This window comes from Xanthomonas sp. CFBP 8151 (assembly GCF_011761885.1).
In the GTDB taxonomy this organism is placed as follows: domain Bacteria; phylum Pseudomonadota; class Gammaproteobacteria; order Xanthomonadales; family Xanthomonadaceae; genus Xanthomonas; species Xanthomonas arboricola_B.
Genome location: NZ_JAASQZ010000002.1, coordinates 573,010 through 630,503 on the forward strand (window position 1 = coordinate 573,010; position 57,494 = coordinate 630,503).

At 66.6% G+C, this 57,494-nt stretch carries 49 protein-coding genes and 1 other RNA gene (2 of these 50 only partly in view); 10 read left to right on the forward strand and 40 right to left on the reverse strand.

What is annotated here, in order from left to right; all coding sequences use genetic code 11:
- The 4 genes from FHT08_RS10410 to FHT08_RS10425 all read right to left on the reverse strand — a co-directional run.
- Positions 1-40, reverse strand: partial view of a carboxy terminal-processing peptidase gene (locus FHT08_RS10410; RefSeq protein ID WP_180708334.1) — the 5' end (the start) only. It extends 2,120 nt beyond the left edge of the window; the window shows 40 of its 2,160 coding nt (coding positions 1-40); the start codon lies at positions 38-40; its stop codon lies off the left edge, out of view.
- A 390-nt stretch (positions 41-430) separates the two neighbouring features.
- A complete protein-coding gene (gene lipA, locus FHT08_RS10415; protein ID WP_053054250.1) occupies positions 431-1,444 on the reverse strand; it encodes a lipoyl synthase in 1,014 nt (337 codons plus the stop codon).
- Between the two features lie 15 nt (positions 1,445-1,459).
- On the reverse strand, positions 1,460-2,158 hold the full coding sequence (gene lipB / locus FHT08_RS10420; protein WP_065032110.1) for a lipoyl(octanoyl) transferase LipB: 699 nt from the start codon (positions 2,156-2,158) through the stop codon (positions 1,460-1,462).
- Positions 2,146-2,424, reverse strand: coding sequence for a YbeD family protein (locus FHT08_RS10425; protein ID WP_016900827.1), 279 nt, complete (start codon positions 2,422-2,424; stop codon positions 2,146-2,148). The genes lipB and FHT08_RS10425 overlap by 13 nt, the downstream gene beginning before the upstream one ends.
- A gap of 276 nt (positions 2,425-2,700) precedes the next feature.
- On the opposite strand from FHT08_RS10425, the gene FHT08_RS10430 reads away from it, so the two are divergent.
- On the forward strand, positions 2,701-3,762 hold the full coding sequence (locus FHT08_RS10430) for a lipid A deacylase LpxR family protein (protein ID WP_053054247.1): 1,062 nt from the start codon (positions 2,701-2,703) through the stop codon (positions 3,760-3,762).
- Between the two features lie 105 nt (positions 3,763-3,867).
- Here FHT08_RS10430 and FHT08_RS10435 read toward each other — a convergent pair whose 3' ends face one another.
- The 9 genes from FHT08_RS10435 to FHT08_RS10475 all read right to left on the reverse strand — a co-directional run bounded on the left by FHT08_RS10435 (position 3,868) and on the right by FHT08_RS10475 (position 14,543).
- A complete protein-coding gene (locus tag FHT08_RS10435; RefSeq protein ID WP_016900824.1) occupies positions 3,868-5,073 on the reverse strand; it encodes a D-alanyl-D-alanine carboxypeptidase family protein in 1,206 nt (401 codons plus the stop codon).
- A gap of 259 nt (positions 5,074-5,332) precedes the next feature.
- On the reverse strand, positions 5,333-6,748 hold the full coding sequence (locus tag FHT08_RS10440) for a septal ring lytic transglycosylase RlpA family protein (RefSeq protein WP_166775042.1): 1,416 nt from the start codon (positions 6,746-6,748) through the stop codon (positions 5,333-5,335).
- Positions 6,745-7,884 carry a lytic murein transglycosylase B gene (gene mltB, locus FHT08_RS10445; RefSeq protein WP_166775043.1) on the reverse strand — a complete coding sequence of 380 codons (1,140 nt, stop codon included), beginning with the start codon at positions 7,882-7,884 and terminating at the stop codon, positions 6,745-6,747. The genes FHT08_RS10440 and mltB overlap by 4 nt, the downstream gene beginning before the upstream one ends.
- A 441-nt stretch (positions 7,885-8,325) precedes the next feature.
- Complete coding sequence (gene rodA, locus FHT08_RS10450) at positions 8,326-9,444, reverse strand: rod shape-determining protein RodA (protein WP_166775044.1); 1,119 nt, start codon at positions 9,442-9,444, stop codon at positions 8,326-8,328.
- Positions 9,441-11,501 (reverse strand): penicillin-binding protein 2, encoded by a 2,061-nt coding sequence (gene mrdA / locus FHT08_RS10455; RefSeq protein WP_104606520.1) that lies wholly within the window; start codon positions 11,499-11,501, stop codon positions 9,441-9,443. Before mrdA ends, rodA begins: the two co-directional genes overlap by 4 nt.
- 3 nt (positions 11,502-11,504) lie before the next feature.
- Positions 11,505-11,990 (reverse strand): rod shape-determining protein MreD, encoded by a 486-nt coding sequence (gene mreD, locus FHT08_RS10460; RefSeq protein WP_104538589.1) that lies wholly within the window; start codon positions 11,988-11,990, stop codon positions 11,505-11,507.
- Positions 11,987-13,180, reverse strand: coding sequence for a rod shape-determining protein MreC (mreC, locus tag FHT08_RS10465; RefSeq protein ID WP_166775045.1), 1,194 nt, complete (start codon positions 13,178-13,180; stop codon positions 11,987-11,989). Before mreC ends, mreD begins: the two co-directional genes overlap by 4 nt.
- A gap of 80 nt (positions 13,181-13,260) precedes the next feature.
- Positions 13,261-13,336, reverse strand: a non-coding RNA gene (locus FHT08_RS10470) — sX9 sRNA.
- A gap of 160 nt (positions 13,337-13,496) precedes the next feature.
- Positions 13,497-14,543 (reverse strand): rod shape-determining protein, encoded by a 1,047-nt coding sequence (locus FHT08_RS10475; protein ID WP_006452025.1) that lies wholly within the window; start codon positions 14,541-14,543, stop codon positions 13,497-13,499.
- Positions 14,544-14,830: 287 nt separating this feature from the next.
- On the opposite strand from FHT08_RS10475, the gene FHT08_RS10480 reads away from it, so the two are divergent.
- The gene (locus tag FHT08_RS10480; RefSeq protein ID WP_104538591.1) at positions 14,831-15,763 is read left to right on the forward strand and encodes a carbohydrate kinase family protein; all 933 of its coding nucleotides are present in this window, start codon (positions 14,831-14,833) and stop codon (positions 15,761-15,763) included.
- A 249-nt stretch (positions 15,764-16,012) separates the two neighbouring features.
- A complete protein-coding gene (locus tag FHT08_RS10485; protein WP_166775046.1) occupies positions 16,013-17,986 on the forward strand; it encodes a sigma-54-dependent Fis family transcriptional regulator in 1,974 nt (657 codons plus the stop codon).
- Between the two features lie 654 nt (positions 17,987-18,640).
- Here the strand turns inward: FHT08_RS10485 and FHT08_RS10490 are convergent.
- From FHT08_RS10490 to ubiE, 11 genes are all read right to left on the reverse strand, one after another.
- Positions 18,641-21,025 (reverse strand): TonB-dependent receptor, encoded by a 2,385-nt coding sequence (locus tag FHT08_RS10490; RefSeq protein ID WP_166775047.1) that lies wholly within the window; start codon positions 21,023-21,025, stop codon positions 18,641-18,643.
- Between the two features lie 10 nt (positions 21,026-21,035).
- On the reverse strand, positions 21,036-22,142 hold the full coding sequence (locus FHT08_RS10495) for an S-(hydroxymethyl)glutathione dehydrogenase/class III alcohol dehydrogenase (RefSeq protein WP_104538593.1): 1,107 nt from the start codon (positions 22,140-22,142) through the stop codon (positions 21,036-21,038).
- A gap of 35 nt (positions 22,143-22,177) precedes the next feature.
- Entirely contained in the window at positions 22,178-23,239 is a 1,062-nt protein-coding gene (locus FHT08_RS10500) for a beta-propeller fold lactonase family protein (RefSeq protein ID WP_104538594.1), read from the reverse strand.
- Positions 23,236-23,886: a c-type cytochrome gene (locus FHT08_RS10505; protein WP_166775048.1), complete on the reverse strand. Its 651-nt coding sequence runs from the start codon at positions 23,884-23,886 to the stop codon at positions 23,236-23,238. Before FHT08_RS10505 ends, FHT08_RS10500 begins: the two co-directional genes overlap by 4 nt.
- 25 nt (positions 23,887-23,911) lie before the next feature.
- A complete protein-coding gene (locus tag FHT08_RS10510; protein ID WP_104538595.1) occupies positions 23,912-25,675 on the reverse strand; it encodes a quinoprotein dehydrogenase-associated putative ABC transporter substrate-binding protein in 1,764 nt (587 codons plus the stop codon).
- Positions 25,672-27,687, reverse strand: coding sequence for a methanol/ethanol family PQQ-dependent dehydrogenase (locus FHT08_RS10515; protein WP_343204143.1), 2,016 nt, complete (start codon positions 27,685-27,687; stop codon positions 25,672-25,674). Before FHT08_RS10515 ends, FHT08_RS10510 begins: the two co-directional genes overlap by 4 nt.
- A 631-nt stretch (positions 27,688-28,318) precedes the next feature.
- A complete protein-coding gene (locus FHT08_RS10520) occupies positions 28,319-28,942 on the reverse strand; it encodes an HAD family hydrolase (RefSeq protein ID WP_104538596.1) in 624 nt (207 codons plus the stop codon).
- A 143-nt stretch (positions 28,943-29,085) separates the two neighbouring features.
- Entirely contained in the window at positions 29,086-29,805 is a 720-nt protein-coding gene (locus tag FHT08_RS10525; RefSeq protein WP_104538597.1) for a hypothetical protein, read from the reverse strand.
- Positions 29,806-30,068: 263 nt separating this feature from the next.
- Positions 30,069-32,024: a M1 family metallopeptidase gene (locus FHT08_RS10530; protein ID WP_208409025.1), complete on the reverse strand. Its 1,956-nt coding sequence runs from the start codon at positions 32,022-32,024 to the stop codon at positions 30,069-30,071.
- Positions 32,025-32,261: 237 nt separating this feature from the next.
- On the reverse strand, positions 32,262-33,152 hold the full coding sequence (locus tag FHT08_RS10535) for a GGDEF domain-containing protein (RefSeq protein WP_024940237.1): 891 nt from the start codon (positions 33,150-33,152) through the stop codon (positions 32,262-32,264).
- A 216-nt stretch (positions 33,153-33,368) separates the two neighbouring features.
- Positions 33,369-34,130, reverse strand: a complete 762-nt coding sequence (gene ubiE / locus FHT08_RS10540) for a bifunctional demethylmenaquinone methyltransferase/2-methoxy-6-polyprenyl-1,4-benzoquinol methylase UbiE (RefSeq protein WP_016903622.1) — start codon at positions 34,128-34,130, stop codon at positions 33,369-33,371.
- Positions 34,131-34,217: 87 nt separating this feature from the next.
- Here ubiE and FHT08_RS10545 point away from each other — a divergent pair, with 87 nt between their 5' ends.
- From FHT08_RS10545 to FHT08_RS10560, 4 genes are read left to right on the forward strand one after another with little or no spacing between them, the layout of a single operon-like run.
- Positions 34,218-35,867 (forward strand): MFS transporter, encoded by a 1,650-nt coding sequence (locus tag FHT08_RS10545; RefSeq protein WP_166775051.1) that lies wholly within the window; start codon positions 34,218-34,220, stop codon positions 35,865-35,867.
- Complete coding sequence (locus FHT08_RS10550) at positions 35,864-36,952, forward strand: HlyD family secretion protein (RefSeq protein ID WP_166775052.1); 1,089 nt, start codon at positions 35,864-35,866, stop codon at positions 36,950-36,952. Before FHT08_RS10545 ends, FHT08_RS10550 begins: the two co-directional genes overlap by 4 nt.
- Before the next feature lie 26 nt (positions 36,953-36,978).
- Complete coding sequence (locus FHT08_RS10555; protein ID WP_104606527.1) at positions 36,979-37,476, forward strand: GNAT family N-acetyltransferase; 498 nt, start codon at positions 36,979-36,981, stop codon at positions 37,474-37,476.
- Entirely contained in the window at positions 37,473-37,928 is a 456-nt protein-coding gene (locus FHT08_RS10560) for a nucleoside deaminase (protein ID WP_104606528.1), read from the forward strand. Before FHT08_RS10555 ends, FHT08_RS10560 begins: the two co-directional genes overlap by 4 nt.
- A 798-nt stretch (positions 37,929-38,726) precedes the next feature.
- Here the strand turns inward: FHT08_RS10560 and hslU are convergent.
- The 9 genes from hslU to FHT08_RS10610 form a co-directional block, all read right to left on the reverse strand.
- On the reverse strand, positions 38,727-40,094 hold the full coding sequence (gene hslU, locus FHT08_RS10570; RefSeq protein WP_104606529.1) for an ATP-dependent protease ATPase subunit HslU: 1,368 nt from the start codon (positions 40,092-40,094) through the stop codon (positions 38,727-38,729).
- Between the two features lie 109 nt (positions 40,095-40,203).
- Positions 40,204-40,755 (reverse strand): ATP-dependent protease subunit HslV, encoded by a 552-nt coding sequence (hslV, locus tag FHT08_RS10575; protein WP_005997221.1) that lies wholly within the window; start codon positions 40,753-40,755, stop codon positions 40,204-40,206.
- A 300-nt stretch (positions 40,756-41,055) separates the two neighbouring features.
- The gene (locus FHT08_RS10580) at positions 41,056-41,625 is read right to left on the reverse strand and encodes a DUF1203 domain-containing protein (RefSeq protein ID WP_243849005.1); all 570 of its coding nucleotides are present in this window, start codon (positions 41,623-41,625) and stop codon (positions 41,056-41,058) included.
- A gap of 164 nt (positions 41,626-41,789) precedes the next feature.
- Positions 41,790-42,677: a tyrosine recombinase XerC gene (gene xerC, locus FHT08_RS10585; RefSeq protein ID WP_104538861.1), complete on the reverse strand. Its 888-nt coding sequence runs from the start codon at positions 42,675-42,677 to the stop codon at positions 41,790-41,792.
- 78 nt (positions 42,678-42,755) lie between these two features.
- On the reverse strand, positions 42,756-43,427 hold the full coding sequence (locus tag FHT08_RS10590; protein ID WP_166775053.1) for a DUF484 family protein: 672 nt from the start codon (positions 43,425-43,427) through the stop codon (positions 42,756-42,758).
- Positions 43,427-44,278 carry a diaminopimelate epimerase gene (gene dapF / locus FHT08_RS10595; protein ID WP_104538606.1) on the reverse strand — a complete coding sequence of 284 codons (852 nt, stop codon included), beginning with the start codon at positions 44,276-44,278 and terminating at the stop codon, positions 43,427-43,429. Before dapF ends, FHT08_RS10590 begins: the two co-directional genes overlap by 1 nt.
- Positions 44,268-44,522 (reverse strand): lipoprotein, encoded by a 255-nt coding sequence (locus FHT08_RS10600; RefSeq protein WP_104538607.1) that lies wholly within the window; start codon positions 44,520-44,522, stop codon positions 44,268-44,270. Before FHT08_RS10600 ends, dapF begins: the two co-directional genes overlap by 11 nt.
- 38 nt (positions 44,523-44,560) lie before the next feature.
- On the reverse strand, positions 44,561-44,959 hold the full coding sequence (locus FHT08_RS10605) for a YbaN family protein (RefSeq protein ID WP_104538608.1): 399 nt from the start codon (positions 44,957-44,959) through the stop codon (positions 44,561-44,563).
- Positions 44,960-45,120: 161 nt separating this feature from the next.
- Complete coding sequence (locus FHT08_RS10610; protein ID WP_166775054.1) at positions 45,121-47,262, reverse strand: S9 family peptidase; 2,142 nt, start codon at positions 47,260-47,262, stop codon at positions 45,121-45,123.
- Between the two features lie 109 nt (positions 47,263-47,371).
- Between FHT08_RS10610 and FHT08_RS10615 the strand changes: the two genes are divergently transcribed.
- Entirely contained in the window at positions 47,372-48,556 is a 1,185-nt protein-coding gene (locus tag FHT08_RS10615; protein ID WP_166775055.1) for a pyridoxal phosphate-dependent aminotransferase, read from the forward strand.
- Between the two features lie 153 nt (positions 48,557-48,709).
- Here FHT08_RS10615 and FHT08_RS10620 read toward each other — a convergent pair whose 3' ends face one another.
- Entirely contained in the window at positions 48,710-50,803 is a 2,094-nt protein-coding gene (locus FHT08_RS10620; protein WP_104538611.1) for a prolyl oligopeptidase family serine peptidase, read from the reverse strand.
- Between the two features lie 67 nt (positions 50,804-50,870).
- On the reverse strand, positions 50,871-51,182 hold the full coding sequence (locus FHT08_RS10625; protein WP_104538612.1) for a hypothetical protein: 312 nt from the start codon (positions 51,180-51,182) through the stop codon (positions 50,871-50,873).
- A gap of 283 nt (positions 51,183-51,465) precedes the next feature.
- On the opposite strand from FHT08_RS10625, the gene FHT08_RS10630 reads away from it, so the two are divergent.
- Positions 51,466-52,035, forward strand: a complete 570-nt coding sequence (locus FHT08_RS10630) for a lipocalin family protein (protein WP_166775056.1) — start codon at positions 51,466-51,468, stop codon at positions 52,033-52,035.
- Between the two features lie 101 nt (positions 52,036-52,136).
- On the opposite strand, the gene FHT08_RS10635 is transcribed toward FHT08_RS10630, so the two are convergent.
- Entirely contained in the window at positions 52,137-53,102 is a 966-nt protein-coding gene (locus FHT08_RS10635; RefSeq protein WP_024940221.1) for a YafY family protein, read from the reverse strand.
- A 273-nt stretch (positions 53,103-53,375) separates the two neighbouring features.
- On the opposite strand from FHT08_RS10635, the gene FHT08_RS10640 reads away from it, so the two are divergent.
- Positions 53,376-54,176, forward strand: a complete 801-nt coding sequence (locus FHT08_RS10640; protein WP_166775057.1) for a DUF481 domain-containing protein — start codon at positions 53,376-53,378, stop codon at positions 54,174-54,176.
- Positions 54,177-54,506: 330 nt separating this feature from the next.
- On the opposite strand, the gene hemC is transcribed toward FHT08_RS10640, so the two are convergent.
- The 4 genes from hemC to FHT08_RS10660 form a co-directional block, all read right to left on the reverse strand.
- The gene (gene hemC, locus FHT08_RS10645) at positions 54,507-55,421 is read right to left on the reverse strand and encodes a hydroxymethylbilane synthase (protein WP_104538615.1); all 915 of its coding nucleotides are present in this window, start codon (positions 55,419-55,421) and stop codon (positions 54,507-54,509) included.
- Between the two features lie 104 nt (positions 55,422-55,525).
- The gene (locus FHT08_RS10650) at positions 55,526-56,257 is read right to left on the reverse strand and encodes a LytTR family DNA-binding domain-containing protein (protein ID WP_166775058.1); all 732 of its coding nucleotides are present in this window, start codon (positions 56,255-56,257) and stop codon (positions 55,526-55,528) included.
- Positions 56,258-56,289: 32 nt separating this feature from the next.
- A complete protein-coding gene (locus tag FHT08_RS10655) occupies positions 56,290-57,342 on the reverse strand; it encodes a sensor histidine kinase (RefSeq protein WP_104538617.1) in 1,053 nt (350 codons plus the stop codon).
- A 4-nt stretch (positions 57,343-57,346) separates the two neighbouring features.
- A protein-coding gene (locus FHT08_RS10660; RefSeq protein ID WP_104538618.1) for an alpha/beta hydrolase crosses the window boundary here: on the reverse strand, positions 57,347-57,494 show its 3' end. The gene runs 521 nt beyond the window's last position; only the last 148 of its 669 coding nucleotides appear in the window; its start codon lies off the right edge, out of view; it ends in the stop codon at positions 57,347-57,349.

Sequence of the window (57,494 nt, forward strand, 5' to 3'; positions counted from 1 at the left end):
TCGGAGTGGTCAACACCAGCGCCAGCAGGCCGGCCTTCATGGACGCAGAAACGTTGTAGGTCATCGAATGGCTCTCGGCACTGGGCCGATGAAAGAAAGGCGGTGAATGGATCAGACAGCATGACAGTGCCGAAAGTTGCTGGCATTGTCACGGCTGGCTGAATCAGCCTAGCGCCGGGCCTGTAGCGGATTGTGAACGCGACCGTACCCTGCAAGCCCAGAGCGACGGCCGGATACGACACGACCCCGCGATATGCGGAGTCGTGTGGGTCGCGCTACATCGAACTTGGTGGACCAGCGCGCGTGCGGCCGCGAGCAGCTTCGCGATGGACTGCGCTCGGCACGCAGGCAACTGCAGCGCCAGGCGATGCATCCGACCGACCTGGCGGCCGCGCCCGCCTGGGCGTGGCCGCAGGGGCCATCGGCTGCCTTAAGCAGCGACGCCGGCGCCCGCGGCCTGGCGATCGGCGTGATACGACGAGCGCACCATCGGTCCGGAGGCGACATGGCTGAACCCCAGCGCGTTGCCGTAGTCCTCCAGCGCCTTGTATTCCTCCGGCGTCCAGTAGCGCATCACCGGGTGGTGGTGCGGCGTCGGCTGCAGGTACTGGCCGATGGTGATCATGTCGACATCGTGCGCACGCAGATCGCGCAAGGTGGCCTGCACCTGCTCCATCGTCTCGCCCAGGCCGAGCATGATGCCGGACTTGGTGGCGATGGACGGATGCTGCGCCTTGAAACGCTGCAGCAAGGTCAGCGACCACTGGTAGTCGGCACCCGGACGCACGTTCGGGTACAGGTCCGGCACGGTTTCGATGTTGTGGTTGAACACGTCCGGCGGGCTGAGCGCCAGGATCTCCAGCGCGCGGTCCATGCGGCCCTTGCCGCGAAAATCCGGGGTCAGGATCTCGATGCGGGTCTTGGGTGAACTGACCCGGATGGCCGAAATGCAGTCGACGAAATGCTGGGCACCGCCATCGCGCAGGTCGTCGCGATCCACGCTGGTCACCACTACGTATTTCAGGCCCATGTCGGCTACGGTGGTGGCCAGGCTGGCCGGCTCGTTTGCGTCCGGCGGCTTGGGCCGGCCGTGCGCCACATCGCAGAACGAGCAGCGCCGCGTGCAGACCTCGCCCAGGATCATGAAGGTCGCGGTGCCGTGACTGAAGCACTCGTGGATGTTCGGGCAGCTGGCTTCCTCGCAGACCGTGACCAGGCGGTTTTCGCGCAGCTTGGCCTTGAGGTTCTGCACCGCATTGCCGGACGGAATCCGCACGCGGATCCACGACGGCTTGCGCAGTACCGGCGCATCGACGAACTGCACCGGCGAGCGGTTGATCTTGTCGCCACCGATCTGCTTGACGCCAGTCTGCAGCGGCGCAGACGCGGCGGCGTCGCCGGAGACGACCTGCAAGGGGATGGAACGGGCGATAGGCTGGGTCATGGCAATAACGGGCGCTCAGGCCGGAAGCGAAAGGTCGGGCAACGCGGAGACAGGCTGCAAGACGAGACCGAACTGGCGCGCCAGCTGATCGAGCAGCACCGCCTTGACGGCGTCCATCCCGGAGGGGCCGCCCAAGTCTAGCACCGAGGTCACCTGCAGGCCCTGATAGCCACAGGGGTTGATGCGGTGGAACGGCTCCAGGTCCATCGCCACATTGAACGACAGGCCGTGGAAGGTGCAGCCGCGCCGCACCCGGATCCCGAGCGCGGCGATCTTGGCCCCGCCCACGTACACGCCCGGCGCGCCCTCGCGGCGCTCGGCGACGATATTCCACTCGTCCAGGGTATCGATCAGCGCCTGCTCGATCTTGCACACGTAATCGCGCACGCCGATCTTGAGCCGGCGCAGGTCCAGCAGCGGATACACCACCAGCTGGCCGGGGCCGTGATAGGTCACCTGGCCACCGCGATCGACCTGCAGCACCGGAATCTCGCCCGGCGCCAGCACATGCTCGGGCTTGCCAGCCTGGCCCAGCGTAAACACCGGCGCATGCTCGACCACCCACACTTCGTCTGCGGTGGCCTCATCACGCGCATCGGTGAAACGCTGCATCGCACGCCACACTGGCGCGTAGGCCTGTCGGCCGAGATCGCGCAACTGCGCCGGCAGGACGGGAACAGCGCTTTCCGCAGCCTGGACCGCTACAGCGTCCACTTCACTTCCGGGTGGTCGCGCAGCGCCTGGTGCGCAGCGTCGAACTGCTCGCGGCTCTCGGCGCGGAAGCCGATCTTGACCGAGACATATTTGCCGCTGGACGAATGCTTCCAGCTGATGCTTTCCTCCAGCAGCTCTACACCGGTGGCGGCGAGCAGGCGCGGAAGTTCGCTTTCCAGCCCGCGTTCGGCCGCGCCCATGGCGCTGAGCTCGAAGGTACCGGGAAACTGGAAGCCGTGATCGGGGTTGTCGGTGCTGATTTCCATCCGCCCATTATCGGGACGATGGCGGACAAACCCAAGCCCGCACCGGTCGAACGGATGAGCGCGTCGCGGCCGGGGAGCCGGGCGGTCAGCCCCCACCGGTCAGCAAGAATCGGCCATGACAGTCCCGGACCAAACACAGCTACGTGCCGGTGGTGGTTCTGCACGCGAACACGCCAGCAGAAAATACGTGCCGCTGCTGCACACGTTCACGCGGCGCAGCAGCGGCCGCAGGCACCTTTGCTGAACATCGTCCTCTCTTACCCTCCCAGGCCATCCATGCTACGACCGCGCGCGTTGTCCGCTGCCCTGCTGTTCTCTCTTTCCGGGTTGTCGATGCCGGCCCTGGCTGCCGACCAGTGCGACTCCAGCACAATGCGGCGGACGCCGCCGGCGGTGAACTTCCGGGTGGATAACGACCTGTTCGGCGGGGAGGATCAGGATCAGGGCTATTCCAACGGCGCGGTGCTGACGCTGGTGTCGCCAAATCTGGTCGACTACACCGACGACCCCTGTCTGCCGCGCACCGCGCGCTGGGTCAACGGCTATCTGGAGCGTCTGCATCCGGGCGAGTTCGACCAGCAGAACATGGTGTTTTCGATTGGCCAGGCGATTTTCACTCCCACCGATCCCACCCGCCGCGATGTGATCCCGGACGATCGCCCGTATGCGGGCATCCTGCTGGCGAGCTTCGGTTACAACGCACGCAACGATGCGCATCTGCGCACCACGCAGCTGCAGGTCGGCGTGGTCGGCCCGTGGGCATTTGCGCAGGAGGCGCAGGACGCGATCCACGATGCGTTGGGCGACGAAAAATTCCAGGGCTGGGACAACCAGCTGCACAACGAGCCGCTGATCAACCTGGTGCACGAGCGCATGCGCCGCTGGCCGGGCGATGCGGCGGTCAATGCGGACGGCTTGGGCTGGGATTTCATTTCGCATTGGGGAGGCGCGGTCGGCAACATGGCCACGCATCTGAACGCCGGCGGCGAGGTGCGCTTCGGCTGGAAGCTGCCGGACGACTTCGGCAGCACCCCGACCCGCCCGGCCGGCGAGAACACCGCCCCCAGCCGGCTCGGACGTGCCAGCGGCTGGTCGGGCCATCTGTTCGTGACCACCGATGCGCGCTGGGTGCTGCGCGACATCACCCTGGACGGCAACACCTTTCGCAACAGTCACAGCGTGGACAAGCGCCCGTTCGTGGGCGACGTCGGCTACGGCCTGGCGGTGATGTACGGCCGCTGGAAGTTTGCCATCGCCCGCTACCACCGTACCCGCGAATTCGACACCCAGCGCGAAACCCCGGTGTATGGCAGTTTCACCATCAGTCGGATGCTTTGAGGGCTGGGATTGAGAATCGGGAATGGGGAATAGGTAGAGCAAGCGCAACACCCCCGATTCCCGATTCCCGATTCCAAAAAAATGCCGGCTTTCGCCGGCATTTTTTTATTCCGATTCCCACCACATCCAGAACGCATCCCACAGGCGCTTGAAGAAGCCGCCTTCTTCGACGGCGTTGATGGCCACCAGCGGGGCCTGGGCGATGATCTTGCCGTCCAGGCTGACCTTGACGGTGCCGATCTGCTGGCCCTGCTTGATCGGGGCCTGCAGGTTCTTGGCCACTTCCATACTGGGCTTGAGGTCGTTGTAGCGGCCGCGCTGCAGGCTGACCAGCAATGGCTGGGCCACGCCGAGCTGCACTTCGTCCTGCTGGCCCTTCCAGACCTTCTGCTTGGTCACGACCTTGCCGGGCGCGTACAGGCTGTGGGTTTCGAAGAAGCGGAAGCCCCAGTTGAGCAGGGCCAGGCTGTCGTCGGCACGCTGGCGCTCGGACGAATCGCCCATCACCACCGCCACCAGGCGCTGGTCGCCGCGCTTGGCCGAGCTCAACAGGCAGTAGCCGGCCTCGGAGGTGTGCCCGGTCTTGATGCCGTCCACCGCCGGGTCGCGCCACAACAGCAGGTTGCGGTTGTTCTGCTTGATGCTGCCGACCTGGAATTCCTTGATCTTGTTGTAGGCGTAGGTCTCCGGGTAATCGCGCACCATCGCGCGGCCCAGCATGGCCAGGTCGTAGGCGGTGGAGTGGTGGCCTTCGGCGCTGAGACCGTGCGCGTTGACGAAGTAGGAGTCCTTCATGCCGATCTTGGCTGCGTAGCTGTTCATCAGCGAAGCGAAGGCTTCTTCGCTGCCGGCGACATGCTCGGCCAGCGCGATAGCGGCATCGTTGCCGGACTGGATCGCCATGCCCTTTTCCATGTCTTCCAGACGCGCGGTCTGGTTGACCGGAAAGCCGCTGTAGCTGCCATCGGTGCCGGCACCACCCTCGCGCCAGGCGCGCTCGCTCATCATGACCTGGTCGTCGCGCTTGACCTTGCCATTCTTGATTTCGGCAGCGACCACATAGGACGTCATCACCTTGGTGATGCTGGCCGGGGCCAGCTGCTGGTGGATGTTTTCACCGGCCAGCACCTGCCCGGTGGCGTAATCCATCAGGATCCAGGACTTGGACACGGCCGGCGCGGGTGCGGGCGGAACCGGGACGGCGGCCGGCGCAGCGGCAACGGCAGGCGTCGGCTGCGGCGCAGGGGTCTGCGCGCAGACCAGGCCAAAGGCAAACGTGGCCACCGCGGCGGCGGCGAAGCGGAATTTCATTGAAGAACGACTCCTGACGGGCCCGAAGGCTGGGTGATGCGAAATTGTAAGGCGCCACGGCGATCAGGGCGACGCGCGCGATGCTGTGCGCGCCTGCGCAGTTCAGCGATGGCGGCAGGCGGCGTGCCGAACGTGGCTGACGGAATGGGCAATCGAGCAATCTGCACAGGACGCGTCGTGATTACGTCTGCCCGACGATACCTTTCGATAGCAGGCGCCGGCCTACCCGCCGACGCCTTGGCTGCCGGATCGATCGTGCCTAGTTGGCCACGATCTGCGGGCGCCCGAAGCCCAGACCGGCGATACGCTGCGCAATTTCCGAGGCATTGGCGTGATCGCGCGCGTTGACGCGCAGCCGCCACAGGGTGCGACCGCCGCTGACGATGTCGCTGACGCTGGCACCGGCAATACCGGCCGAGGCAAGCTGCGACAGCGCGCGGTTGGCGTTTTCGCGGCTGGCGAAACTGGCCACCTGCAACAGGATGTCGCCCAGCGCCGCTTCGGCCACGCTCGGCGCCTTGACCGGTGCCGGCTCGCTCCTGAGCGGACGTGCCGGCGCACTGTCGGCAGGCTTGATCGCCGCCACCGCGACCGGGGCGGCTGGCGCGACCGCCACCGGGACAGCCGAGGCAGGCCGCGGCGCGGCGGCAGCCGGCTTGCCGGTGGCCACGCGCACGCCTTGCGACTTCATCCAGGCATCGAAGTTGTCGGCATTGCCGGGCTGGCGCGAATCGGCCACGCGGTAGCGCCAACGCTCACCCGCGGGAACCGCCGCGGCTCCTGCACTGCCTGCCACCGCGGCGGCCACTGGCGCGGCGGCGCTGGCAGCCACTGTGCGCGGGGCGGCGGCCGGCACGGTGCGGGTGGGCAGACGCTGCACCAACCCATCGATCTGGCTGGCGCTGGCGGCCGGCCGCACGGCGGCCACCGCGGTGCTGGCCGGTACGCTGCCGCTGCGGCGCTTGGCGAGCAGATTGCCGTTGTCGGCTTCGGTCAGGCCACGTACTTCGACGTTGCCGGTGCCCTTGCCGGTGATGCCCAGTTTGACCGCAGCGGCGTAGCTCAGATCGATCACGCGACCATCGTGGAACGGACCGCGGTCGTTGACGCGCACCACCACCGAGTCGCCGGTATCGGTGTTGGTCACCAGGGCGAAGCTGGGCAACGGCAAGGTCTTGTGGGCGGCGGTGAAGGCGTACATGTCATAGACCTCCTTGTTGGAGGTCAGCCGGCCGTGGAATTTACTGCCGTAATACGAGGCGGTGCCGCGTTCGACATAGTCGCCGGGGCTGTCCATCACCACGTAGCGCTTGCCCAGTACCTCATACGGCGAACGGTTGCCCACCGCCGAGTGCGGCTCGTTGGTGACCAGCGGTTCGGGGATGCAGGCCACATTGGGCACGTGGTCCGGCGTGGTGTCCTTGACGCCCGGCTTGTACAGGCCGCCGGCGGTGTAGTCGCCGCGCGTGGACGGATCTTCCTTGGCGGCCGCGTACGGCGAGGTCGAGGGGCAACCGGTGGCGACATACGCCGGCCCCTTGCCGTCGACCTTGACGCCCTTGATCGCGCCGCTGCCGCCGGTGCCGGCGGTTTTCTTCGGTGCACTGCTACAGGCCGCCAGGCCGAGCATCAGCGCCATCGGGATCAGCCACTTGGGGCCTGTCGTGCTGTTCATGCCGGGGGTAACTCCTTGCCGGCGATGGCCTCGGACAGCTGGAACACGGCCATCGCGTACATCTTGGAAATGTTGTAACGGGTGATCGCGTAGAAATTCTGGAAGCCCAGCCAGTACTGCTTGCCGTTGGCATCGTCCAGGGTGATCGGCGTGGCGGTGCTGCCGGCCACCACCGGCGCATTAGGGTGATAGCCGCGCGCGGACAGGTCGGCCAGCGTGTACACCGGCGACCAGTCGGTGGGATTGAATTCCTCGTGACCGACGGCCAGCGTGGCCGGCACTGCGACCTGGCCACCGCGCACCCAACCGCCCTTCTTGACGAAGTAGTTGGCGACCGAGGCGAACACGTCGTTGTGGTCGGTGAACAAGTTGCGCTTGCCGTCGGCATCGCCGTCGACGGCGAACTGGTGGTAGCTGGACGGCATGAACTGGCCCATGCCCATTGCGCCGGCATAGCTGCCGATCAGCGTGGTGACATCCAGCTGCTCCTCCTTGCCGAGCGCGAACAGCTGGCCGAGCTCATCGCGGAAGAACAGCTCGCGACGCACTTCGCGTTCGAGCTTGGCCGGGTCGCCGCTGCGCGGGTAGCGGAACGCCAGCGTGTACAGCGCGTCCAGCACGCGGTACTTGCCGGCATTGCTGCCATAACTGGTCTCCACCCCGATGATGGCCACGATCACCTGCGCCGGCACGCCGGTGGCCGCTTCGACCCTGCTCAGTTCGGCGCGATGTTCGGCCAGGAACTTGCGGCCGCCATCAATCCGCGCCTGGGTGATGAACATCGGGCGGTATTCGTTCCACGGTTTGACCCGCTCGGCCGGGCGCGACATCGCGGTGACAATGGCGTCCTTGAATTGCGCCTGCGCCAGCACCGCTTCGATCCGTGCGGCGTCGATGCCGTACTTGGCGGCGGTGTCGCGCACGAAGTTGGCGCGGGCGATCTCGAACGGCACCGGGGTCAGGTCCACCGGCGGCAGCGCGGGCGCTTCGGCGGCGGCACTGACGGGCGCGACCGGGGCGCTCGGCGGCTTGGCCGGGGGCGCGCTGGCGGCCGGCGGCGGGGTCGGAGGGCTGGGCTGGGTCGCGCAGGCGACAAGGCCGAGGGTGAGCAGGCAGGTCAGAATGCGTCGAATCATCGGCCGAGGGTAACAGAGAACAGATGAACTTCTAGCAATAAGATCATGAAACGAAAGAGCTTTAGCTTGCCGTTTTGCGCCACAAGGGATTTGGGAGTGGGATGGGGGATTGGTTTGGTGCTGCGCGGGAATGGGGAGTGGGGAATGGGAGTGCGGGGTGCTGCGCGTGTGCCGATCGCGGGCTGTCTGGTGCACCGGGCCATGAACGTACGCCGCGTTGATCAGATGTTGTAGAGGGTGAACGTGCTGGCGTTCTGCGCCTTGATCAGATCCTGGCTGTTGTGCACCTGGCCGTGCAGGTCACGGCCCGATCGACGACCCGGGTGACGCCGGTGGGAACCGTCGGCGGGCCGCTGAGCAACGCGTTGCCGGTGCCGGCCCTGAGCAGCGCGCTGCCGTCCTTGCCGGTGCATGTCGCGGTTGGCTGCCGAACGCGCCAGCTCAGTACCCGTGCACCGGACGGTGCGCCTTGACCGCCATCACCAGGCCCAGCCCGGCCAGCAGCGAGACCGCCGAGGTACCGCCGTAACTCATCAGCGGCATCGGCACGCCCACCACCGGCAGCAGGCCGGAAATCATGCCGCCGTTGACCAGCACATAGACGAAGAAGGCCAGCCCGGTGGCGCCGGCGACCAGGCGCGAATAGGTGTCGCGTGCCTGCGCGGCGATCCACAGGCAGCGCGCGATCACGATCAGGTACAGGCTGAGCACGGTCGCCACGCCGATCCAGCCGAACTCCTCGCTGAGCACCGAGAACGCGAAGTCGGTGGTCTGTTCGGGAATGAAGTTCAGATGCGACTGCGAACCCAGTCCCCAGCCCTTGCCGTCCAAGCCGCCGGAACCGATTGCGATCTTGGACTGGATGATGTTCCAGCCGGCGCCCAGCGCATCGTTTTCCGGGTTGAGGAACATCATGATGCGATCCTTCTGGTACGGCCGCAGCAGCCAGAACCAGGCCACCGGCGCGGCCGCCGAGACGCCGCCCACACCCACCGCCACCCACCACCACGGCAGGCCGGCCAGCAGCAGCACGAACACGCCGCTGGCGGCGATCAGCACGCCGGTGCCGAAATCCGGCTGCAGCATGATCAGGGCGGTAGGCACGCCGATGATCACGCCGGTCACCAGCACGGTGGAAATGCGCGGCGGCAGCGGCATGCGGTGCAGATACCAGGCCGCCATCATCGGCAGGCTGATCTTGAGCAGCTCGGCCGGCTGCAGGTAGAACAGTTTCAGGTCCAGCCACTGGCGGCCGTATTTGCCGGTGCCCAGGGCGAACACCGCCAGCAGCGGCAGCATCGACAAGCCGTACACCCACGGCGTCCACGCACGCAGGCGCAGCACCGACATGCGCGAAATGCCCCACATCGCGGCCAGGCCGATGATGAAGCGCACGGCTTGCGCCATCACCAGATGATCGCCGTTGGCGGCGCCGCCCGCGCTCTTGAGCACCGACAGCCCGATCACCATCAGCGCACCCAGCGCCAGGCACAGCATCCAGTCCAGGCTACGCGTGAAGCGCGCGACCATGTCCAGCAGCCAGCGCAGGATGTCACTCAATGGTCGGTCTCCTGGACCGCATCGGGCACATCCGGCACCACCGGCTGCGCGGGCGTGTTGGGGTCCAGCGCCACCGCGGCCTGGCCGATCACCACCGGCAGCTCGTCCAGCGTGGCTGCGGCCGCATCGCCGGCCTGGCGTGCATCGGTGGCGCCGGCTTCGAACTGGTTGACGCCCACGGCGGTCATGCCGAGTTCGCTGTCCAGCGGCTCCAGCCCGGCGGGCAGCTTGCCGAGCAACCAGGCATCGAAGATCTTGCGCGCGATCGGCGCTGCAGAACTGGTACCGAAACCACCGCCCTCCACCGCCACCGCCACTGCGATGACCGGGTTGTCGGCCGGTGCGAAGCCGACGAACAGGCCACGGTGACGCAGATGCATCGGCAGGCTGCGCGGGTCCACCGCGGCCACGCCCTTGCGGCTGACTACCTGCGCGGTGCCGGTCTTGCCGGCCATCTGATAGGGCGCGCCCGGCGTGATCGCATAGCCGGTGCCGCCGGGGCGCATGGTGTCCATCATGCCCTCGCGCACCACCTGCAGATGCGCCGCGCTGGGACTGATCGGCTTGCCCGGCGGCTGGATCATCGGCTGCCAGGGATGATCGAAGCCGGTGCGCTGCTCCAGCACCAGATGCGGGCGCAGCAGCAGCCCGCTGGCGATCGCCGAAACCCCACGCACCAGTTGCAGCGGGGTCACCTTCCAGTCGCCCTGGCCGATGGCGATGTTGACGGTGTCGCCGGGATACCAGCGTTCCTTGCGGGTCTTGTACTTATAGGCCGGCGACGGCAGGATGCCGCCGATTTCGCCAAGCAGGTCCACCCCGGTCGGCTGGCCGAAGCCGTAATCGCCCAGGTAACGGTCGAAGCGCTCGATGCCCATGTCCACCGCCAGCCGGTAGTAATAGGTATTGACCGACTGGGCGATCGACTTGCGCAGATCGGTCCAGCCATGGCCGCCGCGGTGCGAGTCGCCCCAGCCGCGGCTGACCCCGGGCAGGTAGAACATGCCGGTGGACAGCACCCGGTCTTCCGGCCGGCGCAGGCCGCTGTCCAGGCCGGCCAGCGCGATCAGCGGCTTGAGCGTGGAGCCCGGCGCCACGCCGCCCAGCACCAGCCGGTTGAACTGCGGCCGCGACGGGTTGTCGTTGAGCATGCGGAAATCGGTATGCGAGATGCCGTTGACGAACAGGTTGGGGTCGTAGCTGGGCAGGCTGACCATGCCCAGGATCTCGCCGGTGCGTGGGTCCATCGCGATCGCAGCGCCTTCGTGCTCGCCGAACGCGGCCACCATCGCGCGCTGCAGGTCGGCATCCACCGACAGCCGCAGGTCCGCACCCGACTGCGGCGCAACCCGGCCGACGGTGCGGATCGCCCGCCCCTGCACATTGGTTTCGACCTGCTCGTAACCGACCTGGCCGCGCAGGTCCTGTTCGTAGTAGCGCTCCAGCCCGGACTTGCCCATGTGGGTGAGCGCGGCATTGCCCTCGCCCAGCACCGCCAGGTCTTTCTCGTCGATGCGGCCGACGTAGCCGATGATGTGCGCGAACAGCGGCCCGTACGGGTAGCGCCGGGTCAGATACGGCTCCAGCTCCACCCCGGGAAAGCGCCAGCGCTCCACCGCGAAACGCGCCATTTCCTCATCGCTCATGCGCAGCTTGAGCGTGACCGGCAGAAAGCTGCGACGCGCGCGCCGCTCGCGATTGAAGCGCTCCAGATCCTCTGGCGCGATCGGGATCACCTTGCCCAGCGCGGCCAGCATGGCGCCCATGTCGGCAACCTTGTCCGGGGTCACGTCCAGGCGGAAGGCCGGCACGTTCTCGGCCAGCAGCCGGCCGGTGCGGTCGTAGATCATGCCGCGCCCGGGCACCACCGGCTTGGGCTTGATGCGGTTGGCTTCCGAGCGCGTGGCGTAGACCTCGTGGTCGAGCACCTGCAGCTTGAAATACCAGCCGCCCAGGCCGACCAGGCAGATCACCACCATCACAAAACCCAGCACCGCACGCCGGCGGAACTGCTCGGCCTCCGCATGCGGGTTCTTGGGGTGACGACGCCCGTGCATGGCTTACTTCTTGCTCCGTTTGCCCAGCCGCACCGCATCCAGCAACACGAACAGCGGCGGCCACAGTGCCATGCCCAGCAGCGGCGCCCACCAGTAACTCCACGGCAGGGTCGGCTCGCCCACGGCCAGATGCACGGCCGAGGAGACGATGCGGTCGTTGAGCAGCAGCCCGCCGATCGCCAGCGCCTGCTGCGAAACCGGGAAGAAGCGCATCCGCGCGCGGAAGCGCTGCAGGATGAAGGTCATGATCACCAGCCGCAGCGCCTGCTCGCCGAGCAGCCCGCCATACAGCAGGTCGGCCAGTACCCCGGCCACGAAGGCGATGCCCAGCCCGACCCGGTCCGGCTCCTCGATCACCCAGTACGCCAGCACCAGCGCCAGCCAGTACGGACGCAGCGGCTGCACCAGTTCCGGCAGCGGCAGCAGGCCCAGCACCAGCGCGATGACGATGCTCGCCGGCAGGATCCAGGTGTTGCGCATGCGGGTCATCGGTCCGTCTCCTGCGGAGCCGGACGGGAATTGGGAATCGGGAATGGGGAATCGGTAGGCGCGGTGCTCTGCGGCGGTGCGGTGGCTGCGCGCTGGTTGTTTCGGGGACGGGAATTGGGAATCGGGAACTGGGAATTGGTAGGAGCGGTGTTCTGCGGCGGTGCAGTTGCTGCGCCCTGGCTGCTGCGGAGACGGGAATTGGGAATCGGGAATTGGGAATCGGTGGGAGCGCTGCCCTGCGTTGGTGCGGTGGCTGCGGGTTGCCTCGTCGATTGCGGGGATGGCGTCGACGCGGCGCCGTTGCCATTCCCCATTCCCGATTCCCGACTCCCGGCCCCCGGCACCACCCGCAGCGGCTTGCCCGCGCGCAGCAGCAGCACATCGCGGCCGCGATCGAGCTTGGCGGCCGGGGTCAGTTCGCCGACCAGGAAGGCGTGGGTGTCGTCCGGATGCAGTTCGGACACCTTGCCGACCGGGAAGCCGGCCGGGAAGCGGCCACCGAGGCCGGAGGTGACGATTTCGTCGCCCACCTGCACGCCGGCACTGAGCGGGATGTCGCGCAGCTCCAGCCGGTCGCCGCGGCCGTAAACGATCAAGCGCACGCCGTTGCGCGCCACGCTGACCGGCACCGCGTGGTCGGGGTCGGTCAGCAGCAGCACGGTCGAATGCAGCGGGGTCACTTCGATCACCTGGCCCATCAGGCCGCCGGCATCGATCACCGCCTGTCCCATCAGCACGCCATCGCGGCTGCCGGCGTCCAGCAGCAGGCGCTGACGGGTCGGGTCCAGGTCGATATCCAGGATCGGCGCCAGCTGCACGTCCAGGCCGCGGCGCTCGGCGACATTGAGCAGCTCGCGCAGCTGCGCATTGTCCAGCGCAGCGGTCTGTAGCCGGGTCAGGCGCGCGTTGGCCACCAGCAGCTGATTGCGCAGCGAGCGGGTTTCTTCCACCAGTTGCGCATGGGTGGCGGCGTTGTCGCGCACCTGCGAGCCGATCCGCCCCGGCAACCCGGCCACCGCCCAGATCGGCTGGATCAGCAGATTGGCCTGCAGGCGCATCTGGCTGAGCCACCCGCCCCGGCTATCGAGCGCGATCAGCACGACCGCCAGCACCAGATAGACCAGCAACCGCAGCGTGGAGGTGACTTCGCCCGGACGGGAGGCGACGGGAGGACCGGCGTAGGAGGGCACTGTCAGGGCCGGGATTGGGGAATCGGGAATGGGGAATCGGAGCGCGCTGTGATGCCCTTGGTGCGGCTGAGGCTAGAAGCGACTAACAAAACGTAGCGAGCAATGGTCAGGTGGGTGCGGGCGGCGCGCAGGAACCGGAGTGTACGGAGGGTGCATGAGGATTCCGAGCACAGGCCACGCCCGCCTGGCGGCTGTGCAGTAGTTTTGATGGCTGCTCTGGAACTCAAATCGGCGGGACCGCGTAGTAACCGCAACGGGCCGCAGGCAGGGCATGTTTTTACGATTCCCCAATCCCGATTCCCGATTCCCGTCCCCATCACTCCGGCGCGAAGAACTCGTTGCCGTGCATGTCCACCAGCTCCAGCGCACGACCGCCGCCGCGGGCCACGCAGGTCAGCGGGTCGTCGGCCACCTGCACGTGCAGGCCGGTTTCTTCGGAGATCAGGCGGTCCAGGTCGCGCAGCAGTGCGCCGCCGCCGGTGAGCACGATGCCGCGCTCGGCCACGTCGGCACACAGTTCCGGCGGGGTCTGCTCCAGCGCCAGCTTGACCGCGGAGATGATGCCCGACAGCGGCTCGTGCAATGCCTCGAGCACTTCGTTGGAGTTGATCTTGATCATCTTGGGCACGCCTTCGGCAAGATTGCGGCCGGAGATTTCCATCTCCTGCACCTCGTCCTGCGGGTAGGCACAGCCGATCTGCAGCTTGATGCGCTCGGCAGTGGCTTCGCCGATCAGCATGCCGTGGTTGCGACGCACGTAATTGGTGATCGACTCGTCGAAGCGGTCGCCGCCCACACGCACCGACTGCGAGTAGACGATGCCGTTGAGCGAGATGACCGCCACCTCGGTGGTGCCGCCGCCGATGTCGATGACCATCGAACCGCGCGCCTCGGTCACCGGCATGCCGGCACCGATCGCGGCGGCCATGGGCTCTTCGATCAGATACACATCGCGCGCACCGGCTTCTTCCGCCGATTCCTTGATGGCGCGGCGCTCGACCTGGGTGGAACCGGCCGGCACGCACACCAGCACGCGCGGGCTCGGGCGCAGGAAGCGCGACTTGTGCACCTTCTTGATGAAGTGCTTCAGCATTGCCTCGGTGTAGGTGAAGTCGGCGATGACGCCATCCTTCATCGGGCGGATCGTGGTGATGTGGCCCGGGGTGCGGCCGAGCATCTGCTTGGCCTCTGCGCCCACTGCCGCGACCGAACGGGTACCGCCGATTGCGCGGTCCTGACGCACCGCCACCACCGACGGTTCGTTCAGTACGATGCCCTGCCCGCGTACGTAGATCAGCGTATTGGCCGTGCCCAGGTCGATGGACAGGTCGTTGGAGAACATGCCGCGGAGTTTCTTGAACATCGAGGGAGCCGTTCCTGAAAGAGTCGCTTGCCCCGTCGCCAATGCAGAAACAACTGGTCGATACGCGGGCAGAAAACGAAGTCCACTAGCCTAGCAATCCCCCCCGATGCGGGCAAGGAAAAATCGGCCGTTGCGGCGTCGTTTTCATGTGCTGGTCACGCCGGGCATGGCATGCGGTTGTGGCCCTGATCGGTCGCAGCCGTTACCCTTTGCGCCGCGGCGCTCGCGCCGTCCCGCTGCCATGCCCGGCAACTGGCGGGTATTTCCCAACGCAAAGGCCTGACTCGATGTCCGCACTGATCTGTGGTTCCCTCGCCTACGACACCATCATGGTGTTTCCGGACCAGTTCAAGAACCACATCCTGCCGGACAAGGTGCACATCCTGAATGTGTCGTTCCTGGTCCCGCGCATGCGCCGCGAGTTCGGCGGCTGCGCCGGTAACATCGCCTACAATCTGCATCTGCTCGGCGGCGCGCCGATCCCGATGGGCACCGTGGGCCAGGATTTCGGCCCGTATCGCGAACACTTCGAAACGCTGGGGATCGACCTGTCGCGGGTGAAGATCATCGATGACCTGTTCACCCCGCAGGCCTTCATCACCACCGACCACGACAACAACCAGATCACCGCGTTCCATCCGGGCGCGATGATGCGCAGCTACGAAAACCACGTGAAGGATGTGCCGGGCGTGACCCTGGGCCTGGTCGGCCCGGACGGGCGCGAGGGCATGATCCAGAATGCGGAAGAGTTCGCTGCCGCCGGCATCCCCTTCATCTTCGATCCCGGCCAGGCGATGCCGTTGTTCAACGGCCCGGAACTGCGCCAGTTCATCGAGCAGGCGGACTATGTGGTGGTCAACGATTACGAGTCCAACCTGCTGCAGGAACGCACCGGCTGGAACGAGAAGGACATCGTCTCGCGCGTGCAGGCCTACATCACCACGCAGGGCCCGAAGGGCGCGCTGGTGCATACGCCGGAAAAGACCTACGACATCCCGCCGGCGCACGAGCGCCGCGTGGTCGACCCCACCGGCTGCGGCGACGCCTTCCGCGCCGGCCTGATCTACGGCATCCAGGGCGGTTACGACTGGCTGACGATCGGGCGGATGGGCAACCTGATGGGCGCGCTGAAGGTGGAGCACCCGGGCACGCAGAACCAGCGGTTCGACTTTGCCGAGTTCAACGACCAGTTCAAGCAGCAGTTCGGCTATGCGCTCTGACGCGTACCGCCGCTGATCAGCGCTTGCCCTTCTCTCCTCGGGAGAAGGTGCCCCGCAGGGGCGGATGAGGGGACGGGCGAAGCCTCGTGCAGTGTGAACAGCACGACGCTCCGCACCGTACCCTCACCCCAAACCCCTCTCCCGCAGGAGAGGGACTCGTGCGCACCGCACTTTGCTGCAATGCAGTTTGAGCATCAGCCCGATCTGTGCCTCTACTGACGCTTCGCGCCCACTGAGGAACGCTGGCCCATGTCCGAGCCAAGCGTTGTCGCCGCCACGTCCATCGCCCTGCCGGAGATCGAACCGGATGCGCTCCGGCAGATCCGTCGGCTGCGCGACATCGCGCCGCTTGCCGCCCCACTGTCGCGCTCGTGGCGGCGCTGCCTGGACGACTATGCGTTGTTGCCAGAGGCAGCTCCCGAGCCGCTGGTGCACGATGCGCTGCACGTGCGCGAGCGCCAGCAAAGTCTGGGCGATGTGCTGCGCATTGCCAAGGTGGAGATGGAAAACCTCTACGAGCAGATCGCCGGCAGCGGCTACGCCGTGATCTTTGCCGATGCCGAAGCGACCGTGCTGCACAGCGTGCATGACCCGACCCTGCTGCGCGAGTTCCGCCAGGCCGGCCTGTTTTGCGGCGCCAGCTGGGCCGAGTGTCATCAGGGCACCAACGGCCTGGGCACCTGCGCGGCCGAGCGCACCGCAGTGAGCGTGCACCGCGGCGAACATTATCTGACCCGCCATCTGCCGCTATCGTGCAGCGGCGCGCCCATCCTGGACCCGCATGGCGGCCTGCTGGCGGTGCTGGATGCGTCCACCCCCAATGCGCAGGACGGCAAGCAGATCCAGCGTCACACCGTGGCCCTGGTGAGCATGTCGGCGGCGCAGATCTCGCGTTCGCATTTCCTCAACCAGTTCGGCCATGCCTTCATCCTGCGCTTCCATAGCCGGCCCGAGTTTGCCGGCCTGCTGCACGAGGCACTGATCGCGATCGACACCGACGGCCGCGTGCTGGCAGTCAACGAGGCGGTGCTGGAGCAACTGGGCAAGATCGATCGCAGCCAGCTGGTGGGCCGCAATATCGCCCAGGTGATGCAACTGGACTTCGACACCCTCGAGCACCGCGCAGGCAGCGATGCCGGCACCTTGTGGTCGATCCGCTGCGCCTGCCACGGGCGGCGTTTCTATGCACTGGTACGCCCGCCGCGCGCGCGCGCTGCACTGCCGGCGGTGGGCGGGCCGGCGCAGCTGGCGCCGGATACCGACCTGCACCCCGGTGAGCATGTCGGCTCGGATTCGCGCATGCGCCACAACCTGGCCAATGCATTGAAACTGGCCGCGCATCGCGTGTCGATTCTGCTGCGCGGCGATACCGGCACCGGCAAGGAGGAATTTGCCAAGGCGGTGCACCGTGGCTCGCCGTGGTCCGGCAGCGCCTTCGTGGCGATCAACTGCGCGGCGATTCCCGAGGCATTGATCGAGAGCGAATTGTTCGGGTATGCACGCGGTGCCTTCACCGATGCCGCGCGCGAGGGGCGCCACGGCAAATTGCTGCAGGCCAGCGGCGGCACGCTGTTTCTGGATGAAATCGGCGACATGCCGCTACCCTTGCAGAGCCGCCTGCTGCGCGTGCTGGAAGAACAATGCGTCACTCCGCTGGGCAGCGAACGCGCGGTACCTCTGGAGCTGCACGTGATCAGCGCCAGCCATCGCGATCTGGCGCAGCGGGTGGCGGCCGGCGAGTTTCGCGAGGATTTGTATTACCGGCTCAATGGCGTGGTGCTGCACCTGCCACCGCTGCGCGAGCGCAGCGACAAGGCCGAGCTGATCGGCACCCTGCTGCGCGAGGAAAACAGCGAGCACAGCGTGCGCATCAGCGAAGAAGCGATGCACAAACTGCTGAGCTACGCATGGCCGGGCAACCTGCGCCAGTTGCGCAACGTGCTGCGCACGGCGGCAGTCTTGTGCAGCGACGGGGTGATCCGCCTGCCCAACCTGCCGCAGGAAATCGTCGATGCCGGCAGCGCACCGTGCCTGGTCGATGGCCGCGCGGTGGCCGCCGACGACATGCCCGGCCGCGTCGCACTCGACCAGGCCGAACGTCTGGTGTTGCAGCAGCAGCTCGAGCGCCACCGCTGGAATGTCAGCCGCACCGCCGATGCCCTGGGCATCAGCCGCAATACGCTGTATCGCAAGCTACGCAAGCATGGCCTGGATACCGGGTGATTGAGGGGCGGGGATTTGGAATTCGGAATTGGGGATTCGTCAGAGCCAATGCAGGTTCTTGGCGCTGATATTTAGAGCGATTTATCGAGAGCACTTCTTGACCATCAGACGGGTGCCGCTGTTGCTTGATGTGGCATGCACCACTTGTTGATGCCGCGATTGTGGAGCGGATACTTTGGGGCTTGGCTGCAAGCTTGGCTGCAGGGCCCTTGCCCGCCCACCGTCGCGGGACACGCCGCAAGTACGTCCCTGTAGGCTCTTACGCGGCATCCATGCCGCGTAAGGTCCCGCGACGGTGGGCGGGCAAGGACCATCGAAGATGGTCGGTACGCGGGGTTGCGAGCAGAGCATGCGGTGTGTTGCTCGGATTGCATCGCTTCCGATCAACTTCTCGATTCAACCCCAGCAACAAGCAGCTTTTCACGCGACCACCGATTCACTCTCAGGTGCGGTGGCCTCACCGCTTGCGGGACCGTGTGGCGGCATGGATGCCGCCACCGAGCCCCCAGGGACGGGTTTACGGCGTGTCCCGCGAGCGGTGAGGGCACCGCGCCCTCCACCAGCGCAGCTCGGCACCATGCAGATGGCGCTGCGAGCAACTGGAGCCTGCACCTACGAATCCCTAATCCCCAATCCCGAATCACCGCCCCAGACTCACAACGCCCAACGCACCCCGATCAGATACTGCCGCGGCACGCCCGGCGCGAGGAACCTTGCCGGGCCGGTTTCCACAGGGGCCTCCTGCGGGCGCGCGAGTTCGCCATCGGGGAACACATCTTCGGCCACGGCCGCGTAGGTTGCGTAGCGGCGGTTGAAGACGTTGTCGACGCGGGCGAACAGCGACAGCCGCGCGCCCAGTTGCCAACGCGCCTGCAGATCCACCAGCGCGTAGCCGGCGGTGCCTATGTCGATGCGCTCGGGTGCGGGCTCGCCGTCTTCGGCGTTGTCGACCTGGCCATCCTCGTTGCCGCTGGCCACGCGCCCGGCCACCGCACGCACCCCGGCGCCCAGGGTCAGCGCATCGCGCTGCCATTCCACGCCGAGCTTGAGGTTGTGGCGAGGCAACGCGGCGATGCGCAGGCCTGGCCGCAACGCGATCACGCGTTCGCCGGACAGCAGCTCGCCATCGCTGCGGTAGGTCGCATCCAGAAAGCTGTAGCCGGCCGACCATTGCCAGTCGCCGCTGCGCAGGCGCAGCGCCAGATCCGCGCCCTGGTAGCGGGTGCGGCCGACATTGTCGAAGTAACCCAGCTGCGTGTCCGGTGCGCGCAGGAACAAAATGTCGTCGCGATTGTCGGCGCGGTACACCGACAGGCTGGCGTTGCTGTCGGCCGACGGCGCCCAGCGCGCGCCGAGCTCGTACGTGCGCGAGACGATCTGCTCCAGGCGCGGGTCGGCCTGCAGGCCGGTCGGCAACCGACACGGCTGGGTGGGATCGGCGCAGCCCAGTTCGATCGCGGTCGGTGCACGGCTGTTTTGCGCGACCGAGCCGTACAGCGTCAGCCCCGCATCGAGCCGATGGGTCAGGCCCAGGGACGGATTGGCCTTGGCGTAGACGAAGCGCTCGCGGGGGCGGTCGCCGTCGTCGGCAGTGGAAAGGATGTTATCCACCACCACGCGATTCCAGCGCACTGCGGCGCTGAGATGGGTGGCATCGTCCAGCGCCCAGGTGTCGGCGACGAACACGCCCAGCGTCTTGGTGCTGCCGCGCACGCCGGAAAAGAACGCGCGCCCGGCATCCGGATCGGCGGCGACCGAGCGGTCTTCCTGCACCCAGCCATCGCGCGCGAATTGCCGATACCGCACATGGCCACGATCGAAGGTGACGCCGGTGCTGAGCGCATGCGCACCCCACTGGCTGCTCAGGTTGACTGCCAGGCCTTGCGCCTGCTGGCGCATCTGGGTGGTGTTGAGCGCGCCGGTGGGCAAGGCATCGGCATCGGCGCGTGCGACATCGCAATCGGCATCCAGCGCGCTGCCGCCGGCGGCGTAACCGGAGGCGCATTCTTCGACGAATTCCTCGTAGTCCTCGCCGATATCGCCGTTGACGGTGTCGCGGCGGCCCACGCGCGCGTAGGCCAGTGCATGCAATGCGGTGTCCGCAGTGAAACGATGGTCCAGTTGCGCGGTGAACAGCGTATTGCGATTGCGGGTGAGATCGGGCGAGGTGTACACCGCGCGGCGGTCGGCGCGATACAGGCCGGGCTCGGGGCCATCGTCGGTGTAGCGCGTATCCGGCAGCAGGCCATTGCCGATCAGGCGGCTGCGCCCGTGCAGCAGCGACAGGCTCCAGTCGGTCTGCTCGCCCTGCTTGCCGACCTTGCCGAACACGGTTCCCAGGCGGCCCTCGGAGGCATCGCGCCAGCCGTTCTCGTCGAAACCGGTGACCGCGACGAAGCCATGCCAGCCGTCCTGGCTGGCGAGCCCGTAACTGGCATCCAGTCGCTTGCGCGCACCGCTGCCGATGCTCAGCTCGCCCTGCAACCCCGGTGAGGTGAGGCCCGATGCGGTGGACAGCACCACCGCGCCACCGAGCGTGTTCGGCCCGAACAACGGATTGGAGCCGGGCATCAGGGTGACTGCGTTGATTGCCGACTCGGGCAGCATGTCCCAGCTGACAATGTCGGCGAACGGTTCGTTGAACCGCACGCCATCCAGATACACCGACACGCCTTGCGAGGCGCCGGGCAAGGCGGAGGCGCGAAACCCGTGGAAGGTGAGATCGTTCTGGAACGCGCTACCCTGCACATCGTTGCCATCCACGCCGACGAAGCGCCGCTGCAGCAGATCGCCGAGGTTGTTGCTGCGCGCGCGCGACAACGCGCTGTTGGTGGCCGATTGCACCATGTACGGCAGTTGCGCCGCATCGATGGTGGTGCCGGGAATCGGCGTGGCGGTGACCTCGATGCGGTCCAGCCAGGTCACTTGCGGCGCCTCGGCCGCCATTGCCAGCGCGCTGCTCGCAAGCAAGGCGCTGGCGCAGGCGCCTGCCAGTGCGTGATGGTGCAACCTTGCCGTGCTGCGTGTGCCTGCTGCCATCTGCGTCTCCTCAATAGAGCACGATCGATTTGATGCCGCGCGCCGCACGCAAGTCCGCCAGCGCCTGATTGATGTCGTCCAGCGCCAGGGTGCGGGTGATCAACGGGGCCAGCTGGATGTCGCCGTGCAGATAGCGCGCGACATAGCCGGGCAACTCGCTGCGCCCTTTCACTCCGCCGAACGCGCTGCCGCGCCACACCCGTCCGGTCACCAGTTGAAACGGGCGCGTACTGATTTCCTGGGCGTCGTCGGCCACGCCGAGGATGACGCTCTCGCCCCAGCCCTTGTGGCAGCACTCCAGCGCCGCGCGCATTGCGCCGACATCGCCCACGCATGCGAAGCTGTGGTCGGCGCCGCCGTCGGTGAGGTCCACGATCACCTGCTGGATCGGCGCACCGTAGTCGCGCGGATCCAGGCAATCGGTGGCGCCCAAGGCACGCGCAAGCGCGAACTTGGCCGGGTCGATATCCACCGCGATGATGCGCCCGGCCTGTGCCAGCACCGCGCCCTGCACCACCGACAAGCCGATGCCGCCCAGCCCGAACACCGCCACGCAGTCGCCGGGCCGCACATGCGTGCTGTTGAGTACCGCACCGATGCCGGTGGTGACCGTGCAACCGAGCAGACAGACCCGGTCCAGCGGTGCCTCCGGATGGATCCGCGCAACCGCGATCTCCGGCACCACGGTGTATTCGGAGAACGTGCTGGTGCCCATGTGGTGCAGGATCGGCCGCCCGTGCAACGAGAACCGGCTGCTGCCGTCGGGCATCAGCCCGCGCTCCTGGCTGCTGCGGATCGCCTGGCACAGGTTGGTGCGACCGGAGCGGCAGAACTTGCACACCCCGCATTCGGGCATGTACAGCGGAATGACGTGATCGCCGGGCTGCACGCTGGTGACGCCGATGCCGACCGCTTCGACGATGCCGGCGCCCTCCTGCCCCAGGATCACCGGAAAGCTGGCCGCCTGCCCGTGTGTCAACGCATGCGCATCGCCATGGCAGATCCCGGTGGCGACCAGGCGCACCAGCACCTCGCCGGGCCGCGGCGGCTGCAGATCCACCTCTTCGATAGTCAGCGGCTGGTGCGGACCCCATGCCACCGCAGCGCGTGTCTTCATCCGGCCTCCCTGGCGCGCTGCGGCATGGCCGCCGCTCAGCGCGCGATGACCACGCCCCACGGCAATTCGCCGACGGGGATCTGTTTGATCTCGCGCAACGCGACGGTATCGATCACGCTCACCGTGTTCGAGCGCCCGTTGGCGACATACAGCTTGTCGCCGGCCGGGGTCAGCGCCGGATTCCACGGCCGCAGCCCCACCGCGATCTCGGCAAGACTGCGTGCGCTCTGGGTATCGATCACGCTGAGCGTGCCGGCACCGCCGTTGGACGCATACAGCCGCGTGCCGTCGGCCGACAACGCCACGCCCGCCGTACGCACGCCGGCCGGCAGGCTGGCGCGGCGTTGGCGCGTCTGCAGGTCGATCACGTCCACCACGTTGGCGGTCTCCTGCGCGATGTAGACGCTGTGCCCGTCCGGCGCGAACGCCATGCCGCGCGGATGGCCGCTGGTGGCGACCACGCCACGCGAGCGACCGGTGGCCAGCTCGATCATGTCCATGTCGTTGGAGCCCTCGTTGCTGGTGAGCAGCCAGCGCCCGTCCGGCGTGTAGGCACAGTGCTCCGGCGCCTGCCCGCGCGTGGCGATCACCTGCTGCACGCTGAACTGCGCCGCATCGATCAACATCACCTGGTTCTGCCCTTCCACGCACACCGCAAACTGCTTGCCGTCCGGCGACTGCGCAATGCCTTCGGCGTTCTCGCCGATCTCCACGCTGCGCAGCACCGCGTCCTTTTCGGTATCCAGTTCGATCAGACGGTGATGCTCGGCATCGATCAGGTACAGATGCCCGTGTGGGCCGGGCAATACCTGCTGCAAGCGCTTGCCCAACTGTCCCTGCGCACTGAGCGTACGCACCACCGTATCGGTGTGCGTGTCGATCACCGACACCGTGCCGCTGCGTTGATTGGGCACATAGGCAAACACCGGCGGTGTCGAGGGCACCGGTGCTGCGGCGGGCGTTGCAGGCGTCGCTGTCGCCGGCGCAGCGTTGGACGCCGGCGGTTCCGCATCGCGCCGGCAACCGGCCAAGGCCAGCAGCGCGCCCAGCGTGGTGGCCGCAAGCAGGCACTGCCAACCGATTGGCGCTGGCCTCATTGCACCTTGCCCGCGGTCTTGTTGATCGAATGGATGAAGGCGAGCAGTTTTTCGGTATCGCCCGGCTTGAGCACCGGTGCGAACGGCGGCATCTGCCCGACCACCTTTTCATGCCCGATCCGGGTCTTGCCGTGGGTGATCATCGCGGCGGTGCCCTCGCTGATCAGCGTACGCAAGGTGTCGTCGTCGCTGCCATACACCCAGATGTCGTTGATCAACGGCGGGCACATGCCGCCACCACCGGTGCCGCCATGGCAGGCATTGCAGCCGGCCGAGAAATAGATCTTCTTGCCCTCGGCGATCAGTTCGGGAGTGACCTTGACCTCCGGCCCCTTCGGGATCGGCACCACGGTGGCAGGCGCTGCGGGCGGCGTGGCCGGATCCGGCGCAGGCCCGGCGGCCGGGCCGGGCGCCCCGACGGCCGCCGCTGCTGGCGCAGGCGCGGTGGTGCCGGTGGCCGGCGCAGGCGGACTGGCAGCCGGCGGAGCGGCCGCCTCGGGCGCGGGCGGCGGTGCGTCCTTGCCGCAGGCGGCCAGCACGACACTGAGCAGCACCGCGCACAGCGGTGCGCGCATGCAACGATCGAAACAACCCACTGTGGACTTGCGCATGAATGAACCTTTCTGATCGGAGGGAGCACCGCGCACTCCGCGCACGCGGCGGGTGACACAGTCATTGCCGGGCCGGCTGCTTCGCCTCGGTGAGCAGCGCGGCCAGCGCGGTATCGCCGCGCGCCTGTGCCAACGCGGCGGCCGTCTTGCCGTCGCGATTGCGTGCGGCAGGATCCGCGCCGGCCGCCAGCAAGCGCTTGGCCACCGCATCGCGCCCGGACTCTGCGGCCAGCATCAATGCGGTGACGCCAGCCTGGTTGGCGTGGCCAACCTCGGCGCCGCCTGCCAGAACCGCATCGAGAATTGCCGGGTCATCGCGCGCCACCGCGAACATCGCCGGCGTGAAGCCGCTGGGATTGGCACGCCGCACATTCGCACCGGCCTTGAGCAATGCCTGCACCACGCCGACATCGGCGTAGGACACCGCCAGGTCCAGCGCGCTCCAGCCATCGCTGGAAACGGTGTCCACCGGCGCACGCCTGCCGAGCAACCTGGCCACGCTGTCGGCATCGTTGGCCCAGGCCGCCTTCATCAACGCGGTCCAGCCGCCGGCATCGCGCGCATCCAGGCGTGCGCCGGCATCGAGAAGCAAACCGACCAGATCCGGCTCCTGGTTGCGGATCGCCTGATGCAACGGCGGCTCGCCGAGCAGGTTGGGACGATTGGCATCGGCGCCATGCCGCAACAACCACGCCACGCGCACGCCATCGCCGGCGTCCAGCGCATGCGCCAGTTCCTGGTTCGTGTCGGCACCGTCGGCGATGCGCAGTTGCAACTGCGCCAGCTCCTGCGAGGACGCAGCCGGGCTTGGCGCCGTGGACACCGGCGTCGGCGTCGCATACGGCCCGTGCGCGGCCAGATCGCCGGCCACCACGCAATCGCCACAGCGCACCAGCGGCACGTGATAGCTGCGCAGGATCTCGGCGATCCTTGCCGCGCTCTGTTGCATCGCGGTGTTCAAGGCATCGCGCAGCTGTGCGTTCTTGCGCGACACCGCCCACGCCATCGAATACTCCAGCACCGCATCGTCGATGGTATTGAGCGGCACCACGCCCAGGCCGCTGCGTTGCGCGTAGTAACCGGCCACCGGGCCCCAGGATTCGGCCGCATCCAGTTCATTGGCGGCGACCCGTTCGACCAGCTTGCCGGGATGTTCCCCCGGCGCCGTGGCCGAGTCGTAGAACAGGTACTGCACCTCGCCGCTGATGCCGTGCTCGTACAGGGCCTGGCGTGCGGGCGAGCTCTGGAACACGCCCAGCCGCAGTTTTTTCAGCGCCGGGTCGTCCAGCGACGTCGGCACCAGATCCACCCCTTTGCGCGTCACCAGCACGTAAGCCGAGCGATACAGCGGGCGCGTGGTCAGGCCCTGCTCGAAATCGCTGTTGAGGTCCATCAGCACATCGCAGCGGCCTGCAGTGATGGTGCTGCGTGCCAACCCGCGCTGGTAATAGGTGCGCCACTCGTATTCCAGGCGCCGGCCCATGGCGTCGGCCACGACCTGCGCGATCTTGTTCTGAAAACCGTCGCCGGCCTTGTTGGACAACGGCATGTTGCCCGGGTCGGCGCAGACCCGCAGGACGTGCGGATCGGGCGCCGGCGGTGGGGCATTTGCCGCGGCCGGCACCGCAGTGGATGCGGCCGCCGCCCTCGGTGCCGCATCGGAATGAGAAGCGCGAGCCGTCGGTGAGGACGGCCCACGGGTGCAGCCTGCGGCGACGAGTCCGAGGCTGCAAAGCGCCAGCAGCCGACACAGCTGCCGGTACATGCCACGCGCACCGGCAGCGAACTGCCGGTGTGCGCGTCCAACGCCTTGCGTGGAACTCATCGTGCAGTCTTCGCTGCGGCATTGGCGGTGCCGCCTGCGGCCGCCGTGGCGGCGGCACTGGCGGTCACGGTCTTGCCGGCACCATCGATACGGAAGCTATGCACCATGCCGCCGAGCGGAATCTTGTCGAAGCCGGCGCCGAACGCCAGCCCTGCGGCCCCCAGGGCGCCATACGGATCGGACGGATCCAGACCTGCGGCCACCGGCAGACCGATCCAGCCACCGATGCCCGAGAACACCGCCACGTACTGGTGCCCATTGGCCTTGTAGGCGATCGGGTTGCCGATGATGCCGGAGGGCAGTTTCATCTCCCACAGCTTCTTGCCGGTGTCCTTGTCCACCGCACGGAACCAGCCATCCAGCGTGCCGTAGAACACCAGCCCGCCGTCGGTGACCAGGGTGCCGCTCCACACCGGAAACTTCTCCTTGATCTCCCACTTGGACTTGCCTTCCACCACGTCGAAGGCCTTGACGATGCCCAACGCACCCGGCTCGTTCGGCTTCATCATCACGTTGGCGAACACGTACGGCAGGCCCATCATGGTGTTGCCGCGTTCCTGCGGTTCCAGCTCCATATGCCAGTTGTTGGTGCCGCAGAAGAACACCGCCGCATTGGCCGGATCCACCGAGCACGGCTGCTGGTCCTTGCCGCCCATCGCCGAGGGGAAGGCCTGCACCTTCTTGCCGCGTTCAAGCGGCGAATGCGCGGCCACCTTGACCGGGCGGCCGGTCTTCATATCGATGCGTTCGGCCCAGTTGGCCGGCACGAACTTGTGCGCGCGCAGCAAGGTGCCGTCGCGACGATCGAGCACGTAGGCAAAGCCGTTGCGATCGAACTGCACCACCGATGGAACCTGCTTGCCGTCGATGCTCAGATCGACCAGGATCGGCTCGTTGATGCCGTCGTAATCCCATTGGTCGAATGGGGTTTTCTGATAACCCCACACCGCCTCGCCGGTATCGATCTTGCGCGCGAACAAGGTCATCGACCACTTGTTGTCATGCTCGCCGTTGTTGCATTCCTCATGCGAGGTCTTGCCGCACCGATACGACGGGCTCCACAGGCCGGGATTGCCGGTGCCGTAATACAGCAGCTTCAACTTCGGGTCGTAGCTGTACCAGCCCCATGCCGCACCGCCGCCACGCTTCCATTCGTCGTTGGGAAAGGTCTTGACGCCCAGATCGCCGAGCTGCCCATGCTGCGGATTGGCCTTGTTGAAATCCGCACCCAGGCAGATCGATTTGTCAGTACCGGCCGCATCGCAGGACCAGGACTGCTTGCCATCGGCAAGGTTGTAGGCAGCGACACGACCAAGCACGCCGAACTCGTTGCCGCTGATGCCGGCTACCACCTTGCGGTCGGCGATGATCGGCGCCATGGTGATGGTTTCGCCCTTGTCCGGGTGCGCGAGTTTCTGCTTCCACACTTCCTTGCCGGTCTTGGCATCGAGTGCGATCACATCGCCGCTCAGGCTGCCGAACACCAGCTTGCCGTCGGCATACGAGGCGCCGCGGTTGACCGTATCGCAGCACGCCACCGCCACCGAGCGTTCGTCCTGCTGCGGGGTGTACTTCCACAACACCTTGCCGCCGTCGTCCTGCGCCGCCAGGTCGATGGCGAACACGTTGTTCGGATACGCGCTGACCATGTACATGACGCTGCCGATCACCAGCGGCTGGCCCTCGTGGCCGCGCGTGGCATCGGTCTTCATTTCCCACGACATCTTCAGATTCTTGACGTTGTCGCGATTGATCTCGGCCAGCGGGCTGTGCCGGGTGAGCGCGAAGTCGCGCCCGATGCCGCCCCAGTTGTCCGGGTTGCTGGCATTGGTGGTGAACTCGCTATCGGTGTCGACCACGGCGGCGGCAGCCGGCGCAGCGGCGGGAGCGGCGGCCGGTGCCGGCGCAGCGGTCTCGGTGGCGGCGTCTCTTTTACACCCGGCCAGCGCGGCGCTCAGCGCAAGCATGAGCAGCACACTGCTGCGCAGGCTGCGACAGGAAGATTGGTGCATATGCGTCTACCCCTCTGGATTGAACAACCAGTCGTTTGAAGCATCCCGCGGCGCAGGCGTTGCACCCGCCAGTTGCACCGCGGACGTCGGAAACGTCGAGAGGGAAAGAGCAAACGCCATGCCAGCGTGCTGGTGCGATGCACCATGTCGGGGCAGCGGGGGTTTGCCGTGGTGGCAGTCGCTTGCGCCAGGTGCACTGTCCCGGTTCTGACACAGTTTGCGCCGGGCGTGCTGTGACATGGATGGTGCAGCGGGTGTGGGACTGCCTGCCGGTTAGTGCTGTGAACTCAGCTCGCGCGAGGCGACATGGTTGTCTCTGGCCCGCGCAAATCAATGCCGCACATCCAAAGACCGCACGACATAATCGAACGAGGTGCCGCCGCGGCCTTGGCGTCTCCCATCGGGAGAAGGTGCCCGAAGGGCGGATGAGGGTACGGCATAGGCCAGGTGTGCGATGTCTGGCTTGCTGATGACACGTTGCAAGATTCAGCAGCGTCCACGCCCCTTCGAGCGCATGTCACTTCCAAGGCGATAACGGTGTCCTGATCGTCGACGTCATCCAACGACATGCGGCCAGCCACGCATCGCAGGCCACCCTTCCGCACGCCTGGCCTACCCGCCGAACCTCACCCTAGCGGTTCCACTGCGCCAGCAACTGCGTGCAATCCTGCAACCGCCAGTCGGCTAGGCCCGGCCACGGATCGCCGGGTGTGTTGACCAGCACGGTGCAGGCCCCGGCTGCACGACCGCAGGCAAGGTCGTTGTGGTGATCGCCGACCATGACCAATGCTGCGACGTCCACCGCCCAACGTCGTGCGAAATACTGCAGGCCGTCGGGTGCGGGTTTGGGGGCGGCTTCATCGCGGCCGACGATGTCGTCCCAGGCGAATGCATCGCCGAGGCCGATCGCCTGCAGTGTCACCTGCGCCAATGCGCGCGCATTGCGGGTCAGCACGCCGAGCCGGCATCCGGCCGCCTGCAATGCATGCACCAAGGCCACTGCACCGGGTGCGGCCTGTGCGGCCTGTGCGAGTTCACGCTCGTGCTCAAGCAACCAGTCGTGTTTGGCGGCGGCCTGCTCGGCCGGCAGCGATGCCAGGTGGTGCAGGATGTCCGCCTCGGGCGGGATGTCCAACGCGCGTCGGATCAACGCGAAATCGTGCACGGCTTCGGTCAGCGTACCGTCCATGTCGAACACCCAATGGGAGTAGCTGGACAACGCGGGAGAGATCGGAGTGATAGTCATGGCGTCCATACGTGGGAAGACTCCAGAGATGGTTGACGCAGCACCGCAAGCCGTGAGGGGAACACACCGCGCGCACTCACCCGAATGCGCCAGCCCCCCATGCCGATGCCGTGCACCGGCTGCGCAGCTGGTGACCTGCAGTGGTGGTGCGCCTACTTCCAGCCCGGCATCTGGGTGGTATCCAGGCCGCCCACTTCGAACTCTGCCGTGCGCGTGCCGCCGGCTTTCACCGGGAATGCGATGCTGATGCGCTTGGCATTGCGCACCAGCTTCCACAGCGCCTTGTCGTCGTCGATGAACATCGCGATCGCTTCATCGGTGTCGGGGCGGTGCGCGGCCATCGGGCGTGGTGCCCCGCCATCGGCCGAGACCTGCACCTTGCAGCCGCCATAGCAGTTGAAGTCGCCAGCCTTGAGCACGAGATAGCTGTGGCGCTTCCACTGCGGGTGATCGCGGAACACCAGGCTCACCGGTTTGGGGCCGCTGCCGTCGACATCCACGCGGCTGGTGGCATCGATCATCGCCGAGCGCTGCGTGCCGCCCTTGGCCGGCACTTGCGAGTACTGCCACAACGCCTGCATGCGGCGCAGTTCGCGCGCCTGGTCGCCCTTGGCCTTGATGTCGGCATAGCCGGGTTCGATGCGTGTGGCCGCCGCGGTACCGGCGTAGCCTTCCAGCAGTGCGGCGCCATGCGCGCGTGCCATGTCCCAGTTACCGGCCTTCACCGCCGCGTCGTATTGCTTGGCGAGTGCGTCGGCCTGTTGTTGCTTGGCTTGCGCCTGCGCGCTTGCCTGCGCCTGGCGCTGCGCCTCGCGGTCGGTACAGCCACTCACTGCAGCCACGCACAGGGCCGCGCTCAGCAGATACTTCATTGTCGACTCCGGAAGGCATAAAAGGCAGCGGCAACGATACCAGCCTGCCCGCGACAGCCACGATCAGACGACCGCACAGCGTAGGAGCGCACCCGGGCGCGATGGAGCATTCCCGGTAACGCCACGTCGCGCCCGGGTGCGCTCCTACAACGGCGATTGCAGGGCGCGGTGCCATAGAAACGGCGCGATTGCAGGCACGGTGCCACCTGCACGATGCAGCAATGAAAGCGGCGGGAGGGCGTCTACAACGCCCTGCCCTGCCATTACGGCTGCGGCTGCGCCGGCGGTGCAGCCTTGGCCTTGGCGATCATCTCGGCCACCGATGCGGTGGTGATCGGGTGGTAGCTGGGCTTGGCCTTTTCGAAGGCCTGCTCGGCGAAGGCGATGCCGTCCGGCGTCTTCAACAATTCGGCGTAGATCGGCAGCACCAGCTTGCGGCGGCCGACGCGTTCGATGAACTCGCCTGCAGCGGGGCGCGCATCGGTGTAGCCGCTGCGGATCGCCAGCGGATACCAGCGCATGGCGATTTCGCCGTTCGGGGTGCCGGTGAAGTGGTAGGTCTCATCCAGCTGCTTGAGCTGCTCGGGCTTGAGCGTGGCGCCCATGCCGCTGAGGAAGTGCACCCATTCCTGCGTGCCCCATTCGCCGGTGACCTGCTTGCTCGGCAGCGTGCCGCTGCCGCTCCAGGCGATGCGTGCGGTGTCCACGATCGAGAAGCTGCGCGAGCGTGCCTTGGCGGCGAAGGCCGGGATGCCCGGCTGCTTCAACCACGCATCCACCTCGGCCGTGCTGACCGTGTTGGGATGCTTGTCCAGCAGGTTCTTGTTGAGGTAATCGACGAACTGGTCGGTGGTGGCGCTCTGGAACGCATGATCGTCGAACCAGCCGCGCAGGAACGGGTCGAACACCTCGCGGCCGAAGCGCTGCTCCAGGAACTGCAGGAACCACGCGCCCTTGACGTAGGCCACCTGGCTCAGGGCTTCGTCGGGGTCGCGCTCGGCCAGCGGCGGCAGCGCCAGCGCCTGGTCGGCCGGCGCCATGTCCTTCACTTCGGCCAGCAGGTCGCCCTGGTCGATCTCGCGCTCCATCTCGGCCATCTCCACGCCGTACAGCGCCTCGGTGATGCGGGCCTGCACGTAGGTGGTGAAGCCTTCGTTGAGCCAGATGTCCTTCCAGCTGGCATTGGTCACCAGGTTGCCGGACCAGCTATGCGCCAGTTCGTGCGCGACCAGCGAGACCAGCGACTTGTCGCCGACGATCACGGTGGGCGTGGCGAAGGTCAGGCGCGGATTCTCCATGCCGCCGAACGGGAACGACGGCGGCAGCACCAGCATGTCGTAACGGCCCCAGCGATACGGGCCATAGAGTTTTTCGGCCGCACCGATCATCTTTTCGGTGTCTTCGAATTCCTTGGCGGCCTTGTCGGCCATGGCCGGCTCGGCCCACACGCCCGAGCGCGCGGAAATCGGCTTGAACACCACATCGCCGGCGGCGATCGCCAGCAGATAGGAGGGAATCGGCTCGGGCATCTTGAAGCTGTAATCGCCGTCGCGCGCGGCCTTGGGGTCGTTGTCGGCGCTCATCAGCACCATCACGTCCGGGCGCGAGGTCACGTGCGCGCTATAGGTGAAGCGTACGCTCGGGGTGTCCTGCAACGGCACCCAGCTGCGCGCATGGATCGCCTGCGACTGGCTGAACATGAAAGGCAACTGCTTGCCCTCGGTCATCGACGGCTCCAGCCACTGCAGGCCGGAGGCGGTCGGCGCGGTGTGATAGGTGATCACGACCTTGGCCGGCTGATTCGGCGCCTCGATGGTGAGCTTGCTGCCGAAGGTCTTGTCGGCCGGCGCCAGCGAGAACTGCAGCGGCGCCAGCGTGCCCTTGCCGTCGTCGGCCTGCACCTGCGCAATGCTCAGCTCGCGCGTGTCCAGCACCAGCTGCTTGGCGGCCTTGTCCTTCCATTCCAGCGTGTAGGTGGCGGTGCCGCCGATCTGCTTGGCGTCGAAATCCAGCTTCAGGTCCAGCGCCAGATCCTTGATCACCACCAGCTGCGGCTGGGCGTAGGAGCTTTCGTCGTGGTTGCGGGCGTCTGCTTTCACGGGGGCCTTGGCAGTGGTGGCCGGCGCGGCGGTGCTGGCGGCCGGCGGCGTGGACTCGTTGGAACAGCCGGCCAGCGCAATGGACACGGCCAGGGACAGCGACAGGAACGGGAAGCGCATCGACGGCACCGCAGCTAGGGAATTGGGCATTTTAACGCCCCGGGCCGTTGCCTGCCCGTGCGGCCGATGGCGAGCACGTGCCGGCCGCTCAACCCGCGCCGGCTGGAGACACCGTGCATGTCGCTGGCCGCGTCGGCGCGAACCTTACGCAGCAACCGCGTTAATGGCGTAACTCAGGCTACCCGTGCCTAGCGTGCACCCGCCTGCGGCCCGGCCGCCAGGCGATTGCCGGATCGCCTAGACCACCGGATGGCTGCGCGGGCTGTCATGCCCGTCGCGTACCAGACGCCGGCCACCGGAGAACTTGGCGCGATACATCGCCGCATCGGCGCGGCGATACAGCTCGGTGGCATCCAGGCCACGCTCGCACACCGCGCTGCCGGCGCTCACATGCAGCGGCGCCTCGTCGGCATCCTCGCGTTCGAGCATCGACAGCCATTGATTGAGCTTGAGCGTGGCGTCGTCCTCGCTGGCATGCACGCCGATCAGGAACTCGTCGCCGCCCCAGCGCCCGATCCAGTCCTGCGCGCCCAGCCAGCCGTAGGCAGATTCCACCAGCCTTACCAGCACGCGATCGCCGGCCAGATGGCCGAAGCGGTCGTTGATCGGCTTGAGGTTGTCCATGTCCAGCACGAACAGCACGAACGGCCAGCCTTCGCGCTGCGCGGCGGTGACAGAATCTCGCATCGCCTGTTCGCAGCCGCGCCGATTCAAGGCCTCGGTCAGCGGGTCGAACAAGGCGTGCTTCTTCAGATCGCGCATGCCGGCATCGATGCCGCGCAGGCTGCGATTGATGCCACGCAGCAACCGCCCCAGCTCGTCGTCGCCATGTTCGGGCAGGCTGGGCAGACGTTGATCGGCGTAATACGCATCCAGCGCGTCGGCGGCAATGCGCAGCGGTGCGAGCAGGCGATACAGGGCCGACAGGGTCGCCGCGGTGCCAGCCAGCGTGGCCAGCAGCGCCACGATCACCACCGACCACAGCGGGCGCCCGCTCAACTCGCTTTGCGCGGCCAGCCAGGCGATCAACAACAGCAACGGGAGGTGGATGCCGACAAAGGTCACCGCCAGCAGCTTGGCGCTGAAGGAGCGGGGAAACACGCGCGACAACCCTGCGTACAAGCGCATCCACGTCTCCGGCAAAAGAGCGCCTAGTGTCGCCGACCGTCAGTGGAGCCAACGCGACGGGAGTCTCAAAAGTTTGTCGGCAAACGCACCTGCGCACAGTGCAATCGTGCGGCAAGCGGACACGAGCATGGCGTGCTCGTGCAATGCCGACGCGCGATGTCCGGCGCATGCTGCGCGCCGGAGGGGACGCTCAGATCACGCTGCGTCGGATCCGGGTCAGATCTTATAGCCGGAGTGGATCGCCACGATGCCGCCGGTCAGGTTCTTGTAGTGGCAACGCGCGAATCCGGCCTCGCCCATCATGCCCTTGAGCGATTCCTGCGGCGGATGCTTGCGGATGCTTTCTGCCAGATACTGATAGCTGTCGGCATCGCGTGCGAACAGCTGGCCCAGCCTGGGCAGGATCTTGAACGAGTGGAAGTCGTAGATCGGCTTGAACCAGTCGGCGGTGACTTCGGAAAATTCCAGCACGCGCGCCTGCCCGCCCACCTTCAACACGCGATACATCTCGCGCAGCGCGGCATCCTTGTCGGTGACATTGCGCAGGCCGAAGGAAATGGTCACCAGATCGAAACTCTGATCCGGGAACGGCAGCGCCTCGGCATTGCATTGCACGTAATCGAAGCCGGCCACCAGGCCGCGGTTGGTCAGCCGGTCGCGGCCCACCGACAGCATGCCGGCGTTGATGTCGCCCAACACCACCGCGCCTTCGTTGCCGACGCGCTCCTTGAGCAGCACGGCGATGTCGCCGGTGCCGCCGGCCAGGTCCAGCACGCGGTCGCCCGGCTTCACCTGCGCGGTCGCCACGAAGTAGCGTTTCCATGCGCGGTGCACGCCCAGACTCATCAGATCGTTCATCAGGTCGTAGTTGCGCGCGACCGAGGTGAACACTTCGCCGACCAGTTTCTGCTTGTCCTTGGCAGCGACGTCGCGGAAGCCGAAATGGGTGGTACCGGAGGTATAGGGAGATTCGCTCATGGGCGGATTATCGCACTGCTGACGCCGCCATGACCGCAACCGGACCACAATCGCCGCCTTCCCTGCGACCGGCCCTGCGAGCCTTGCGTGCACGACAAGTACGTCCAGCGCGACTGGCAGCCCCACGAGAAGCCCACCCTGCCCGGGTCGGCCTCCACCCCCCTGCACTCCACCCGGCGCCGCATCCAGTACGGGCTGGTGGGCGTGGTGGTGGCGCTGACCGGCGGGCTGAGCAACGCGCTGGTCACCGCCAACCTGACCTATCTGCAGGGCACGCTGGGCGCCTACGCCACCGAAATGGCCTGGCTGCCGGCCGCCTATGTGATGACCAACATGTCGGCCAACCTGCTGCTGGTGAAGTTCCGCCAGCAGTTCGGGCTGCGGCGCTTCACCGAGATCTTCCTGGCCCTGTATGCGGTCATCGCCTTCGCGCATCTGTTCGTGCACAGCCTGAGCTCGGCGATCACCGTGCGTGCCGCGCATGGATTGGTGGGCGCCGCGCTCAGCTCGCTGGGGCTGTATTACGTGATCCAGGCGTTTCCGGCCAGGTACCGGCTCAAGGCGGTGGTGACCGGGCTGGGGGTGACCCAGCTGGCACTGCCATTGGCGCGGGTGTTCTCCACCGACCTGCTGGAATTTGCGCAGTGGCAGGGTCTGTACCTGTTCGAACTGGGCCTGGCGGTGTTCGCGCTGGCCTGCGTGCTGGCGCTCAAGCTGCCGCCCAGCGACCGCTATCGCGTGTTCGAGCCGCTGGATTTCCTCACCTTCAGCCTGTTTGCGGCCGGTTCGGCCGGGCTGGCGGCGGTGCTGTCGCTGGGGCGGCTGCTGTGGTGGACCAGCACGCCGTGGCTGGGCGTGGTGCTGGCGGCCTCCATCGTGCTGCTGTGCACGGCGGCGTGGATCGAGCACAACCGCCGCAACCCGATGATCAACACGCGCTGGCTGGCCAGCGGCGACATGCTGCGGCTGGGCCTGGCGATCCTGCTGATCCGGCTGGTGCTGTCCGAGCAGAGCACCGGCGCGATCGGCTTCTTCCAGACCCTGGGGCTGGCCAACACGCAGCTGCAGACCCTGTTCGCGCTGATGTTGCTGGGCGCGGTGGTCGGCGTGACCGCCAGCGCGTGGCTGATCAATCCGGCGCGGGTGGCCGAGCATCTGATCATTGCGGTGGCGGCGATCTGCATCGGCTGTTTCATGGATGCCGACGCCACCAGCCTCACCCGCCCGGAGCAGATGTACGTCAGCCAGTTCCTGCTCGCGTTTGGCAGCACCTTCTTCATCGGCCCGGCGATGGTGGCCGGGCTGGGCCGGGTGATCGCGCAGCCGGGCAATCTGATCAGCTTCATCGTGCTGTTCGGCATGGCACAGAACATGGGCGGCCTGCTCGGCAGCGCGTTGCTCGGCAGCGTGCAGGTCGTGCGCGAGAAGTACCATTCCAGCCAGTTGGTCGAACATCTGGCATTGACCGACCCGCAAGTGGCCGCGCGCGTGCAGGCCTATGCCGCGCTGTACGGCCGCAGCATCGGCGACCCGGCCCTGCGCCAGGCCCAGGGCGTGCGCGCTCTGGGCAGCGTGGCCACGCGCGAAGCCAATGTGCTCGCCTATAACGACGTGTTCCTGTTGATCGGCTGCATCGCCATCGCCACCGGGCTGTGGATCCTGTCGGTACTGGTGTGGCGGCGTTATCTGCGCCCACCCGCTTCGTCCCCCTCTCCTGCTTCCACCGCGCGCCCATGAATACACCTGCAGCTTCAACCTCTCCTGCCGATCTGCAACGTCGCAGGCGGCGCCGCATCGGTGGCGTGATCGGCTTCGGCGGGCTGGCCCTGCTCGGCGTCGCACTGGTGCTGTATGCATGGCGGTTGCCGCCGTTCGTCAGCGCCGTCGAGCGCACCGAAAACGCGATGGTGCATGGCCAGATCACCGTGATCGCGCCGCAGGTCAGCGGCTATGTCACCGAGGTGCCGGTGCAGGACTTCGCCCACGTCAAGCAGGGCCAGCTGCTGGCCAGGATCGACGAACGCATCTATGCCCAGCAGCTCGAACAGGCCAGGGCGCAGCTGCAGACCGCGCAGGCCAACCTGTCCAACTGGGACCAGCAGCGGCATAGCGCCGATGCCACCATCGCCGAACAACGCGCCACACTGAGCAGCAATCAGGCTCAGCGCGACCGCAGCCGCTCGGCGTATGCGCGCACGCAGCAGCTGGCCGACCAGAAACTGGTATCCGAACAGGATCGCGACACCGCCTTCGCCGCACGTGCGCAGGCCGATGCCGGCGTGGCACAGGCGCGCGCCGCCGTGCAGGCCGCCGAAGAGAATGCACGCAGCGTCACCGTCAACCGCGCCGCCCTGGAAGCGGCGGTGGCCAACGCGCAGGCGGCCGTACAACTGGCGCAGATCAATCTGGACAACACGCGCATCTTGGCCCCGCGCGATGGCCAGCTCGGCCAGCTGGGCGTGCGCCAGGGCGCCTACGTCACCAATGGCACGCAGCTGATGTCGCTGGTGCCGGACACGCTGTGGATTGTGGCCAATTTCAAGGAAACCCAGCTGGCCAAGATCCGCATCGGGCAGCGCGCCAGCTTCACCGTGGATGCGCTGGACAACGCGCGCCTGCACGGACGTGTGCAGGAAATTTCCCCGGCCGCCGGCTCGGAATTCAGCGTATTGCCGGCCGACAACGCCACCGGCAACTTCGTCAAGATCGCCCAGCGCATTCCGCTGCGCATCAGCGTCGATCCCGGCCAGGCGCTGGCTCCGCGACTGCGCCCGGGCATGTCGGTGGTGGTGGCGATCGACACCGACAGCGCGGTCGACTGACGCGACGCAGCCGCTATCATGCGGTGATGTCGTCCCCACCCCCACCTTCGCTGCATTGGCAGTGCCTGCGCTTCGACCAACTGAGCACCACGCAGCTGTACGCGCTGCTGCGGCTGCGCTCGGATGTATTCGTGGTGGAGCAGCAATGCGCGTATTCGGAGCTCGATGGCAAGGACAGCCTGCCGGGTGTGCTGCATCTGCTCGGCAGCACCGACGATGCGCTGGTCGCCTATCTGCGCGTACTGCCGCCCGGTGTGAGTTACCCCGAGCCAAGCATCGGCCGGGTGGTGATTGCCGCCGCGCAGCGCGGCCAAGGTTTTGCACACGTATTGCTGCAGGAAGGCCTGCGGCTGGTGCACCGGCTTTGGCCCGCCAGCGCCGTGCAACTTGGCGCGCAAGCGCACCTGCAGGCGTTCTACGCCGCACACGGTTTCACGCCCTCGTCCGCACCGTATCTGGAAGACGGCATTCCCCACATCGACATGCTGCGTCGCGCCGACGCCGCCACCCAGGAGCCTGCATGATCACCACCCCCGACTACCGCGCGCTGCTCGACACCGCCATTGCCGAAGCCCGCCAGGGCCTGGCCGAAGGCGGCATCCCGATCGGCGCGGCGCTGTACCACAACGACGGACGTCTGCTCGGTTGCGGCCACAACCGCCGCGTGCAGGAGAACGATCCCTCCGTGCATGGCGAAACCGATGCCTTCCGCAAGGCCGGCCGGCAACGCCGCTACAAGGACACCATCATGGTCACCACGCTGGCGCCGTGCTGGTACTGCAGCGGCTTGGTACGCCAGTTCAATATTGGCACCGTGGTGGTCGGCGAGTCGGTCACCTTCCAGGGCGGCGTGTCCTGGCTGCGCGAGCACGGCGTCACTGTCGTCGACCTGCAGAGCCAGGAATGCATCGACCTGCTGGGCGGCTATATCTCGGCCAACCCCGACGTGTGGAACGAGGATATCGGCGAGGACTGAGCGGTTTGTTGCAGGGTGGGCGGGTTGGATGTGCGGTGCAGATGACTGCCGAGGTGCTGCCTCCACCCACTCTTCGGGCGGCTTCCCCGGCACGTGAGGGAAGGAAAGACTGCAACGAGAAGGCCAGCCGCGTGGCGTGATGCTGTTCGCTAGGAGCTGCTGACAGACGACTTCAGGCAGTTGTGTTGCAGAGCCGATGATTTGGGGTTATCGCTACAGGCGGCTGATCTGCGGCTCGGCTGCAGGGCGGCTGATCTGTCGCTTGGTCGCAGGGCCCCTGCCCGCCCACCATCGCGGGACACGCCGCAAGTACGTCCTTGTAGGCTCTTACGCAGCATCCATGCTGCGTAAGGTCCCGCGACGGTGGGCAGGCACGGACCAAGTCGAGATGGTCGGTGTGCTTACTTAAGAGCAGTGCGCGATGCGCACTGTTCGATACTGATGCGCCGGCGCAATGTCCGGCGCAAGTCGAGCGACAAGCGGCTCTTCGCGTGACAACCGACCAACTCCCTGGTGCGGTGCCCTCGCCGATTGCGGGACCCTTGGCGGCATGGATGCCGCCAAGGAGCCTCCACGGACGGATTCACGGCGTGTCCCGCGAGCGGTGAGGGCACCGCGCACTCGACCGACTCAGCGTTTGACTGCATCCGGGAGGATGCGGCCAACCACACCGCCGTCCTCACCGCCAGGCGAGCGCGGTCAAAATCGAAATCGGCATGTCCAACGCGTACACGCCGATTCTGGTTGCCTCCACACAGACCTGATGACCGTTGGCACCGGCATGCAGGTGTGCTGCGATCAGAGGATGTAGCGACTCAGGTCCGGGTCCTGCACCAGCTCGCCGAGCTGTGCATCGACATAGGCAGCATCGACAGTGACACTCTGCCCGTCGCGATCCGGCGCCTCATAGCTCAGCACATCGAGCAGACGCTCCAGCACCGTGTGCAGGCGGCGCGCGCCGATGTTTTCCTGCCGCTCGTTGACCTGCGCGGCGATCTCGGCCAGGCGCTCCACCGCATCCGCGCCGAAGGTCAGACTCACGCCTTCGGTCTGCAGCAAGGCTTCGTACTGCTTGATCAACGCCGCCTTGGGCTCGGTGAGGATGCGCACGAAATCGGCCTTGGTCAGCGCGGTCAACTCGACACGGATCGGAAAACGGCCCTGCAATTCGGGAATCAGATCGCTGGGCTTGGCCAGATGGAACGCGCCGGAGGCGATGAACAGGATATGGTCGGTCTTGACCGTGCCGTACTTGGTCGACACGTTGGAGCCTTCCACCAGTGGCAGCAGATCGCGTTGCACGCCTTCGCGACTGACATCGCCGCCATTGGAGCCGGCTTCGCCGCGCTTGGCGACCTTGTCGATCTCGTCGATAAACACGATGCCGTGCTGCTCGCAGGCTTCGATCGCCGCCGCGCGTACGTCGTCTTCGTTGACCAGCTTGCCGGCTTCTTCTTCGATCAGCAGCGGGCGCGCGGCCTTGATGGTGAGCTTGCGCTTCTGCGACTTGCCGCTGCCCAGGTTGGAAAACATCTGCCGCAGCTGCTGGCCCATTTCTTCCATGCCCGGCGGGGTCATGATGTCCATGCTGGCGTTGACCGCCACTTCCAGCTCGATCTCGCGCTCGTCCAGCTCGCCGCTGCGCAGCATGCGGCGGAACTTGATGCGGGTGTCGTTGTCCTGCGACGAGGGCTCGTTGCGCGCCGCCTCCGGGTCAAACCCGATGCCGGCCGCACGGCGCGGCAGCAACGCATCCAGGAGGCGGTCTTCGGCGCGTTCTTCGGCCTGGTTGCGCACGCGCACCTTGGCCTGTTCGCGATACAGCTTGACCGAGGTGTCGGCCAGGTCGCGAATGATCTGTTCCACATCCTTGCCGACATAGCCGACCTCGGTAAAGCGCGTGGCTTCGACCTTGACGAACGGTGCGTTGGCCAAGGTGGCCAGACGCCGCGCGATCTCGGTCTTGCCGACGCCGGTCGGGCCGATCATCAGGATGTTCTTGGGCATCACCTCGTTGCGCAGCTCTTCGGGCAGCTGCATGCGGCGCCAGCGATTACGCAGCGCGATGGCAACCGCACGCTTGGCATCGTGCTGGCCAACGATATGACGGTCGAGCTCCTGCACGATTTCGCGCGGAGTCATGGTTGAAGTATCGGAATTTGGCATTGGGGAATCGAGAATGGGGAAAGGGGAATCGCAAGCGCGAAATCAAGAGCCTATGTCGTCGGGGTGGAACCAAAACCGCTGTTGCGATTCCCGATTCCCCACTCCCGATTCACAGCTCTTCGACCACCACGTTGCGATTGGTATAGATGCAGATATCGCCGGCGATGTTGATCGCTTCGGTGGCGATGGTCTTGGCATCGAGTTCGGTGTGCGCCAGCAGCGCGCGGGCGGCCGACAAGGCGTACGAGCCGCCCGAACCGATGGCGATGATGCCGTCTTCCGGCTCGATCACATCGCCGGTCCCGCTGATGATCAACGAGGTTTCCTTATCGGCAACCGCGAGCAGCGCTTCGAGCTTGCCCAGGCGGCGCTCGGTGCGCCAATCCTTGGCCAGCTCCACGGCGGCACGGGTCAGTTGCCCATGCTTGTCCAGCTTGGCCTCGAACAACTCGAACAGGGTGAACGCATCGGCGGCGGCGCCGGCAAAACCGGCAAGCACCTGCCCCTCGCGGCCGAGCCGGCGCACCTTGCGCGCATTGCCCTTCATGACGGTGTGGCCGAGGGTGACCTGGCCATCGCCGGCAACGGCGACATGCCCACCACGCCGAACCGAAATGATGGTGGTGGCGTGAACGATGTTGGGGTTCTGGCTGGGGTCCATGGGTCCTCCGGGGGTTTCCAATGAGGTGGGGACGCCCCTGCCGGGTTCAAGCGTGCTGCGACGATGCGCCGCATCGAGTGGTGGAAACGCGTTCAAGCAGATGGATGAAGCGAGCTCACATGCGAGATAGCCTGCGCTGGTGAGCCAGCCTGACAACGCTTGCTCGAGATCGGCATTTGGCTGCGGAAGCGCTTGCAGGCGTTCCTCGAGCAGGCGTGCTTCTCGTTTCTATATGGTGTGTTGGGTCTGACGTTGCCTGATCCGTTGCCCAGGTCCAACGTCAAACCACACGCCGTCGCCTTACTCGACAATTCCATCAAGATCACCGCCTGCGATGCGATCCGCGCGACACGCATAACAGCCCTGACGTGCGTGATGCAAATGTACGTAGGCGATCTGCGCGTCGTCCAGACGCGCGTGCAGCCACGCTGCGACGTGTTCGCCTGCACACACCTCGGCGGTCACCAGATGATGGCGATGATCGTAAGCCCGTAGCGAGATCAGCCGCGATCGGATCGCAGCCGGCACTGCATCTGGTTCCAGCTGCGCAAGCACCGCTGCGGCACGCACAAAGATCGGCCCGCTCGCACGGTAGGGCGAATCGGCAGCTTGGTGCAGATACGGCAGCAGCAGCAACTGCTCACCTGCGCGCGCATCCTGCAGGCTGACACGACACGGAAATCCGTGATCGGCATCGGCGATCACGCGCACTGCTTGGTGATTGGTCAACGCAACGTCATCGAGTCCGTGCAGATGGGCGAACAAGGCCGGATCGAGCCCTGTCAAACGAAACGAGGTCATGGCGATCTTCCAGAGGTGGAAGCACAGCGTGACGCGCGCATGCCGGCCCTGCTCGCCGTCTTCGGACATGGCAGCGCCCGAGTGCGCTCAAGCCCCTCTCCGGGGGGGAAGGGGCTTGAGCGTGCGGTGGTCGGTCAGCGAGGTGCATCAACTGCCTGTGGCTGCACATCACGCAATCGGCAAATCCTTACGCTACGCACCAGTCAATCGCAGCATCGGGCACTGCGTGCCACTCACTCGGCAGCTTTCTTGCGCTTGGCCCGCGGATGCGCGGCGTCGTAGACCTTGGCCAGATGCTGGAAGTCCAGATGCGTGTAGATCTGCGTGGTGGCGATATCCGAATGGCCAAGCAACTCCTGCACGCCGCGCAGGTCGCCAGAAGATTCGAGGATGTGGCTGGCAAAGCTGTGCCGCAGCATATGCGGATGCACGTCCTTGAACATGCCCTGGCGCACCGCCAGTTGCTTGATGCGGATCTGCACTGCGCGCTGCGAAATCGCACCGCCGGCGCGGCCGGGGAATACATGCGTGTCGGCACGTCCGCCGCTGTCGCGCAGCCAGTCGCGCAGCGCGCCGATCGCATGCGACCCCACCGGCACCAGGCGCTGCTTGCCGCCCTTGCCGAGCACCATCACCAAGCCGCTGTCCAGATCCAGATCGCGCCAGCGCAGCGCGCAGAGCTCGCTCAGGCGCAGCCCGGACGAATAGAACAGCTCCAGCAAGGCGCGATCGCGCAGGCCCAGCGGCGCGTCGGTCGGCACTTCGACCAGACGCACCGCTTCATCGGCATCGAGCACCTGCGGCAATTTGCGCGGCGCCTTGGGCGCACGCAGCGCCGCCGCCGGGCTTGCGGCAATGCGGCCATGCTTGAGCAACCAGGCGTAGTAGCTGCGGCATGCCGACAGACGCCGCTGCAGGCTCTTGGGCGACAACCCACGCCGGTGCTCGGCCGCGACGAACTGCCGCAACTGTGCACTATCGAGCTGCGCAACCTCGTCGATGGCCTGTTCCCCGGCCCAGCTCGCCAACGCGGCAAGATCGCGGCGATAGGCATCCAGCGTATGCGCAGACACCTGCCGCTCGACCTGCAGGTACGCCAGGAAATCGTCGGCCGACGCCACCTCAGACTTCTCGCCGCCGCACCATCTGCGCGGCCATCCAGCGCAGGCCGCACGCATCGGCGCACCCTGCGCTGCGCATCATGTGTCGAAGCGTTGCAACGCCACGCTCAAGGACTCGCCCATCATGCGCAGGAACAAGGTACCCATGCCGGGATAGAAGCGGTTGGCATCGCCGCTGCCGACCGCAATCAAACCGACGCCCGGCAACGGCAGCAGCGCGGTGGATTGCACCTCGGCAGCCTGGTCGGCATACAGCAGCGCGTGTTTCTCTGCCTGCAGGCGGCCGCAGATCGGCTCGCCGTCGCCCAGGCAATCGCGGAACGGGGCAAGCCGCGCATCATCGGCGGCGATGACCTGCAGCCAGTCGGCATCCAGACCGGCGACCGGTTTGAGCAGCACCAGCCGCACCAGTTCGCCATTGAAATCTTCCGCCAGCGCGGCGGCCATCGCCTTGAGCGTGCCGGCCGCGCTGGTCTGGCGCATCAGCGCCAGGGTCAGCTGATGCGTGCGCACCGCCAGGCGCTCGTTGTCCTGCGCATTGTGGCCAAGCTCGTGCAGGCGCCGCGACAGCTCGCGGTTCTTGTCGCGCAGCACTTCCAGCTGATAGGTGGCCAGCGAGGCGGTGGGGCCGTCGTCGCGCGGCACCAGCAGACTCACCGCCAGATCCGGAAACTGCTTGAGGAAGGTCGGGTGGCGCCGCAACCAGGTTGCCACTTCGTGCGCGCTGAATGTGTCCGTGTTCTCGCTCATCAGTTCCACTCTCCATCGAAGACGAACACGGCCGGACCGGACATCACGACGTCCTGTTGTTCGCCGGCCCAACGGATGCGCAGGTCGCCGCCGGGCAAGGACACCTGCACGTCGCGCTCGACACGGCCGCGCTGCATCAACACCGCCGCTGCCGCGCATGCACCGCTGCCGCAGGCCAGGGTTTCGCCGACGCCGCGCTCGAACACGCGCAAGCGCACGTGCGTCGGGTCGACGACCTGCACAAAGCCGACATTGACCGAATCGGGGAACGCGGCGTTCTGTTGCAACAAGGCGCCGACGCGCTCCACCGGCGCCGCGTCCACCCGCCCCACTTCCACCACGGCATGCGGGTTGCCCATCGACACCGCGCCAAAGCGCATGGTCTCGCCATGCACCGGCAGCGCGTATTCCTCGCGCGCACGCGCAAAGCCGGCCAGCGGGATCTGCGTGGGCTCGAACTGCGGCACGCCCATCGCCACCGCGTAGGTGCCGGCGTCCAGACGCTGCACGCGGTGTGAGGTGAGCGGACTGTCGATGACGAAATCATCGCCCTGCGCGGTGCCGTCGCGCACCAGCCAGGCCGCCACACAACGCGCGCCGTTACCGCATTGACGCGCGGCCGAACCGTCGGAATTCCAGATCCCGTACGCGGCCACCGCCTCGCTGCTGCGCGGGGTTTCGATGGTCAGGATCTGGTCGCAGCCCACCCCGAAATGGCGGTCGGCCAGGCGCGCGGCCAGCGCGGCATCCGGCGGCGGCGTACCGTCGCGCAGGTCCAGCACCACGAAATCGTTGCCGGCGCCATGCATTTTGGTGAAACGCAGACGCCCGCTGCGGCCGTCAGCGCTCATTGCCGCTGCTAGCGGGCTGGTCGGTGGTGGGCGCGGGCTGCGTATCGTCGTTCACCGGCGCAGGCGCAGGCGAGGACTCATCCAGCGGTTGCGGCGCGTCCGGCGGCTGCAGCACGGGCTGGGCTTCCACCGGCACCGGCTTCTGCGGCATCACCAGCGGGCCCTTGTTGCCGCAGGCGGCAAGCAGGACAAAGGTCGCACCAACCAGTGCGAGACGAACAGACGGTCGGGACATGATGCTCATGGCCGAAGTATAGCCAGAACACCCTGACTGCCGTGCGCTCAGTGTGCGGGAGGCAGCGCGCGCGGCGGCGGCTCGGGGCGCAGCCACAGCCAGATCGCCACCACCGCCATGCTGCCGATCGACAGGCACTTGACCCAGAGCACCGGCACGCACCACAGCATGATGCCGGCGCAGACGGCCATGGTCAGCGTGGCCATCCACTTGGCCTTGCGGCTGACCGCGCGATAGGTCTGCCACTCGACGATCGCCGGGCCGAAGCGCGGGTGCGAGAGCAGCCAGGTGTGCAGCCGCTCGGAGCCGTGCGAGGCGGCCCAGGCGGAAATGAGGATGAACACGGTCGTCGGCAGACCGGGTACGAAGATACCGACGATGCCGGTCGCCAGGCTGGCGTAGGCCAGCAACCACCAGGCCCAACGGAATCGAGTCGGTCGCGTCATGGGTAAATGATACGGCCAGCGGGCGCCGAGATGGTCCGGGCATCCCCTTCTCCCAGCGGGAGAAGGTGCCCGAACGGCGGATGAGGGTACGTCTGCACGCAGGGCTGGGAGGGTCCTGCTTACCAATCCCCAATCCCGACTCCCCAATCCACGCCCCTCAACTACTTGACCCCGAGCTGATCCAGCACGAACGCATACGACTCGGCGAGTTCGCGGTAGCGACGGAAGCGGCCGGACTTGCCGCCATGGCCGGCTTCCATGTTGGTACGGAACACGATCGGCCGGGCGCCGGTGTCGTCGTCGCGCAGTTTGGCGACCCACTTGGCCGGCTCCCAATACTGCACCTGCGAATCCCACAGACCGGTGCCGACGAACAGCGCCGGGTAGGCCTGCCTGGTCACGTTGTCGTACGGGGAGTAGGACAGCATGTAGTCGTAATAGGCCTTCTTTTCCGGGTTGCCCCACTCGTCGTATTCGTTGGTGGTGAGCGGGATGCTGGCATCGAGCATGGTGGTGACCACGTCGACGAACGGCACCTGCGCGACCATCACGCGGTAGTCCTGCGGGGCCATGTTGGCCACCGCACCCATCAGCAACCCGCCGGCGCTGCCGCCGGAAGCGGCGACCCGTTCCTTGGCAGCGTAGCCCTGCGCCACCAGGCCGCGGGTGACGTCGATGAAGTCGGTGAAGGTGTTCTTCTTGTGCAGCAGCTTGCCGTCGTCGTACCACTGGCGGCCCATTTCCTGGCCGCCACGGATATGCGCGATGGCATACACCACGCCACGGTCCAGCAGGCTGATCGCCGGCAGATTGAACGCCGGGTCCATCGACATGCCGTAGCTGCCGTAGGCGTACTGGAACAACGCCGCAGTGCCGTCCTTCTTGAAGCCGCGCTTGTACACCAGCGACACCGGCACCTTGACGCCGTCGCGCGAGGTCACCCAGACGCGCTCGGTCACGTACTTGCCGGCGTCGTAACCGATCACCGGCTGCTGCTTGAGCAGCTTGCGCTCGCCGGTCCGCGTATTGAGTTCATAGGTGGTGGCCGGCGTGGTCAGCGAGGTGTAGCTGTAGCGCAACCACTCGGTGTCCGGCTCGGAATTGACCGCCAGGCCCATCGAATACGCAGGCTCGTCGGCCTTGACGTATTGCGGCTCCCCCGCAAGAGCCCCCGCATCCATGTGCGGACTGTTGAATTGAAGGCGCGCGCGTTCCAGCCCGCCGGAGCGCTCTTCGATCGCAGTAAACCCATCGAACAGCTCGAAGTTTTCGATATAGACCTTGTCATCGTGCGCCACCCAATCGGTCCACTGCGTGCGCGTGGTCGCGTCGGTGGGTGCGGTCACCAGCTTGAAATTCTTGGCGCCATCGGCGTTGGTGCGGATCACCCAACGGCCATCGAAATGCTCGGGGTGATATTCGACATCGCGTTCGCGCTTGGCCAGCAAGGTGAACCGCTCGGGATTGTCGGCCGGCGCATAACGCGTCTCCGACGACACCGTGCTTTCCACGCCGATGGTGATGTACTTGTCGTCGCGGGTACGGCCGATGCCCATGTAGAAGCTGTCGTCCTTCTCCTCGTAGACCAGCACGTCGTCCTTGGAGGGCGTGCCCAGCACGTGTTTTTTCACCCGCACGGTGAGCAGCGTTTCCGGATCGTTTTCGACATAGAACAGGGTCTTGTTGTCGTCGGCCCAGACCACGTTGGCCGACACGCCTTCCACCGTATCGGCGTAGATCTCGCCGGTGTCCAGGTTCTTGAAGCGGATCGTGTACTGGCGACGGCCCACCGCATCGTCGGCCCAGGCCAGGATGCGATTGTCCTGGCTCACTTCCGCATCGCCGACGCTGAAGTAGCCCTTGCCCTGCGCCATCTGGTTGACGTCGAGCAGGACCTGTTCCGGCGCGTCCATGCTGCCCTTGCGGCGCGCCTGGATCGGGTAGTCCTTGCCGGCCTCGAAGCGCGTGTAGTACCAGTAGCCACGCTCGCGATACGGCACGCTGGCATCGTCCTGCTTGATGCGCCCGACGATCTCGGTATACAGCGCGTCTTCCAGCGGCTTGAGCGGCGCCATCACCGTGTCGGTGTAGGCATTCTCGGCGTTGAGATAGGCCAGCATCGCCTTGTCCTCGCGCTTGTCGTCGCGCAGCCAGTAGTAGTCGTCGTTGCGGGTGGCGCCGAACGGGGCCTTGACCACGTGCGGACGCTTGGCCACGTCCGGCGGCGACGGGAGAGCTGCGAAAGCGGAAGGAACAGATGTGGTCATCAGGCTGGCGATCAGAAGAGTGAGGACAGGCTTCATCAGATTGGGGTCCGTTGGATGAACGCAATGCCATCCCAGTACCCGAGTGTGGAAGAGCCCGGCCGGGAGCGTCATGTGCCCGAGGTCATGCTGCTCTATCCTCTTCGGCATGGACTCCCTACATTCGCACATTCCCCGCTACAGCCGCCGCAGCCGGGACATCGCCCCGTTTCATGTGATGGCGCTATTGGCGCGCGCCAATGCGCTGGAACAGGCCGGCCACGATGTGATCCACCTGGAGATCGGCGAACCGGATTTCACCACCGCCGCACCGATCGTCGCGGCCGGGCAGGCCGCACTGGCGGCGGGACACACCCGCTACACCGCCGCACGCGGCCTGCCCGCGCTGCGCGCCGCCATCGCCGGGTTTTACGCGCAGCGGTACGGCTGTGCCATCGATCCGGAACGCATCCTGGTCACCCCGGGCGGCTCCGGCGCATTGCTGCTGGCCAGCAGCCTGTTGGTCGACCCGGACAAACACTGGCTGCTCGCCGACCCTGGCTATCCGTGCAACCGGCATTTCCTGCGCCTGGTCGAAGGTGCCGCGCAACTGGTGCCGGTGGGCGCAGACACCGATTACCAACTGACGCCAGGCCTGGTCGATGCCTGCTGGAACGCCGACAGCGTCGGCGCACTGGTCGCCTCGCCGGCAAACCCCACCGGCAGTGTGCTGTCGCGCGCGCAACTGGCCGGCCTCTCGCAAGCGCTGCACGCACGCGGCGGCCACCTGGTGGTGGACGAGATCTACCACGGCCTGACCTATGGCATGGACGCGCACAGCGTGCTGGAAGTGGACGACAGCGCCTTCGTACTGAACAGTTTTTCCAAGTACTTCGGCATGACCGGCTGGCGCCTGGGCTGGCTGGTCGCCCCGCCCGCAGCGGTGCCGGAGCTGGAAAAACTCGCGCAGAATCTTTACATCAGCGCCTCCACGATCGCCCAGCACGCCGCGCTGGCCTGCTTCACGCCCGACAGCATCGCCATCTTCGAAGCGCGCCGTGCCGAATTCCAGCAGCGCCGCGATTACCTGCTGCCCGCGCTGCGCGCACTGGGCTTGAACATCGCCGTCGAGCCGCAGGGTGCGTTCTACCTGTATGCCGATATCAGCGCATTCTCGAACGATGCCCAGGCCTTCTGCGCGCACTTCCTGGAGACCGAACATGTCGCCTTCACCCCTGGCATCGACTTCGGCCACCACCGCGCCAACCAGCACGTCCGCATCGCCTATACGCAAAGCCTGCCGCGCCTTGAGCAGGCGGTAGAGCGCATCGCGCGCGGTTTGCAACGTTTTTGACCGGACGTACCCTCATTTGCCCTTCGGGCACCTTCTCCCGCTGGGAGAAGGAACTAACAAAAAAGCCCTGGACCATTCGGCCCAGGGCTTTTTTCGACGCAATGCATGATCAAAGCAACTCGAATTACGGAAGTGCTTTCGATCAACACCTCATCAATCCGCCAACCGCTCCCACAGGAAGCTGTAGGCCAGCGCGGCCATGTGCGCTGCCTGCGCGTTGTTGGCCGCACCGCCGTGGCCGCCTTCGATGTTCTCGTAGTAGGTCACGTCCTTGCCGGCCTCGATCATCTTGGCAGCCATCTTGCGCGCGTGGCCTGGATGCACGCGGTCGTCGCGCGTGGAGGTCAGGAAGATCACCGGCGGATAGGTCTTCTTCGGGTCGAACAGGTGGTACGGCGAGAAGGTCTGGATGAACTTCCAGTCGTCGGTATCCGGGTTGCCGTACTCGGCCATCCACGAGGCACCGGCCAGCAGATGGCTGTAGCGCTTCATGTCCAGCAGCGGCACCTGCACCACCACCGCGCCGAACAGCTCCGGATACTGGGTCAGCATGTTGCCGGTCATCAGGCCGCCATTGCTGCCGCCCTGCACGCCCAGATGCCTGGTCGAGGTGATCTTGCGCGCAACCAGGTCCTTGGCCACCGCAGCCATGTCTTCGTAGGCCTTGTGGCGATTCTGCTTGAGCGCGGCCTGGTGCCAGCGCGGGCCGTATTCGCCACCGCCGCGGATGTTGGCCACCACGTAGACGCCGCCCTTTTCCAGCCAGGCGCGGCCCAGTCCACCGGAGTAATTCGGCGTCATCGAAATCTCGAAACCGCCGTAGCCGTACAGCAGGGTCGGTGCGCTGCCATCGAGCTTCAACGCCTTGGGGCGCACAAGGAAATACGGCACGCGGGTGCCGTCCTTGCTGGTGGCAAAGTGCTGCTCGATGCTGTCCTTGCCGGCATCGAAGAACGCCGGCATGGCCTTGAGCGGCTGCGGCGCAGTGCCCACCTCCACCCACGACAAGGTGGTCGGGGTCAGGTAGTCGGTGACGGTCAGCCACAATGCGTCGCTGTCGTCGCTGTCCACCGCGCTGACGTCGACGGTGCCGAATGCCGGCGCACCGACGAAGGCGCTCTTCTTCCAGCCATCCTGCGCAGGCGTGATCACGCTCAGGCGGTTCTTGACGTCTTCCAGCACGTTCAACACCAGGTGCGAACGCGTCCAGGCCATGCCCGCCAGCGAGGTGCTGTCGGTGGGCTCGAACAGCACATCGAAGCTGCGCTTGCCGGCCATGAAGTCGTCAAAGCGCGTCGCCAGCAGCGAGCCGGCCTTGTAGGTCTTGCCGGCCACGGTCCACGGTTCGCGCAGTTCCAGGGTCAGCCATTGCCGCTTGACCGACTTGCTGGCCGAGTTGGGCGCATCCACCTTGACCAGCTTGCCGTCGGCGCCCTTGAGATACAGCTCCTCGTTGTAGAAGGCCAGCGTGCGGCTGACGAAATCGCGCTCGAATCCGGGCGTGTCGTCGTGCATCGCGGCGATGTACATGTCGGTCGGCTTGCCCTCGTACACCACCGTGGCGGCGCTGAGCGGAGTGCCGCGCTTCCACTGCTTGGCGATGCGCGGATAGCCGGAGCTGGTCATCGTGCCGGCACCGAAATCGGTGAACACGTACACGGTGTCCTGGTCGATCCAGCCCAGCCCGCCCTTGGATTCGGGGCGGAAGAAGCCGTCCTTGACCCACTGCTTGCCGGCCAGGTCGAACTCGCGGGTGACATCGGCATCGGCGCCGCCGCGCGACAGCGCGATCAGGCAGCGCTGGTAATCCGGGCGCAGGCAGTCGGCACCGTGCCAGACCCAGTTCTCGCCTTCGGCCTTGTTGAGCGCATCCAGGTCCAGCACCGTTTCCCACTTGGGCGCCGGCTTGCGGTATTCGTCCAGCGTGGTGCGACGCCACAGGCCGCGCTCGTGCTGCTTGTCCTTCCAGAAGTTGTAGTAGTACTCGCCGATCTTCTGCACACCCGGAATCTTCGCATCCGAATCCAGCACTTCGCGGATGCTGGTTTCCATCTGCCTGAAGGCCGGCGTGGCGGCCAGGCGCGCCTCGGTCCTGGCGTTCTGGGCCTTGACCCAGTCCAGCGGCTTGGCGCCGGAGACCTCTTCCAGCCAGGCGTAGGGATCGTTGGACACGGCGGTTTCCTCTGCAGAGACGGCGCCAGCGGTGATCAGACCGGCAACCAGGCAGATCGAGGCGAGTTTGGACATGAATATTTCCGGGAGAACGAACGCCGGGAACGTAGCATAGCCCTCCGCCGCCCGACCCTGCCGAAGGTCAGGCCGCGCGCGCCTGTGTCGCCGCACGCGAAGTGCTGCGTCGGCGTTGCGCCTGCGGCCCGCGCCGACGTGGCGCGCCACGCCGCGCTCCGGGCCGCACCAGGGTCGGCAACGCAAAACGGTGCAGGCTCCACCAGGCCAGCATCGGCATGCCGACCAGCCACAGCGGCAGCCAGCCGATCCATTCGCTGTGGCCACGCGCGGCCGGCCACACCAGCACCAGGGCCAGGCCGGCCAGGGCGATCTGCCGGACCGGGCGCAGCACGCGTGGGTCGGGACGTTCGGAACGACGGGAAGGACGAATCGACATGGCGGCACTCCGTGGCAGGAAGGATCAGAACAGGCCGGCAGGATTGCCTGCGCCCATCTCACCGACTGCGACCTGGAGGCAAAACCCGAAAGACCGTCTGGCCGGACGACTGCGCCAGCCGCAACGCCGTAACCACCGCCTGGTCACCAAGTTGCGCTCTCCCGGATCCGGGCGCGCGGTTGCCGGCCTGAGGCAGCCGCGTGCGCCAGACCCGACCGTTGACGCGAACTTGCCCCCTGCATGCGGTAGTGTGCTGCTCCAACCGCCCCTTTGTGATGTTGCGATGCGCCTGACCGTTACGATCGCCCTCGCTTTTCTGTTCGTCCTCGGCCTGCCCGTGGCATCGGCCAAGGACGCCCCTGCCAGCGAGCCGGCGGTTGATCTGTCCAAGATCATGGGCACCTGGTACGTGATTGCGCGCATGCCCAATCCGGTGGAGCGCGGTCACGTCACCAGCCGCGACGAGTACACCCTGGTCGAAGACGGCGAGGTGGCGGTGCGCTATCTGTACCGCGAGGGCTTCGGCGAGCCGGAGAAAGCGGTCAACGCACGCGCCTCGGTGGACGCCGAGAGCGGCAATCGCGACTGGCGGGTGTGGTTCTACAAGGTCATTCCGGCCAAGCAGCGCATCCTGGAAATCGCACCGGACGGTTCGTGGATGCTGATTTCCTACCCCGGCCGCGACCTGGCCTGGATCTTCGCGCGCAAGCCGGACATGAGCCGCGACCAGTACCGCCAACTGGTCGACAAGATGCGCGACGACTATTCCATCTACACCGACAAGCTCAAGCGCGTGCCGCAGTTGCGCGAGCAGGTGGACCGCCTGGGCTTTGAAGTGCCCAACAAGCGCTGATGTTGGGGTGCCGGCCGGCTGCCGGGCCGGATTCGGCTGTTTCGGACCTCAGCTGACCGGACGCGCTAGGCGGGAATATTCGGCGCAAGGCGCCGCCACGCTCAGTCGTAATTGCTCAACGCCAGCGACAGCAGCGCCTTGGCCTGTTCGCGCAGCGAGACCGGCTCGACGATCTCCGCATCCGAGCCGTAATGCAGCACATCCATCAACAGTTCGCGCGAATTGCTGTACGGCACCTTGAGCTCGTAACGGCCATCGGCCAGAAAGCGGCCCTGCTGCTTGGAATGCCAATGCTCGTCGGCCACCCAGCGCGCGGCCTTGGCACTGAACACGATGGTGGCCCAGCCCTTGGGCGCGCCGGAAAAGATGCCGTAGCTGGCTGCCAATTGTTCGTCCAGCTCACTGTCGGGCACATCGCGCGGCACGCTCTCGAGCAGGCGTGCGTGATTGATGCGATCCACTGCAAAGCTGCGCACGCCATCGCGGCCGTGATCCCAGGCGTCCAGATACCAGTTGTCGCGGTAATGGGTGATGCGCTGCGGCGACACCGTGCGCTTGGTCGATTCGTCGGTGGAACGGGCGCGGTAGTCGAAGCTCAGCTGTTTGCGCTCCAGCACGCCGGAAGCGACGGTGCGGAAGCTGGCTTCGTCGAGCTTGCGTCCGCGGTGCGGAATCACCCGCACCCGGTCCACCGGCCACTGCGACACACCGGCCTGGGCGGCCAGCAACCCTTCGATGCGCTGCTGCAGCGGCGCCAGCATCGAGGACAACACCCCGCCGCCGGTACGCGCGAGCAGTTGCTGCGACGCCAGCAGCGCGTGCAGTTCCTCCGAACTCAGCCACAGGCCGGGCAGTTCGAAGCGGTCGCTTTCGCCGGAGAGATAACGGAACCCCGATTCGCCGTCGCCTTCCACCGGCGCCATCAGCGCATCGCGCAGAAACGCCAGATCGCGATACACGGTTGCGCGGGAACAGCTCAGCTCATCCTGCAGCCGCGCCACCGTGACCGGGTAGCGTGCCGACTTGAGCAAGCGATGCAGGGAGTTGATGCGTTCGTAGCGGTCCATGCGTCGATTATGTCCGAGTCTTTGCCTGGCAGGGTGAGCGTCGCTGTACGCCGGCAATCATGCCTGGATCGGCGCCGCCGCGACGGTGCAGGTTGGGCCGGCGCGTTCGCCCGCAGCCCGCGCGCAACCGCGCCAGTCGCTGCTGTTGCGCGGCCTGCGTCCGAACCTCTTCTGAAGCGCAGCGTTCACTTGCTCATGACGTAGCCGCTCAGTCCGTTATCATGAAATCGCTTTCACCCTCTTCATGACCCTGTCCTCCAAAGCGAGCCGCCCATGTCCCGCCGTGCCCCGTTGTCTGCCTTGCTGCCGCTGTTGTTGATCACGCCCACCGTCTGGGCCCAGGCGGTCGCACCGGCCCCGGTGGACCCGGCTGCCGCCGTGATGCCGTCGCCGTGGAGCGGGAGCAGTGGCGAGCTCGGCTATGCCGCCGCCCATGGCAACAGCACCACCGATAGCCTCAACGGCCGGGTCCGCCTGCGCTACACCGACGGCGACTGGATCCACAGCCTGGATGCCACCGCGCTGCGCTCCAGCTCCGAATACACCAATACCGACGACGACGGCAGCACCTCGCGCGAGCGCCAGACCACAGCCGAGCGTTACACCGGCAGCGCCGGCAGCGCCCTGCAGTTGGGCGAGCATCGCCAGCTCACCGCCACCGGCCGCTACGAACATGACGACTTTGCTACCTACGACCGCCTGGCCACCTTCGGCATCGGTTACGGCACGCGTCTGATCGATGCCGAACGCTTCTATCTGGATGCGCAGATCGGCCCGGGTATCCGGCGTGCGCACAACAGCGACGAAGATCGCAACGAGACCGGCCTGATCGGGCGCGGGCTGTTCGACCTCAAGTACACCGTCACCGACAACACCGATCTGATCAACACGCTGTTGGTGGAATCGGGCGAATACAACACCTATGCGCAGAACGATTTCGGCGTGCAGGTCAGCATGAACTCGCACTTTGCACTCAAGGCCGCCTGGCAGATGCGCCACAACAGCGAAGTCAGCGACGGCGACAAGAAGACCGACACCCTGACCACGGTCAACCTGGTCTACACGTTCAAGTAACCACCCACGATCGGTAGGAGCGGCCCTGGCCGCGAGGGCTTTCCCGGTAAAGCCTCTCGCGGCCAGGGCCGCTCCTACGAAGAGCGCATCTTGTCGGACAGGCCCTGCGCGAGGCGGCGGTCAATCGGGTCCATACGTTCGAATCCGCAACGCGATCTGTAGGAGCGGACCTGGCCGCGAGGGGCCGTCCCGATAAAGCCTCTCGCGGCCAGGGCCGCTGCTACGGAAGGCGGGCGTTGCGCGAGGGCCGGCATTGCGGGCAAGCCTGTCGTCTGCGCCCCGGGCGCCGGCGTCGATGTCGTTCGTGTTACGGGCTGACGCGGCGGTGCGTTACAGCTCGGCCAGCAGCTGCGCGGCGCCCTTGTCGAACAGGCCTTGCGCGACCAGGCGGCCGAGTGCTTCGGTGTCGTCGGCGCTGCCGTGCGCGTCGGCGTGGATCAGGCGTCCATCGCTGGCGCTGCCGACCATGCCCTGCAGGAACAGGCCCTGCCCCTCCCAGCGCGCGAACGCCGCCACCGGCACATGACAGCTGCCGTGCAGCGCGCGATTCATCGCCCGCTCCGCTTCCACGCAGGCGCGCGTGCGGCCGGCATCCAGCACCGCCAGCAGGCCGTGGATGCGCGCATCGTCGCCACGGCATTCCACCGCCACCGCGCCCTGGGCCGGCGCCGGCAACCAGTCGGGGGCGTCCAGGCGCGCAGTGATGCGCGCATCCAGGCCCAGCCGCTGCAGGCCGGCGCAGGCCAGCACGATGGCGTCGTAACCGCCGTTGTCGAGCTTGGCCAGGCGGGTGTTGACGTTGCCGCGCAGATCGATCAATTCCAGATCCGGACGTGCCGCGCGCAACTGCGCCTGACGCCGCAAGGAGGACGTGCCCACGCGTGCGCCCAGCGGCAGCGCCTGCAGGCTGGCATAAAGATTGGACACCAGTGCATCGGCGGCGTCGCCACGCTCCATGATCGCCGGCAGCACGAAGGGCGCGTCCAGCTCCATCGGCACATCCTTGAGCGAATGCACCGCGCAATCGGCCTCGCCGCGCAGCATCGCCAGCTCCAGTTCCTTCAGGAACAGGCCCTTGCCGCCGATCGCGGCCAGCGAGCGGTCCAGCACCTCGTCGCCGCGGGTGCTCATCGGCACCAGCGCGACCTCCAGCCCCGGGTGGTGCTGGCGCAGCGCTGCGGCGACGTGTTCGCTCTGCCAGAGGGCGAGCGGGCTCTTACGGGTAGCGATGCGGAGCGTGGTCATCGGGCCATTATCACGGACCGGGCGCGCAACTCCTACCTGGAGCGCACGTCGGCGCCCGCACCGCCGAGCACCAAGGCGCCCCACCGCACGCGGCATGCCACGCGCTAACGCAATTGCTCGCGCAGGCTGGCCACGCAGCGGCGGCTCACTTCCAGGGGTTGCGGCACATTGCGCAGGACCGCGTGCACTTGGCCATCGCCGCTGCGTCGCAGTTCCACCAGCTCGGCGCGCGCGACCAGACAATTGCGGTGGATGCGCACCAGACGGTCGGCGAATTCGTCTTCCAGCGATTTGAGCGACTCTTCGATCAAGTCCTCGCCACGGGTGTGGTGGACGATGACGTACTTTTCCTCGGCCTGCAGGTAGCGGATGTCGCCGATGGCGATCAGCCGCAGGCTGCCGCGCAGGCGCGCGCACAGGTGCGTGCGCAGCGGTGGCGGCGTGGCGCTGGGAGCGCGCCCGGCCAGAAAGGTGACCACCTTTTCCAGTGCGGCGGTCAGGCGTTCGGGGCGCACCGGTTTCATCAGGTAATCCAGCGCTGCGGCGTCGAAGGCCGACAACGCGTGCTGGTCGTAGGCGGTGCAGAACACCACCGCCGGCTGCGGCTGGCTCTGGCGCAGCAGGCGCGCGGTTTCCAGGCCGTCGACGCCGGGCATGGCGATGTCCAGCAGCACCAGATCCGGATGCAGATGGTGGCACTGCTGCAGCACCTGCTGGCCGTTTTCGGCCTCGCCGATCACTTCGACGTGCGGATGTTCGCCCAGCAGCAGGCGCAGGCGCTCGCGCGCCAGCGGCTCGTCGTCGGCGATCAGCACCCGCACTTGCGTGGCCGTCATGGACATCCCCCTTCGCTGCAGCGACTCCCCCGTCACGGCAGCGGCAATGTGATCTCGCAGGCATAGTAGCCTTCGGCCCAGCTGGCCGCCATCCGTGCCCCGGCACCGAACTGGAACGCCAGCCGATGCGAGATGCTGGCCTGGGCGTGCCCGGCCCCGGCCACCAGCGGCAACTGGGTCCCCGGCTGCGGGGCGGGATTGACGATGCGGATCTGCAACTGGTTGCCGCGCTGGCGCAGCGACAGATACAGCGTGCCGCCCTCGGGCATGCGCGAGACGCCATGCAGCACGGCGTTTTCCACCAGCGGCTGCAGCACCAGGCGCGGCATCGGCAGCTCCCACGGCAACGGCTCCTGGCGGTGCCAGCGCACTTGCAGGCGCTCGCCCAGGCGCAGTGATTCGATCGCCAGGTAGCGTTCGGCCAGTTCGCACTCGGCGCGCAAACTGGACATGCCTTCGCCGGCACCGAGCGCGGCGCGGAACAGATCCGATAGGTCCAGCACCGCCTGTTCGGCCACTACCGGGTCGCGGCGCAGCAGGCTGGCGATGAGGTTCATGCTGTTGAACAGGAAGTGCGGGCGGATGCGTGCCTGCAAGGCGTCGGCCTGGGCACGCGCATTGGCCTGCACCTGCGCTTCCCAGCGGTCGCTGACGTAGAAGTAGCGCAGTGCCAGCGCGGTGATCAGCACCACCGTCGCCGCGCTGCCCAGTGTGAAGCGCCAGAAGCCGACAAAGGGACCAAGCGGGGCCTGGTCGAGCGCCGCATACAGGGCATGGACGATTCCCGCACCGAGCATCGCCACCACCGCAGCGATCGACAGCGCGGCCAGCCCGCCCACACGTGGCGGCAGCCGCGACAAGGCCGGCCGCAGCACGCACAGCAACACGCTGACCGCCAGCGCCAGCCACAGCGCCAGGCCGCTGGCCGAGACAAAGCGCGACAAGGTGATGCTGCGCGCCGCGCCGGCGTCAGGCACCAGGGTCACCACCAGCACCACCAGTTCGGCGAGGCCCAGCATGGCGCCCAATCGTGGCAGCCGGCACAGGTCCGGCATCCAGGCGATCGGTGGCGCGTGCTTGGCCATGGCCTCAGGCAGCGGTGAAGCGTGCCTGCATCCAGGTGCGCAAGGCCTCGATCTCCTCCAGGCAGACCTGGTGGCCCATCGGGTAGGTGTGCCAGTCCAGTTCGAAACCGAGCGTACGCAGGGTCTGCATGCTGGCCTGACCGGCGCCGAAC

What these genes read in the sequence shown, in the direction of transcription:
- FHT08_RS10525 (WP_104538597.1), bottom strand. Translation starts at nt 29,805, where the DNA reads ATGAAGTATCTGCTGAGCGCGGCCCTGTGCGTGGCTGCAGTGAGTGGC.
- FHT08_RS10590 (WP_166775053.1), bottom strand. Translation starts at nt 43,427, where the DNA reads ATGAGCGAGAACACGGACACATTCAGCGCGCACGAAGTGGCAACCTGG.
- FHT08_RS10650 (WP_166775058.1), bottom strand. Translation starts at nt 56,257, where the DNA reads ATGACGGCCACGCAAGTGCGGGTGCTGATCGCCGACGACGAGCCGCTG.
- mltB (WP_166775043.1), bottom strand. Translation starts at nt 7,884, where the DNA reads ATGATTCGACGCATTCTGACCTGCCTGCTCACCCTCGGCCTTGTCGCC.
- hemC (WP_104538615.1), bottom strand. Translation starts at nt 55,421, where the DNA reads ATGACCACGCTCCGCATCGCTACCCGTAAGAGCCCGCTCGCCCTCTGG.
- FHT08_RS10475 (WP_006452025.1), bottom strand. Translation starts at nt 14,543, where the DNA reads ATGTTCAAGAAACTCCGCGGCATGTTCTCCAACGACCTGTCCATCGAC.
- FHT08_RS10615 (WP_166775055.1), top strand. Translation starts at nt 47,372, where the DNA reads ATGGACTCCCTACATTCGCACATTCCCCGCTACAGCCGCCGCAGCCGG.
- mreD (WP_104538589.1), bottom strand. Translation starts at nt 11,990, where the DNA reads ATGACCCGCATGCGCAACACCTGGATCCTGCCGGCGAGCATCGTCATC.
- FHT08_RS10605 (WP_104538608.1), bottom strand. Translation starts at nt 44,959, where the DNA reads ATGACGCGACCGACTCGATTCCGTTGGGCCTGGTGGTTGCTGGCCTAC.
- FHT08_RS10500 (WP_104538594.1), bottom strand. Translation starts at nt 23,239, where the DNA reads ATGAGGCCAGCGCCAATCGGTTGGCAGTGCCTGCTTGCGGCCACCACG.
- FHT08_RS10610 (WP_166775054.1), bottom strand. Translation starts at nt 47,262, where the DNA reads ATGAAGCCTGTCCTCACTCTTCTGATCGCCAGCCTGATGACCACATCT.
- FHT08_RS10630 (WP_166775056.1), top strand. Translation starts at nt 51,466, where the DNA reads ATGCGCCTGACCGTTACGATCGCCCTCGCTTTTCTGTTCGTCCTCGGC.
- FHT08_RS10620 (WP_104538611.1), bottom strand. Translation starts at nt 50,803, where the DNA reads ATGTCCAAACTCGCCTCGATCTGCCTGGTTGCCGGTCTGATCACCGCT.
- FHT08_RS10635 (WP_024940221.1), bottom strand. Translation starts at nt 53,102, where the DNA reads ATGGACCGCTACGAACGCATCAACTCCCTGCATCGCTTGCTCAAGTCG.
- FHT08_RS10580 (WP_243849005.1), bottom strand. Translation starts at nt 41,625, where the DNA reads ATGTCCGAAGACGGCGAGCAGGGCCGGCATGCGCGCGTCACGCTGTGC.
- ubiE (WP_016903622.1), bottom strand. Translation starts at nt 34,130, where the DNA reads ATGAGCGAATCTCCCTATACCTCCGGTACCACCCATTTCGGCTTCCGC.
- FHT08_RS10495 (WP_104538593.1), bottom strand. Translation starts at nt 22,142, where the DNA reads ATGAAGACACGCGCTGCGGTGGCATGGGGTCCGCACCAGCCGCTGACT.
- FHT08_RS10600 (WP_104538607.1), bottom strand. Translation starts at nt 44,522, where the DNA reads ATGAGCATCATGTCCCGACCGTCTGTTCGTCTCGCACTGGTTGGTGCG.
- FHT08_RS10535 (WP_024940237.1), bottom strand. Translation starts at nt 33,152, where the DNA reads ATGCGCTTGTACGCAGGGTTGTCGCGCGTGTTTCCCCGCTCCTTCAGC.
- FHT08_RS10425 (WP_016900827.1), bottom strand. Translation starts at nt 2,424, where the DNA reads ATGGAAATCAGCACCGACAACCCCGATCACGGCTTCCAGTTTCCCGGT.
- lipA (WP_053054250.1), bottom strand. Translation starts at nt 1,444, where the DNA reads ATGACCCAGCCTATCGCCCGTTCCATCCCCTTGCAGGTCGTCTCCGGC.
- FHT08_RS10625 (WP_104538612.1), bottom strand. Translation starts at nt 51,182, where the DNA reads ATGTCGATTCGTCCTTCCCGTCGTTCCGAACGTCCCGACCCACGCGTG.
- FHT08_RS10490 (WP_166775047.1), bottom strand. Translation starts at nt 21,025, where the DNA reads ATGGCAGCAGGCACACGCAGCACGGCAAGGTTGCACCATCACGCACTG.
- FHT08_RS10510 (WP_104538595.1), bottom strand. Translation starts at nt 25,675, where the DNA reads ATGAGTTCCACGCAAGGCGTTGGACGCGCACACCGGCAGTTCGCTGCC.
- FHT08_RS10640 (WP_166775057.1), top strand. Translation starts at nt 53,376, where the DNA reads ATGTCCCGCCGTGCCCCGTTGTCTGCCTTGCTGCCGCTGTTGTTGATC.
- FHT08_RS10555 (WP_104606527.1), top strand. Translation starts at nt 36,979, where the DNA reads ATGTCGTCCCCACCCCCACCTTCGCTGCATTGGCAGTGCCTGCGCTTC.
- FHT08_RS10550 (WP_166775052.1), top strand. Translation starts at nt 35,864, where the DNA reads ATGAATACACCTGCAGCTTCAACCTCTCCTGCCGATCTGCAACGTCGC.
- FHT08_RS10520 (WP_104538596.1), bottom strand. Translation starts at nt 28,942, where the DNA reads ATGGACGCCATGACTATCACTCCGATCTCTCCCGCGTTGTCCAGCTAC.
- FHT08_RS10480 (WP_104538591.1), top strand. Translation starts at nt 14,831, where the DNA reads ATGTCCGCACTGATCTGTGGTTCCCTCGCCTACGACACCATCATGGTG.
- hslU (WP_104606529.1), bottom strand. Translation starts at nt 40,094, where the DNA reads ATGCCAAATTCCGATACTTCAACCATGACTCCGCGCGAAATCGTGCAG.
- FHT08_RS10430 (WP_053054247.1), top strand. Translation starts at nt 2,701, where the DNA reads ATGCTACGACCGCGCGCGTTGTCCGCTGCCCTGCTGTTCTCTCTTTCC.
- FHT08_RS10560 (WP_104606528.1), top strand. Translation starts at nt 37,473, where the DNA reads ATGATCACCACCCCCGACTACCGCGCGCTGCTCGACACCGCCATTGCC.
- FHT08_RS10485 (WP_166775046.1), top strand. Translation starts at nt 16,013, where the DNA reads ATGTCCGAGCCAAGCGTTGTCGCCGCCACGTCCATCGCCCTGCCGGAG.
- dapF (WP_104538606.1), bottom strand. Translation starts at nt 44,278, where the DNA reads ATGAGCGCTGACGGCCGCAGCGGGCGTCTGCGTTTCACCAAAATGCAT.
- hslV (WP_005997221.1), bottom strand. Translation starts at nt 40,755, where the DNA reads ATGGACCCCAGCCAGAACCCCAACATCGTTCACGCCACCACCATCATT.
- FHT08_RS10435 (WP_016900824.1), bottom strand. Translation starts at nt 5,073, where the DNA reads ATGAAATTCCGCTTCGCCGCCGCCGCGGTGGCCACGTTTGCCTTTGGC.
- FHT08_RS10440 (WP_166775042.1), bottom strand. Translation starts at nt 6,748, where the DNA reads ATGAACAGCACGACAGGCCCCAAGTGGCTGATCCCGATGGCGCTGATG.
- FHT08_RS10655 (WP_104538617.1), bottom strand. Translation starts at nt 57,342, where the DNA reads ATGGCCAAGCACGCGCCACCGATCGCCTGGATGCCGGACCTGTGCCGG.
- FHT08_RS10515 (WP_343204143.1), bottom strand. Translation starts at nt 27,687, where the DNA reads ATGCACCAATCTTCCTGTCGCAGCCTGCGCAGCAGTGTGCTGCTCATG.
- FHT08_RS10530 (WP_208409025.1), bottom strand. Translation starts at nt 32,024, where the DNA reads ATGCGCTTCCCGTTCCTGTCGCTGTCCCTGGCCGTGTCCATTGCGCTG.
- mrdA (WP_104606520.1), bottom strand. Translation starts at nt 11,501, where the DNA reads ATGCACGGGCGTCGTCACCCCAAGAACCCGCATGCGGAGGCCGAGCAG.